This window comes from Persicobacter psychrovividus (assembly GCF_036492425.1).
GTDB classification, from domain to species: Bacteria; Bacteroidota; Bacteroidia; order Cytophagales; family Cyclobacteriaceae; genus Persicobacter; species Persicobacter psychrovividus.
Window position 1 is genome coordinate 115,343 of sequence record NZ_AP025297.1, and the last position, 57,671, is coordinate 173,013.

31 protein-coding genes and 2 pseudogenes (1 of these 33 cut by a window edge) are annotated in these 57,671 nt (G+C 42.9%); 25 read left to right on the forward strand and 8 right to left on the reverse strand.

What is annotated here, in order from left to right:
- The first annotated feature begins 169 nt into the window (after positions 1-169).
- From AABK40_RS21370 to AABK40_RS21380, 3 genes and pseudogenes are all read left to right on the forward strand, one after another.
- A complete protein-coding gene (locus tag AABK40_RS21370) occupies positions 170-2,437 on the forward strand; it encodes a hypothetical protein (RefSeq protein ID WP_338399192.1) in 2,268 nt (755 codons plus the stop codon).
- A 7-nt stretch (positions 2,438-2,444) separates the two neighbouring features.
- On the forward strand, positions 2,445-2,909 hold the full coding sequence (locus AABK40_RS21375; RefSeq protein ID WP_338399193.1) for a sulfatase-like hydrolase/transferase: 465 nt from the start codon (positions 2,445-2,447) through the stop codon (positions 2,907-2,909).
- A 148-nt stretch (positions 2,910-3,057) separates the two neighbouring features.
- Positions 3,058-3,201: pseudogene (locus tag AABK40_RS21380) on the forward strand (PD-(D/E)XK nuclease domain-containing protein); the annotation flags it as partial.
- 156 nt (positions 3,202-3,357) lie between these two features.
- Here AABK40_RS21380 and AABK40_RS21385 read toward each other — a convergent pair.
- Positions 3,358-5,622 carry a GH92 family glycosyl hydrolase gene (locus AABK40_RS21385; protein ID WP_338399194.1) on the reverse strand — a complete coding sequence of 755 codons (2,265 nt, stop codon included), beginning with the start codon at positions 5,620-5,622 and terminating at the stop codon, positions 3,358-3,360.
- 327 nt (positions 5,623-5,949) lie between these two features.
- Between AABK40_RS21385 and AABK40_RS21390 the strand changes: the two genes are divergently transcribed.
- The 22 genes and pseudogenes from AABK40_RS21390 to AABK40_RS21495 all read left to right on the forward strand — a co-directional run.
- Positions 5,950-7,038: a T9SS type A sorting domain-containing protein gene (locus AABK40_RS21390; protein WP_338399195.1), complete on the forward strand. Its 1,089-nt coding sequence runs from the start codon at positions 5,950-5,952 to the stop codon at positions 7,036-7,038.
- Positions 7,039-7,250: 212 nt separating this feature from the next.
- Positions 7,251-9,740: a T9SS type A sorting domain-containing protein gene (locus AABK40_RS21395; protein WP_338399196.1), complete on the forward strand. Its 2,490-nt coding sequence runs from the start codon at positions 7,251-7,253 to the stop codon at positions 9,738-9,740.
- Positions 9,741-9,986: 246 nt separating this feature from the next.
- A complete protein-coding gene (locus tag AABK40_RS21400) occupies positions 9,987-12,524 on the forward strand; it encodes a hypothetical protein (protein WP_338399197.1) in 2,538 nt (845 codons plus the stop codon).
- Positions 12,525-12,934: 410 nt separating this feature from the next.
- Complete coding sequence (locus AABK40_RS21405; RefSeq protein ID WP_421953325.1) at positions 12,935-15,244, forward strand: GH92 family glycosyl hydrolase; 2,310 nt, start codon at positions 12,935-12,937, stop codon at positions 15,242-15,244.
- A gap of 196 nt (positions 15,245-15,440) precedes the next feature.
- Positions 15,441-18,524 (forward strand): SusC/RagA family TonB-linked outer membrane protein, encoded by a 3,084-nt coding sequence (locus AABK40_RS21410; RefSeq protein ID WP_338399198.1) that lies wholly within the window; start codon positions 15,441-15,443, stop codon positions 18,522-18,524.
- A 5-nt stretch (positions 18,525-18,529) separates the two neighbouring features.
- Complete coding sequence (locus AABK40_RS21415) at positions 18,530-20,323, forward strand: RagB/SusD family nutrient uptake outer membrane protein (protein WP_338399199.1); 1,794 nt, start codon at positions 18,530-18,532, stop codon at positions 20,321-20,323.
- A gap of 12 nt (positions 20,324-20,335) precedes the next feature.
- On the forward strand, positions 20,336-21,016 hold the full coding sequence (locus AABK40_RS21420; protein WP_338399200.1) for a DUF3823 domain-containing protein: 681 nt from the start codon (positions 20,336-20,338) through the stop codon (positions 21,014-21,016).
- Positions 21,017-21,104: 88 nt separating this feature from the next.
- Positions 21,105-23,414 (forward strand): T9SS type A sorting domain-containing protein, encoded by a 2,310-nt coding sequence (locus AABK40_RS21425; RefSeq protein WP_338399201.1) that lies wholly within the window; start codon positions 21,105-21,107, stop codon positions 23,412-23,414.
- Positions 23,415-23,434: 20 nt separating this feature from the next.
- Positions 23,435-24,700 (forward strand): glycoside hydrolase family 99 protein, encoded by a 1,266-nt coding sequence (locus tag AABK40_RS21430; protein WP_338399202.1) that lies wholly within the window; start codon positions 23,435-23,437, stop codon positions 24,698-24,700.
- A gap of 2 nt (positions 24,701-24,702) precedes the next feature.
- On the forward strand, positions 24,703-26,079 hold the full coding sequence (locus AABK40_RS21435; RefSeq protein ID WP_338399203.1) for a sulfatase-like hydrolase/transferase: 1,377 nt from the start codon (positions 24,703-24,705) through the stop codon (positions 26,077-26,079).
- 30 nt (positions 26,080-26,109) lie between these two features.
- The gene (locus tag AABK40_RS21440; RefSeq protein ID WP_338399204.1) at positions 26,110-28,302 is read left to right on the forward strand and encodes a GH92 family glycosyl hydrolase; all 2,193 of its coding nucleotides are present in this window, start codon (positions 26,110-26,112) and stop codon (positions 28,300-28,302) included.
- Between the two features lie 25 nt (positions 28,303-28,327).
- On the forward strand, positions 28,328-29,719 hold the full coding sequence (locus AABK40_RS21445) for a 3-keto-disaccharide hydrolase (protein WP_338399205.1): 1,392 nt from the start codon (positions 28,328-28,330) through the stop codon (positions 29,717-29,719).
- Positions 29,720-29,745: 26 nt separating this feature from the next.
- Positions 29,746-31,074: a Gfo/Idh/MocA family oxidoreductase gene (locus AABK40_RS21450; RefSeq protein WP_338399206.1), complete on the forward strand. Its 1,329-nt coding sequence runs from the start codon at positions 29,746-29,748 to the stop codon at positions 31,072-31,074.
- Between the two features lie 9 nt (positions 31,075-31,083).
- Positions 31,084-31,869, forward strand: coding sequence for an FAD:protein FMN transferase (locus AABK40_RS21455; protein WP_338399207.1), 786 nt, complete (start codon positions 31,084-31,086; stop codon positions 31,867-31,869).
- A gap of 11 nt (positions 31,870-31,880) precedes the next feature.
- Positions 31,881-33,140 carry a Gfo/Idh/MocA family protein gene (locus AABK40_RS21460; RefSeq protein WP_338399208.1) on the forward strand — a complete coding sequence of 420 codons (1,260 nt, stop codon included), beginning with the start codon at positions 31,881-31,883 and terminating at the stop codon, positions 33,138-33,140.
- Positions 33,141-33,191: 51 nt separating this feature from the next.
- The gene (locus tag AABK40_RS21465) at positions 33,192-35,498 is read left to right on the forward strand and encodes a GH92 family glycosyl hydrolase (protein ID WP_338399209.1); all 2,307 of its coding nucleotides are present in this window, start codon (positions 33,192-33,194) and stop codon (positions 35,496-35,498) included.
- Positions 35,499-35,682: 184 nt separating this feature from the next.
- Positions 35,683-38,085 (forward strand): T9SS type A sorting domain-containing protein, encoded by a 2,403-nt coding sequence (locus AABK40_RS21470; RefSeq protein ID WP_338399210.1) that lies wholly within the window; start codon positions 35,683-35,685, stop codon positions 38,083-38,085.
- Positions 38,086-38,126: 41 nt separating this feature from the next.
- Positions 38,127-39,803, forward strand: coding sequence for an alkaline phosphatase PafA (pafA, locus tag AABK40_RS21475; RefSeq protein WP_338399211.1), 1,677 nt, complete (start codon positions 38,127-38,129; stop codon positions 39,801-39,803).
- A 10-nt stretch (positions 39,804-39,813) separates the two neighbouring features.
- A complete protein-coding gene (locus tag AABK40_RS21480; protein ID WP_338399212.1) occupies positions 39,814-40,959 on the forward strand; it encodes a metallophosphoesterase family protein in 1,146 nt (381 codons plus the stop codon).
- Between the two features lie 206 nt (positions 40,960-41,165).
- On the forward strand, positions 41,166-41,510 hold the full coding sequence (locus AABK40_RS21485; protein WP_338399213.1) for a hypothetical protein: 345 nt from the start codon (positions 41,166-41,168) through the stop codon (positions 41,508-41,510).
- 8 nt (positions 41,511-41,518) lie between these two features.
- Positions 41,519-42,433 (forward strand): IS3 family transposase, encoded by a 915-nt coding sequence (locus AABK40_RS21490; protein WP_338399214.1) that lies wholly within the window; start codon positions 41,519-41,521, stop codon positions 42,431-42,433.
- Between the two features lie 234 nt (positions 42,434-42,667).
- Positions 42,668-42,835: pseudogene (locus AABK40_RS21495) on the forward strand (integrase core domain-containing protein); the annotation flags it as partial.
- Positions 42,836-43,296: 461 nt separating this feature from the next.
- On the opposite strand, the gene AABK40_RS21500 reads toward AABK40_RS21495, so the two are convergent.
- From AABK40_RS21500 to AABK40_RS21530, 7 genes are all read right to left on the reverse strand, one after another.
- Positions 43,297-44,151, reverse strand: a complete 855-nt coding sequence (locus AABK40_RS21500; protein WP_338399216.1) for an alpha/beta hydrolase — start codon at positions 44,149-44,151, stop codon at positions 43,297-43,299.
- Positions 44,152-44,199: 48 nt separating this feature from the next.
- A complete protein-coding gene (locus tag AABK40_RS21505; protein ID WP_338399217.1) occupies positions 44,200-45,651 on the reverse strand; it encodes a sulfatase family protein in 1,452 nt (483 codons plus the stop codon).
- 35 nt (positions 45,652-45,686) lie between these two features.
- Complete coding sequence (locus AABK40_RS21510; RefSeq protein ID WP_338399218.1) at positions 45,687-49,664, reverse strand: hybrid sensor histidine kinase/response regulator transcription factor; 3,978 nt, start codon at positions 49,662-49,664, stop codon at positions 45,687-45,689.
- Between the two features lie 163 nt (positions 49,665-49,827).
- Positions 49,828-50,928: a glycoside hydrolase family protein gene (locus AABK40_RS21515; protein WP_338399219.1), complete on the reverse strand. Its 1,101-nt coding sequence runs from the start codon at positions 50,926-50,928 to the stop codon at positions 49,828-49,830.
- 236 nt (positions 50,929-51,164) lie between these two features.
- The gene (locus AABK40_RS21520) at positions 51,165-52,643 is read right to left on the reverse strand and encodes a sulfatase family protein (protein WP_338399220.1); all 1,479 of its coding nucleotides are present in this window, start codon (positions 52,641-52,643) and stop codon (positions 51,165-51,167) included.
- 188 nt (positions 52,644-52,831) lie between these two features.
- Complete coding sequence (locus AABK40_RS21525; RefSeq protein WP_338399221.1) at positions 52,832-56,350, reverse strand: COG1470 family protein; 3,519 nt, start codon at positions 56,348-56,350, stop codon at positions 52,832-52,834.
- A gap of 33 nt (positions 56,351-56,383) precedes the next feature.
- On the reverse strand, positions 56,384-57,671 hold the end of the coding sequence (locus AABK40_RS21530) for a hypothetical protein (protein ID WP_338399222.1). 1,463 nt of this gene lie beyond the right edge of the window; 1,288 of the gene's 2,751 nt are visible here — the last part of the coding sequence; the start codon falls outside the window, past its right edge; it ends in the stop codon at positions 56,384-56,386.

Sequence of the window (57,671 nt, forward strand, 5' to 3'; positions counted from 1 at the left end):
ACCACGACCACACCTTTTCGGAGGTGTGGTTTTTTTGATCGACAGGTTCAATTACTTTGTTTTTAATACGATGATAAGGAATATATTTTTTCTGATTTTTTTATGTGTTACATCAACACAAATATTTGCCCAACAAGAGGGGAGAAAGGTCAAGACCAATAGATGGGCAATGGATATTCATCCTGATGGTTATATAAAAAAATTGACTTTCCATGATTCAGGACATGAATTCACTTTCAACCATAAGGAGTTTATGGGACCGTCTTGGTATCTGAAAATAAATGGTAAGGAAGTTGAGATGCCACAACCCAAGTACGCTGATGGTGAATGGGTAACGTCTTACGATTACGTTGATTTCGGCATTTCATTTTCGGAGCATAAAGGCAGACCAATGATCACGGCACGTATCAAGTCTAATCGACCGACGGCCTTTCAGCCAACAACGGCAGGACTGAGAATGGGCGTGGACACCTATATGGATCATTTTCCTTATTGGAACAAGAAGACTTTTCCAACGCTTTTGAGAGCGGAGAAAACACACTTTTGGGGATATTTGATGTCGCCAGAAGGCAAAATATTGAGTATCAATAGCCCTGATCCTATCGCCTCATGGAGTCATGAATATACCAAAAAGTGGGGGCAGCCACCGTACTGGTTTTTCGGGCACCGCATTGCGTCAATTAACCTTGATTTGATCAATGCTTTGCCATTGCCAAGCCGTCACCCTCAGCATCTGTACCAAATCGAAGCAGGGCAAGAGCAGGTATTCCGCATTTATCTTGATGAGGTAAAATCACTAAATGATCTTCAGCATAATGTACAGGAACTGACCGAAGCGCCTGTTATTAATTTACCTATCACGGCTGGGATTGCTACATCAGCCATAAATTTCGAGGTGAAAGGAGCGTGTTCGCAGGTGAATATCATTGACCCTTCGGAAAATACAACCGAGTTGAAAGGGCAGGGACAATTCAGCTTTGCAGAGACTGATCAGGCCGGAGCATATCATATTATTGCTAAAAATGAGGTCGGAAAAACAACGGAGGCTTTGTATTATGTCCGCAAGCCATACAGTTGGTACATGCAACAGGCAATGACTGCCGTTTTGGATTATCCGCAAAAAGCATCCATGACCCATTGCGAAAGTTGGTATGGGTTTTATTCCACTTATGCCGGGGGGAAGCATTTCCCAAATCATCCTTCAGTACAAAAAGCGGATGAGCAATTTCATGCTATTTACCCGATCATTTTCGATACACTGAAGTTTGAGCCTAAAAAACACGGCTTCCGTATTCAGAATGTTAGCACGATCATCGGAGTCTTGGTCGACCGATATCAATTGTACAATGATCCGAAAGACCTCGATGCGGCGGTGAAATATGCAGAATTTCTTTTGGCAAGTCAATCCAAAGATGGTGCTTACCGAGCACGATCGACCCACTACACCAGTGTCATCTATATTGCCAAAAGTTTGATGGAACTGCTCGAAGTGTTGGATGGCAGAGCAGCTTATGCCGCAGATTACAAAAGGATTTTCAAGTCGGTAACTCGGTCGATGGATGAATTAGCGGCCAATGGTGCCAATATTCAAACCGAAGGTGAGCAAACCTTCGAGGATGGCATGATTTCCTGTTCGGCTGCGCAGCTGGGACAATTTGCCTTGATGTTTCCCGAAGGAAAAAAACGGGAAAGGTACAAAATGGCAGCCCTCGATCTGCTTGATCAGCACCGATGCCTTGAGCAGTTGATGATCCCTGATGCACGTATGCGAATGGGATCGATGCGCTTTTGGGAAGCACAATATGATGTGCTGATGGCCAATAATTTCATCAATAGCCCACACGGTTGGTCGGCATGGACAACCTATGCACAATATTATGCTTATTTGCTGACAGGCGAACACAAGTATCTGCAAAATACTTTCAATGGTCTAAATTCGGGTGTGCAGAGCATCGATCTTGAAGGTAAACTACACTGGGGCTTCATGGTGAACCCTTATGTAAAAGTTACCCAGATGAACAGAAATATCGAAGGGGCAAATCCTTTGAATGTACCAGGTCAACACTATAATGCCTTTGATTATTCACATGATACCTACACCATGGGCGAGGGCTATGTGAACATGGTCAGTGACTGGTTTTTTGGTAATTCCAATGATAACGATGTACATGAACACTTTAAATGTCTGGCTGAAATCGCTTTGGATAAAGCCTATGTTTTTGAAAATAGACAGGGCAATTTGGAGGCTTATAACTGTCAGCTAAATTACCTGAAGGAACAAGGATATTATGAAATTAAATTAGCTGATCAGACGGTATCCAACATTCATATGAACCTGCGGGAAAACCATCAATTTAAAGTAGGAAATCAGAATATCGATGGGAACAAAGGTGCAGCATGGTATATGTTGAAGTCTTCCTCTTCAGCAAAAAAATAATTAGATCATGATCAATAATCTGTTGAATAAAATATTTATAAGCCTCAGCTTACTTATTATGTGTGGGACACTTACGGCTAAAAACCGTAAGTTGCCCAACATCATTGTTTTTATTGCTGATGACGCAGGGATGGATTTGGGTGCTTATGGCAATCCCCACATCAAGACGCCAAACCTTGATCAGATGGCGGCAGATGGAATCCTAATGAAGAAGGCTTTTTTGACAACGGCACAATGTAGCCCGTCCCGTACAAGTTTGCTTTCAGGGAAGTTTGCCCACACCATCGGTACAGAAGATTTACACGCACCACTACCCGAGGCGGTCAAACTTTTGCCGTCCTACCTCAATGAAATGGGCTATTTCACCAGTCTTTTGATGAAGAGCCACCTTGGAACAAATGGCGATCAGCAATTTGATTACCGTGGGCCTGGGCATGATGTGAATGCCTTCTGGATATACCGTTCATATTGACACCCATTTTATTGCAATATTTTCATGAGGAAGATGCAAATGAAATCAGGCGGATTTTTGAGCAGAAATATGAATTGACATCTTTGGTTTGATGCAGAACAGAAGAAACTAATTCAACAGGTCGGATAGATATGGTGATGAAAGAGGCGAGGCATTGGATCAGATTCATAAGAAAAAATATTACGAACCGTATTTGAATGATGGTCGGAAGATTGTGCTGATCGGGATGCACTTTAATGAAGAAGAGCGGAATTTGGATTGGTTTAAGCCGGAGGAGTTGAAAATCGATTAAGAGCGGTAACAATTAGCAAAAATCCGCTTCTGAAAAATCCCTGCTATTGTTTTTCTTGTCAGGAACACATAGCAGGGATTTTTTTTCAAGCTAATGTAACAAGCGAAAAATGAGGATGCGCCTGATTAACGAATCCTCATTATCTTAATTGGGATGTTATAGATACTCCGCTCCCCAAGATTTATTCGGAAGACTGTCCAGCTTCAACTCGAGGATACCTCCTTTCATGATGGTTTCATGTTTGATTTGTGGCTTGTTCAGGACTTTACCGTTCAGCTTGGCTGACTGAATGTATTTGTTTCTCTTGCTTGCCTTTGGGGCTTTGATGGTAAAGGTATTACCATTGGTTAATTGAATGCTCGCTTCCTCAAAAATAGGACTGCTGATATCATAGACTGGAATACCGGGAGTAACAGGGTACAGGCCCAAGGATGAAAAGACAACAAAGGACGTCATGGCGCCACCGTCTTCATCTCCAGGAATACCGAAGATGTTGTCCTTGAACCATGTGTCAAGTAAGAACCTTGTTTTTTGCTGTGTTTTCCATGGTGCCCCAAAGTGGTTGTACAAATAGGGGATATGAAAAGATGGTTCGTTGCCCATCGAGAATTGTCCCACCATTCCGGTCGAATTGGAGCCATCGACATAAAACTGATTTTTCCGTTTTCCCAATGGTTCACGAAACAGTTGGTCAAGCCGTTTTTCTGCCGCAATTTTCCCTCCCAATAACGCCCTTAGCCCCTCAATATCATGCTGTACGTCCCAGGCATAAGTCCATCCATTGTTTTCATCATAATAGTCCCGATAGCCTAGTCCACCATCAAGCTTAGGGTCAATCGCGACCCAGTTTCCATTGATATCCTTGGGCATAAATAGCCGGTGTTCAGGATGCCAAAGCTTTTGATAATTTTTGCTGAATTCAAGGTATCTTTGATGATCTTCCTTTGAGAGTGCTTCACCAAGTTTACCCAAAGCCCAGAAATCATAACTCACGCCAAGGGTAACCGGTACGGGCTGTCTTTTCTCAAAATCATCCACCACCTGATCGGGCATATTTTCCTTTTCGCCCAAAGCCAAGGAAGGGAAATATCCCTGTTGGTGAAAGAAGTCATCCAAAAATGTTCTTGGATTACCCTGACGCCATGGAATGAAAGTTCTTGTGTTCAATGTGTGTGAGATTCCCTGATAGGCTTTATCGGCATCAAAATTTCGGATACCTTTATTAAAAGCATCCAAAACAATGGCTGAACTGTGGTAGGAATTCATGCACATCGTATTCCCAAAGGCCTGCATGAAGGTGGGCATCCATCCACTGCTCTGGTACATTCGGATAAATGAACTGACCATGTCTCCTTCCTGTTCTGGATTTAGGATTGTGCGTAAAGGATGATGGCTTCGGTAGGAATCCCACACCCAGTCGTCGGCATACATCGGTTGGTCAGTTTGTCGAACGGTCTGTTGGTATATGTCATAATATTGCCCTTCTTCGGTAATATCCACCATTCGTTCATAAGTTCGGTAGAGGGAAGTGAAGAAAGTCCTTTTTTGAGCTTCAGTCCCTCCTTTCACCTGAATTTGATTCATTTTTTCATCCCAAGCTGTTTTAGCCTGTTGGCATACCGATTGAAAATCCTTGTTTTTTATTTCTTTAAAATTACGTTTGGCCTGTTTCGGACTGATGTAGGAAACGGCGTATTTTAGGTAAAGCTCTTCTTCTTTAGGGGATGATATCGCCAACCAATCTTTGTGCTCTTCAACCTTTAAATGGATCGGTTGCTGATTAGCATCAACAAACTCCAGGTGGGCATAAACCCTCAATTTCAATACGCGGGGATCTGGTCCGCGATCCCGATTAATTATTGTCTCGGAGAGGGCGTAACTATTTGGGGATAATTGTCTGAAACTTAAAGATCTCTTGCCTTGAATGATCAGATTTCTGTTGGTATTTTCCTGAAAGTCTATTTTATAGATACCACATTTTTTGCCGGGGGTAAAGGAAATTTTGATGTCGTCTTCAATTAAGTATCCTTCATACAGCCACGGCTGGTACGTCTCAAGATCATGGTCAACGATCATGGACTGTTGCTTCAATTGATCAAAGCCGGAAGCCCCTGCTTTAATCCGCATCATGCCCGGACGACGGTGGGCATACACCAACATCGGAAAGGCCTCTATTTCGTCTGACAGATAATCTTTCCGAACAGGGAACATGCGTACCAATTGATTGGGTTGGTGCATGGTCGGGAAGGTAGGCACTAAAAATGGCGCTACATTTCCTATCTGCGGATCGATATAGGCACTGTTTTGAACGGGTGCCGGTTTGCGATCGAAACTGCTGAACAGGATTAATGCACAGAAAATACCAAGACATGACCATTTTAAAAAAAGAGGCTGATAAATCAGTTTAAAAAAATTCTTCATCACGAACGTTTAGGTTTTACATAACACTAAAATAGCGGGTAGTCTTAAGTGAAAAATAATCGATGGTTAATTGTAATAATCACAGGATAGTATGTTTCCTGTCGGGATTGGTGTAGGGTATTGTCGAGGGCAACCGTTATGTGTTTGTAAAATGTATTAAAAAAACATCTATTAATAATTTTAATGAGATTGGGCTAAAGGAGCTGATATTAGGCAGTTTTAAGCCTTAATTATTCTTCAAGTAGCGATTTAAGCACGGGTTAAGTGGTGATTAAGAAGGGGCGTTATCTTCGAGGCAGTAATTATTTTTAACCAAAACTGATTTTTATGAAGACGAAATCATTTTTACTATTTAGCATTATTTTTATTTTTTGTTTTGGAATTACCAATGCTCAAGATAGACCAACTACGGTTTGGAATCCTGCCGCTAATCCGGATAATGCCGACGCTACTGAAGCCGCTTGGACGGTAGAGGCCAATTGGACGGAAGGTCTGCCAACAACTGATGGTATCGTCCAGTTTAATGTCAAGGACGCAATCACTTGTTATGTGGATTCCAACATCAATATTTTCAAATTTGTCCTGGGTGACGGAGGAGATGAGGCGGATACAGCTCGTTTGGTGATCAAAAGCGGAGGGTCTTTAAGTACAGGAGGAGAGTGGTCCGGTGCTGCATGGACGAATGACTGGTACACGGAATTGATTGTCGAAGAAGGAGGCACTGTAAACTTTGGACAGCACTTCTGGAATGGTTGGAACGGTACTTCAGTTGTATATTTAAAGGGAGGTGATATCAACGTTAATAACATGTATGGTTCTGCTTTTGAGCCTGGAACGGTGGGTAGCGGGACTATTTTTATTGAGAAAGGATACCTGAACCTTAGTGAATTTCATCCGACACAATCGATTCCTGAGGGATCTCTGTGGAACCTGACTGGTGGCACCATTTATATTAAAGGTGACCATCGAGATAACATCAATAATATGGCGAACCTTGGACGCATCATCACGACGGGAGAAAGTGGCGATGAGGTAAGAACATTGAATATTGAAGTAACGGGAGAGGAAGGAAGCTACCTGACCACCATTACTGCCGTGGGCGATGGAACGGATCCTGAGGAGCCGGAAAACCCAGAGGAACCAGAGAATCCAGAAGATCCGCTTTCTTCAGAAAATGCCTCTGCTAAGTTTACAGTCGCTCCTAACCCAACTCAGGGTGTGATTGAACTTAGTCTGAAGGATAAAGGAGCATCGGCAGATTATACCGTGTACACCATTTCTGGCAGAAAACTGATGCAGGGTGCCATTGTTGGCGGAAGTCAAAAAGTAAACCTGGGCAGTCAGCCTGCGGGCATTTACCTGGTGGCTGTCAGTGTTAATGGGCAAATCGTAACGCATAAAATTATTAAAGAATAACTAACCAAATATTCGCATTTCCACTGAAGATCTATAAGTTAGTTGATTAATGAAAAGCTGAGGGGTAGTTGATAGTATGGCTATTCTTTGGCTTTTTTTTAACTCAAATGATTGATTATTAATAACATCTGACACCCTGTTAATAGGCTGTTAAGTGACGGTTAAGCTATCGGTGTATTTTTCCGTGGATTTTTTAAATGACCAACTACCTTATGAAAAAGAAGCTATTTTTATGGTTTACAGCCGTACTGCTATTATTGACGGTACGGCCTGTAACAGCGCAAAATACGGTTTGGAATCCTGCTGCAAACCCGAATAATGACGGACTATCAGAATCCTCCTGGCATGATGCCGCCAACTGGACGGCTGGAGTTCCGACCGCAGATGGAGGTGCTATTTTTAATGTAAAAGATGCCATCCCTTGTTTTATTGATCAGACGGTCAATGTAAAAAAGTTTGTCCTCGGAGATGGCGGAACTGGGGAAACTGCCCGCTTGGTGGTTAAAAATGGAGGGCATTTGATTACAGGTAACGAATGGTCAGGTACGGCATGGACTGCTGCTTACGAAACGGAACTGGTCGTTGAGCAAGGCGGTATTATTGATTTTGGAAACCATTTCTGGAATGGCTGGCAAGGACATTCGTCGGTTTATCTCAACGGTGGAGTGATCAATGTGAACAATATGCTCGGAACAGCTTTTGAGGACGGTACCCATGGCAGTAGCACAATACTGGTTGCCGCAGGGGAGTTGAACCTGAATGAATTTCATCCAGAGAAAACGATTCCAGAGGGATCTGTATGGAACATCACTTCGGGTACGGTTAGTATCAAAGGAGATCAACAGGACAATATTTTAAATTTGGCAAGTCTTGGCAGAATCGTTACCACGGGGGAAAGTGGTTCAGAAGATCGTCTGCTTCAGGTAGAACTTGAAGGTGAGGGCGAAACGCTAAAGACGGTGGTTAGTTCGACTGAAAACGAGGTACAGCCTCCGGTCGTACCTGCGGAGACCGTTTGGGCCCCACAGGCTAACCCTGCCAATACGGATGCAACCGAGGCTGCGTGGTCAGTTGCCGCCAACTGGACCAACGGATTGCCTGGCGAGATTACGGTGGTAAAATTCACTCAGGCAGATGCCATTGATTGTTTCATCGACAGTTCGGTAAGCATTAAGCAGTTGATATTGGGAGATGGCAATGAAGGAGATCAAACCGCCAAGTTGATCATCAAGGATAATGGATTTTTGTCCACTGCCAATGATGCCTGGTCGGGTGCGGCCTGGGCAGATAATTGGGATACCGAATTAGTGGTTGAAACGGGCGGAACGATCAGCTTCGGTCAGCATTTCTGGAATGGCTGGCAAGGGCATTCGACGGTTTATTTGAACGGAGGAGTGATCAATGTGAACAATATGCTCGGAACAGCTTTTGAGGAAGGCACCAATGGAACAAGCACTATCTACCTTGAAAGCGGTGAAATGAATTTGAATGAGTTCCATCCGGAAAATTCACTGCCTGATGGCTCAGTATGGAATATTACGGGAGCAAAAATTTATATTAAGGGAGATCATAAAGCCTCCATAGAATACCTTGAATTTCAGGGTAGAATCATCACTACGGGGGAGGATGGTACTGCTGAACTAAGCCTGAAGGTGGAGATTATCGGCACGGAGGGTGATCCTATTACCCGAATTTCGGCAGTAGAGGAACAAACACCGCCAACACCAACGGTTACGGTATGGAACCCTGCCGCCAATGAAGATAATTCCGAAGCTACGGAGGCCTCTTGGAGTGTTGCCGAAAACTGGACTGCGGGCGTACCAACACCAAAAATGATCGCCAAGTTTGATCAGAAAGATGCAATTGCATGTTTTATCGATCAGCGAGTGGGTGTTCAACAGTTTGTCTTGGGCGATGGCGGTGAAGGAGCCCAAAGTGCGCAACTGATTATAAAGGATGGTGGTAGCCTGACAACAGGTGATACTTGGTCGGGTTGTGCATGGTCGAATAATTACACTTCGAGTTTGATTATTGAGGAAGGTGGAGAACTGAATTTTGGCAGCCATTTTTGGAACGGCTGGCAAGGTCATTCTATGGTTCATATCAATGGAGGGATCGTCAATGTAAACCACATGTATGCGACGGCTTTTGAGGAGGGTACCGCAGGGACAAGTACCACCTACATCACCGATGGAGAATTGAACTTAAATGTTTTTGATGCAGAAAAATCCTTACCCGAAGGCTCCGTATGGAACATTACCGAAGGGGTAGTCTATATCAAAGGAGACTATAAGGAGGCCATCAATCAGTTGGTCACTTTAGGAAGAATCCTTACAACGGGAGAAAGTGGAGATGAAGATCGATCGTTGATAGTGGATGTTTCCGGTGAAGGGGATCAGGCTTTGACAAGGATAGCGACTGAGGAGAATGGCACATCGCCTGAAGATCCATTATTTGCCGATAAAGGCAAGCAGCTGGTGGTTGCTCCAAACCCAACGGATGGCATTTTCAGTATTAATATTCCGCAGGAAAAAGTGGGTCAGACCTTCCGCATTTATTCCATTATTGGCAGAATGGTGATGGAAGGCAGCTTACAAAATACCGCTGAGAAAGTTAATATAGGTCATTTGCCTTCAGGGGTTTATTTGATTCATCTGCACGAGGGCTCAAAGCCACAAATCAGTAAAATTGTACTGAAGTAGATAATCTTTCCCTGCATAATGACTGCTAAAAATTTAAGGCATTTTTTGAAAACGATTTCTGTTTATCAAAAAATGCCTTTTGTCTTTTAAATAATTTATCCTGAAACCCTCTACGGGCCAAAGGATCTGCTTGAAAAATAAAATGGACAGTATAAAATTTTACATAAAATGATAATATGTTTATATTGTTTTATTATATTTTTGAACAGGAACAGCCCTCTAAATGGGGAAACATAATTTTTTTATATGATAAAATACTACTTTACGATCTTGTTATGTTTTGCCCTGAACAGTTCATTTGCTAAATATGGATTGCGTATTTATGGGCAGGAGTACCCGATTACTGAGCGGACCATGTGTCAGTTTTTTGTGAACCAAGCCCCTGAATTGGGAGATGGTTTTCAGATTAATTTTAACATGTCCACCATCGATGATCAGTACAATGAGTTTGGGTACATTTTCCGAGCGGTAACTGCTCAAGGAAAAAAAATGGATTTGATTTATCAGGTAGCGGATGACACCTATGTGAAAATCAGTTTGTTGCTTGGCAGTAATAAAAAAGGAGAGCTTGCTATTCGGGTAAATCGACGTGCGCTCTCCAACTGGCAACAGGTTCAGATCAAAGCCAACCTTGAAAAAAATCAATATCAACTTTCGGTCGAGGGTGTATCCAATCAGTTACAATACAATTATTTTTCCCCTGCCGACCACTTAAAATTTTATTTTGGGGTAAACGATCAGAAGGGGATAGCAACCCGTGATGCAATCAATATGAAAATCCGGCATGTAGAATTTCAGCTGGATAATGAGCCTGTGGCCGATTGGAAGCTGGATCAGGTTGAGGGGCAACGGGTTAATGATACTAATGGAGAATACACAGCATCACTAAAAAATCCAAAATGGATTAGAAAAGACTTCACTTTTTGGAAACCGTTGAGTACGCACAAGCTCAATGGTTATGCGGAGGTGGTGTATAATCATGAGCAGCAAAAGATTTATTTTGTGGGTTCAGATCAGTTATTGATAATTGATCCTGAAAAGCCCGAAGAGGCAAAGCAGGTATTCTACGACAAGCCCGTAGCATTGGAGCGTGGACACCAAAACTTTATTTATGATGAGTACCGACATGAAATAGTGGCCTATTCTGTTGATCATTTGCGTCAATATGCCTTCTCGATGAAAGAGAAAAAATGGGAGAATGAGTTTGATTTTAAAATGCCTGATCAAACGGATTACCTGCATCATAGCCGATACATCAGTCCAAATGATTCAAGTATTTATACCCTGTTTGGCTATGGGCACCATATGTTCCGAAAATCTATATCAAATTTCAAGGAAAGGACAAGGGATAAAAATACAGAGGCTTTTCCAAGATATTTGGCGGGGTTTGGTCTGAACCAAGAAAAAACCAAGGGGTATATTCTTGGCGGTTATGGTAATGAATATGGGGAGCAAAAATACAGCCCGCACTATTTCAATCAATTAATGGAGTATGATTTACCTCACAGAACCTTCAAGGTGTTGCATACTTATGATACTGCAAGATCACATGGGTATTTTGCGAGTTCAAATCAGTTAGTTGTTGGTAAGGATCATTTTTATGCTTTGCTCTTCAAAAAGAATCAGTTTCAGGGCAAATTGCAGTTATTCAAAGGAAGCATTTCCACCGATAGCCTATATGCCTTGGCGGATGGTATTCCCTATAAGTTTCATGATATCAGGTCATTTGCCGATTTATACTATAATGATAAACTCGACAAGCTGTATGCGGTAACAACTTTTTGCTCTGACAAAGAAACAAGCCTGAATATATACAGTATCAGCCTACCTATTTTTGTCCCTGAAAATGAACCGGATATTGCAGAAAATAATCAATGGTGGATACTCGCAGTAGGCTTTTTGTCATTGATATTGGCAGCCGGTGGCTATGGTTTTTATCGAAAGCACCAAGCGCCTAAATCAGTGGCGCACACACCGGAAGAAATTAAGCCGACAGAAAGCAAAACAATTGCTGAACCGGCAGCAGTCATAAAAAATCAAGGGCCCGACCGGTCGTATATCAAAATTTTGAGTGGTTTTTCCGCTTACGATAAAGACGGAAACAGCATTTCAAAAAAGTTCTCCGGTTTGAGGCAGGAGTTGTTCATTATTCTGGTGATGAATTCGGTTAATGAAAAAAATGGGATTTCCTCTGAATACCTGATTGAGTATTTCTGGAGTGACAAATCCAGTAAAGATGCGAAAAACAATAAGAACGTAAATATTTCCAAGTTAAAGGAGCTGTTGAAACTCGTTGGAGGGATGGAGATTGTCAATAATTCAGGATATCTGAAATTGAAGGTTGATGAATCGGTAGCGTATGTGGATTATGTGAAGTTTTGCCATTTGATCAAGGAGCCACAGCTTACGGATCAGAATTTAATCAAGTTGCGGGCTATCGCTGAGGGCTTAACCAATATTCGCTCATTGAATTCCAATGACTGGTACGATAAGCTCAAGTCACAGGTAAGTGCAAAATCCCTTGATTATTTTTCTGCACAGCTAAACAAAAATAGTTCGACGCTCGCCAAGCATACGATTGTAGATATCTGTTCAGCCATCCTAAAACTTGATACCGTCAATGAGCAGGCCATGTCGTTGAAGTGCCAGCATCTGGTAGAAATGGGACATCACAGTTCTGCTCGCTCGACTTATGATAAATTCATTGAAGAATACAAGACACTGTTCGATGAGGATTTCGACCTGACTTTTAAGGAAGTCTTGAAAGAAAGTTTTATTGCATAGCAAGATAACTAACAAGATTATAATAGCTGCTTCAATGATCGGAGGCAGCTATTTTTTTAAGATTTAAATCGATAACAGGGATAATATATTTTTGTAGCCAAAATTCACAGATAAGAAGTCGATAGAGGGTGTTAATGATTAATTATGTTTTGTTTAATCGCTTAAATAATTCTTTATCAGGTGTTTGCGATTGCTTGTTCTTTGCCGATTAAATTATTTATCGATCGCCTGTTGATAATTCAGATGAAAAATAAATGACCCTAAAAAGGTCATTTTGGGCTTGAAAATGGCCAATTAATGATCGGGTAACCACTCGTTAAGTTGTTTATAGGGCGGTTAATATTGGGCTAAGGAGTGGGGGCTATATTTGAATCAAATAATTTTTTATTTCACTCACTTTTGAAAATAGTATGAGGGGTATTTATTCATATTTTTTGTCTTTAGCTTTCCTTTTTATAGGAGGTTGCCAAATTCAGAACCAAGGAGGGAAAGTAGCCTCGGTTTCGGATCGGCAGCCGGTTGACTGGGTCAATCCGTACATCGGAAATATCAGCCACCTGCTGGTGCCTACTTTTCCAACCATTCATTTACCAAACAGCTTTTTGCGGGTAATTCCTGAGCGAGCAGATTTTACTTCGGATCGACTTTCAGGTCTACCGGTGATCACCACTTCTCACCGTGGCGCTTCGGCATTTACTTTGAGTCCATCCAATTATTCAGCGCAACAGCAGATTGCAGAGGTGGGGCGACTAAGTTACGACCAAGAGAAAATTACGCCTTATGGTTATCAGGTATATTTGGATGAAATGAAGGTGGCGGTAAATTATTCCTTATCACATCAGTCAGGAATTTATCAATTGTCATTTGAAGAAGGCCAAACACCTGCATTAACAGTGCATAATAAAAAAGGCCAATTAAAAATCGCTGATGGAGCCATTTCGGGCTATCAGGTGGTGGACAATGAGGTAACCGAAAACACGACCAAAGTGTATTTGTATCTCAAATCAGAACAAAATGCCTTGCGTGATGGCGTAATTCAAAAAGGTAAGCTAATAGCTTCCCAAAAAGAAATCCAAACCGATAAGGGAAGTATTGCGATGGTTTTTGGAGCTGATCAACAACAAATCACCGTTCGATATGGGGTATCATTGATCAGTGTGGAGCAGGCGAAACGAAATTTGGAAAGAGAACAAAACGGAAAATCTTTTGATGAAATCGCCACGCAAGGAAGAAAAATATGGAATGACGCACTGGGGAAAATTGAGGTCAGCGGTGCATCGGAAGACGATCGAACTATCTTTTATACTTCGGTTTACAGAACCTATGAGCGACCTGTTTGTATTTCAGAAGATGGACAATACTTCAGTGCTTTTGACGGGGAAATTCATCAAGACAACGGTCAGCCATTTTATACTGACGATTGGATTTGGGACACCTATCGGGCAACACATCCACTTCGTGTGCTGACAGAGAAACAACTCGAAACAAACATCCTGAATTCTTTTATCCGTATGGCAGAACAAATGCCTAATGCCTGGATGCCTACCTTCCCTGAGGTAATGGGAGATAGCCGCCGAATGAATTCAAATCACGGTGTGGCAACGGTTTTAGATGCAGCAGTGAAAGGGTTGGATGGTTTCGATCTGCAAAAGGCCTACTCCATGTGTAAGAAAGGGATCACCGAAAAAACGCTGGCGCCATGGTCAGGAAAGCCTGCGGGCGACTTGGATGCTTTCTTTTGGAAAAATGGGTATTTCCCCGCACTCCGCCACGGTCAAAAAGAATACAGTGATTTGGTGCATCCTTTTGAAAGCCGACAGCCTGTAGCCGTTACGCTCGGAACAACTTATGATGAGTGGTGCCTTTCGGAAATCGCCCGCCTGTTGAATATTGAGGAAGATCACCAGTATTTCCTGAACAGGTCTTATGACTATCGAAAAATTTACAATGCATCCACAGGATTCTTCCATCCCAAAGATGATCAACATCAATTCATTGAACCTTTCGATTACCGTTTCTCAGGCGGACAAGGATTGAGAAATTATTATGGAGAAAACAATGGCTGGGTTTATCGTTGGGATGTGCCACATAATGTAGCAGATCTGATGGAGTTGATGGGTGGAAGAGCAGCTTTCATCAACAACCTTGAGGCGACCTTTAATGAGCCTTTGGGTAAAAGCAAGTTCGCCTTTTACGCTCAGATTCCCGATCATACGGGTAATGTGGGGCAGTTCTCCATGGCCAACGAGCCTTCATTGCATATCCCTTATTTGTACAATTATGCAGGACAGCCATGGAAGACACAGAAAAGGGTTAAAACCTTGATGCGTCAATGGTTTAGGAATGATTTGATGGGTATTCCCGGTGATGAAGACGGTGGTGGAATGTCCGCTTTTATCATCTTCTCTCAACTGGGTTTTTATCCGGTAACGCCTGGAATGCCTGCTTACAATATTGGAACACCATTTTTTAAGGAATCCAAAGTACATCTTGGCAATGGGAAAACTTTCACCATCAAGGCCAATAACCTGTCGGAAGATAATAAATATATTCAGTCGGCTACACTCAATGGTGAGGCGTGGAACAAGCCTTGGTTTCCGCATTCGGCCATTGAGCATGGAGGAACTTTGGAACTGACCATGGGCAATAGAGCCAATCTGAATTGGGGGGCGCAACCACAGGATGCACCACCATCAGCAATGAAAATGATCAAGGGGTAAAATTAAAATGCCCTGAATGATATCCAAAGGGGATTTTGTTGTACTCAAATAAATGGCAATGTATTTTGACATTGCCCAAAACCATCATCAACCTACTCTAAATCCATGTAGCTTAACCTACCATGTATTTTTTTAAGAGCCTGAGGATGGTTCCCAATTTTTAAGGAACAATTTTTTAATTCAAAACGATCTATTTATGAAAAAAGTACTATTTTTTTTCATGCTATTCATTAGTTTTTCCGCCCTTGCACAGCAACGGATTACCGGAAATGTGGTGGATACCACAGGGGAGCCACTCCCTGGCGTGAATGTATCTGTTGTTGGAGCCGCTGGCGGTACCGTAACAGATATTTCCGGAGACTTCGCACTTGAAGTTTCAGGATCAGATATTAAAATTCAGTGTTCATTCATTGGAATGAAAACAGTCATAATCCCCGTGGGGAAATCACAAACCTCGGTTTCAGTAACCATGGAGGAAGACTACATGACACTTGAGGACGTTGTGGTGGTCGGTTATGGTACGCAGAAAAAAGGGTCGGTAACAGGGTCCATTTCGGCGATCAATAATGATGACCTGATCAAGGTTTCTGTACCGGATGTCAATAACTCTATTGCGGGTCGTTTGCCTGGTGTTCGGGTACAGCAGCTCTCCAGTGAGCCTGGTGTTTTTGATTCAAGTATTGATATTCGTGGTCTTGGACAACCTCTTTACGTTATTGATGGAATTCCTCGTGATCCGGCAACTTTTGCACGATTGAATCCCAATGAGATTGATAACATCTCTATCCTAAAGGATGCGGCTGCCGCAATTTATGGGGTTCAGGCCGCCAATGGGGTTGTTTTGGTAACCACCAAAAAAGGAACGAATAAAGACTTTGAAGTAGATTACTCTTTCCGAATGGGTATCAACAGGGTAACGCAATTCCCGCGTTTGACTGATGCGTATCAGTACTCTACCATGTTCAATGAGTTGCACTACAATGACTTATATAGTTCTGGTGAATACAAAGGGGAACCTCGTTTTACCTCAGAAGAGATTGAAAAGTACAGAACGGGTGAGTTACAGAGCACGGATTTCATGCGGTTGATCATGAAAGACCAATCGACGCAAACACAGCATAACATTGGCTTTTCTGGTGGTAACGACAAGGTTACTTATTATACCTCCTTCGGATTTTTTGGCGAAAACGGCTTATGGAAAACCAATTCGTTAAGCTCTAACAAATATAACTTCCGTACGAATGTAAATGCCAAACTAACCAAAGACCTTACTTTTGGCGTAAACCTGGGCTACATTAAAACGACACAGGACGGGCAGTCAGAAAGCACTTGGAAGGTGTTCCGTAACACCTGGCGTATTGCACCAACGAATCAGGCTTACGCCAATGGCAACCCAAAATATTTGCAACATCCATACGAGGGAGGAAACAACCCACTGGCTTATGTGGATCCAGAATTGAGTGGCTTCCGCGACAGAAGTGAAAGTTTTTATCAGTCCACCTTTAATCTTGACTATGCCGTTCCATTTGTGGAAGGCTTAAACCTTAAAGCGGTTGCTGGTTATGATACCAAAGATGGTTTGGACCGCCGTTTCCGTAAAGCCTATTCACAGTATAGTTATGATGCGGACAATGACGCATACAATGAGGTTGCCAAATTGAATGACCCTTCAGACCTGTCAGAAGGACGTTGGAAGGAAGTCAACACGACTTTGCAGTTGATGGCCAACTACAATAAGGAAATCAACGGTCACACCATCGGCGTATTGGGGGTAGCAGAGCAACGCCACAAGCAACTTAGAACCAACAACGGTTATGTTCAATTTGGTGTGGATGCTATTCCAGAGTTAGGTGCCGGTATTCAGGAAACAAGTACGGTAGGCAGTTATGTCGAAGAAGTGGCAAGGCAGTCGCTGATTGGTCGGGTAACCTATGACTATAAAATGAAATACCTCTTGGAGGCAAGCTTCCGTTATGACGGTTCTTCCTTGTATCCTGAGGATGGTCGATGGGGACTTTTCCCGTCTGTTTCGGCAGGTTATAATATTGCTGAGGAGAATTTCATGAAAGACAATGTGCGTTTTATCTCCAAACTGAAGCTGAGAGGTTCATGGGGTAGAATGGGAGACGATGGAGGATCCAATTTGGTCGATCACGAAATCGGGTATATTTATCCTGATGGCGGGTACTACTTCGGTAATGGTTTCAAACCTGCTTTGGGTATCCGGAATTCTGTCAATCCAAACTTTACATGGTACACCTCCGACACTTACAATGCAGGTATTGAAGCGAGTTTCTTCCAGGGCAAGATCGATGTTGAGTTTGATGTGTTTAAGCGTCAGCGAGATGGTTTGCCTGCCCTAAGAAATTCAACCTTACCCGGATATGTAGGAGTGAACTTGCCTCAGGAAAACCTGAATGGGGATATTACAAGTGGTTATGAGATTGTTTTGGGGCACCGAAACAGCATTGGCCGTGACTTCAGTTATTTCATTCGTGGTAACATGAGTTATACACGAACCAAGCATGCTTATATCGAAGAAAATCCACCAAGCAATCAAAATGGCGAATGGAGAAACACCAAATCCTATCGATACAATGATATCATTTGGGGATACAAAACCGATGGTCAGTTCCAAAACCACGATGAAATCCACAGCCATGCGATTATGGATGGTGCCGGAAACAGAACAATCCTTCCTGGTGATTTCAGATATGTGGACATGAATGGCGACGGGGTAATCAACGGAAGTGACGTAGTGCCAATTGCCAATGCTGGCGGTAAACCATTGATCTATTTCGGATTGAACCTCGGTATGAGTTATAAAAACTTTGATGTTTCTGTCCTGCTACAAGGTGCGGCCAAGTATCGCGTGAAGTATGATGATCAGTTGAGTCGTCCATTCTATTGGGGCTTTGCTACTCCGATCACCGAATTCTGGGATAGATGGCACCTGAATGATATGACCGATCCGGAAAGTGGATGGAATCCTGGGAAATATCCTGCCATGGGTGAACGCCAAAACTATCGCAGCTCAGATTTCTGGTGGAGAGATGCTTCTTACTTGAGAATCAAGAATGTTGAGTTGGGTTACACCGTTCCACAGCATTTGTTGAAGAAGATTAAAACCAAAGGGCTTCGTGTTTATTTCACGGCTTTCAACCTGCATACCTTCACCCGAGGGCTTGATTTTGTTGATCCTGAATATACTTCAAGAAAGTATAGCTATAACTATCCGATTACCATGAACATGAACTTTGGCGTAGATATTAAACTGTAATTGAGATGAGAAATTTTTTAATATTTTTATTATCGTTATCGGTCATGATGACCTCCTGCTCCGACTTTTTGGATCGTGAGCAAGCTAATAGCATGAGTCCTGAGGATGTTTTCAGCAGCCCGGATGCCATCGAAGCCTACTTTATTTCTTTATATAAAGATTTACCGATTGAGTCGTTCAATTTTTGCCAAGGCAACATGACCAATTTCCCTGGTCACGGAAACCGATATATGGCCAACTGGACGCAAGAGGCGGTATGGAGTACCACCTATGGCGGTGGGGAGTTTAATAACAACTGGAATTTGTGTTATACAAATATTCGCCGCATTACGGAGATGATCAAAATCCTGGAATCGGGCGCATTGCCTGATAAGCTACAGAGTAGCTATGATGCGCTGATGGGGGAGGCTTTGTTCCTTCGAGCATATAACTATTTCACGCTTGTGAAGATGTTTGGTGGCGTGCCACTGATCACGGAATTGTTGGATCCTACCTCACCTATTGAGGAACTTTTAGTACCTCGCGACAAAGAGCTGGCGGTTTGGAACCTCATAGCAGAGGATTTGGAGTTTGCCGCAGAGCACATGCCTGAGGAAAGTATTTACGGTCGTGCCAATAAATATGTAGCAGCCGCTCTGATGTCCCGTTCTATGATTTTTGCTGCCTCGGTGGCTCAGCACGGACAAGTGCAGCTTGACGGAGTGGTTGGGCTGCCGATCAACGAAGCGGAACGTTTTTATAATTTGAGCATCAAGGGTTCAGAAATGGTGATTAATAGTGGGAAATACGACTTGATGACCGGACCCGATCCTGCACAGGCTTTTTATGACTTGTTTGTAAACCCTGACAATCAGGAATCAATTTTCGTCAAAGGGTATGACTTCCCCGCCACCCGACGCACACACTCTCATGATTTGATGATTCTGCCTGCTCCGATCAATGCGCCATTGAATTATGGAGGACGCCTGGCGCCGACTTTGCAAATGGTTGAGGCTTTTGGCTATACCGATGGAAGCTCTGGCGAATTGAAAATCTATGATGATAATGGTGATCCGATTGTCTATGAACAACCAGAGGATATTTACAATGGAAAGGACCCTCGGATGTTTGCCTCCTTCATCACCACCAACTCAATGGCCAAAGGAACAAAAATTGTCATTCAGGACGGAGTAGCTTATCGTGAGAACGGTGCTTTGAGAATGCTTGTAGGAAGTGATCCTAATCTATATTTTGATATGGATAAAAAAGAGTTTGTTGATTCGAAAACAGATATTCTGGGAACAGGAAATGCCCTTGATCGCCGTAACCTTTCCGGTGTATTTGCCAGAAAATATATGGATCCTGAGCGTCCAGCAGCACTTTGTACCGACTGGAGGTCTCAGACCCACTGGATTGACATCCGATTTGCTGAGGTGTTGATGAACCATGCTGAGGCTAACTTTCAGCTGGGAAATAATGACAAGGCCTTGACGTCCATCAATCGTGTAAGAGCTCGTGCGAATATGCCAGCACACACTTCCCTGAATTTTGACAAGATCAAAAATGAATGGCTGGTGGAGTTTGTTTATGAAAACAAATATTTCTGGAACCTGAGACGCTGGAGAAGTTTGGTGCCAGACCTTAACACTTTCCAAGCACAGCGCCTAAGATATTTTTATGATATCGATAATGACGGCTATGTATATAATGTCGAAAATAGAGACGGTATGAAAAACTATCAAGACCGACACTATTACAATACGATTCCTGGTGATCAGATTCAGGTTAATCCACTTTTGGTTCAAAATCCTGGCTATTAATTCAATATGGATATGAGAAATTTAGTAATATTTTTATTGGCGGCTTTGGTCCTTTCTTCCTGTATTAAAGAGGATAACTTCCCACAGCCCAATGCAACATTTTATGGTAAAATCATCGATGTCGATACCGGTGAACCGATCATCACAAGCCGTCAGGGAGCTGGAGTAGTTCGCTTGATTGAGATAAGTGAAAAGTACCCTGATAACACTTCCCCACAAGATTTGAATATTGGAGGAGTGGGTTCAGGTGCCTTCCGAAATTCTATGATTTTTAATGGGACCTATAAGGCTACTTTACATAATGGACCTTTCAAATACTTGGGAGATACCATCGAAGTTACCCTTAACGGTGATACAGAGCATAATTTTGAGGTATTGCCCAATATGAGAATCAGTGTCGAATTGGATGGGGCAACGGGCATCAAGTATGTTGTCAATCGTCCTGAGGGGATTGATGGAGATCTTCAGAGTATTGCGGTATTGTTCAATACCTGGGAAACGGTGGACCTTGGTACTTCCAATCAAGTATTGGGAAATGCAGAGTTTATCAATGCCCACAGTGGCATGTTGGACAGGGAGTTTTCCTATGACTTCGGAAATAAATTCGAGGATGGAAAGGACTATTACATCCGTGTAGCGGCAAGTATGTACGGGCAGTGGAATTACAGCCAAATATTCCATATCGCAAGATAAAAAACCTATGGGGTCCTTCTGAAATGGAGGGCCCCTTTACAACCTATAATAGTATAGGGTGAACTTTACGCCACAACCTTTTTTTTGTATGAGATACCTATTGATTTTTATAATTACTCTGCTCCCCTTGTTTGCCGTTAATGCGCAGGACTTGAAGCATAAAGTTGTTGATAATAAAGGCTATGAGGGCAAAACCATGTTTGGATATCAGGGCTGGTTTGCTGCGCCAGAAGACGAGAGTGTACGTGCTACCTGGTGGCATTGGGGACGCAATTTCCATTCGACTGAGATCGAAAACCGAACGGTTGATATGTTGCCCGATATGCGGGAGTTCCCGAAAAATGAGCGAATGAGCACCGGATATGTTTCCAAGGATGGCAAGCCTATCGAAGTGTTTTCTTCAGGAAAAAGGGAAACCGTCAAAAGGCACATGAAATGGCTTCGGGATTATGATATCGATGGGGTGTTTCTGCAACGATTCATTAGTGAGAATGGCGATGCGGGTGTGATGCGTTTTCGTGATGAGGTAACAAAATCTGTCAAAGAAGGATCCGCCGACTATGGTCGTGTTTTCAGTATCATGTATGATGGTGTGGCGGGTAAATCCACAGATATTATTGCCGACTGGAAACACCTCGTAGATGATTTGGGTGTTACCGAAGGGGACAATTATTTGCATCAGGATGGATTGCCTTTGGTGGCCCTTTGGGGATATACGGTAAGAGACGATGCGCCGGCATCTGAGCTGGAAGAGGTGATGGATTTCTTTGCCAATGCACCTGAAGAAAAATACCGCGCATCGGTCATGTTGGGCGTAAATGACAATTGGTTCAAAAAAACAGAGTTTATGCCAAGCCTCAAAAAGGCATCGGTGATCAGTGCCTGGACACCTGGCCGTTACCGTGATCAGGATGGTTTTGATTCTTATTTGTGGAATCAACTGCGCCCTTCACTTAACTTCTGTCAGGAGCATGATATTTTGTATGTTCCCGTTGCTTTTCCTGGTTTTTCATGGGTGAACCTCAAGAACAACGACCCTAACCACCCTTTGAATGCTATTCCGAGACTCGGTGGCGATTTCTTCTGGATGCAGCTCAAAGGTTATGCAGAAAAAAATGTACAATCGTTGTATTTGGCGATGTTTGATGAGGTGGATGAAAGCACCTGTTACTTCAAAACACTCGAAAAGCAGTCTGAATTGCCTGATGTGGGAGAGTGGCTTGCGATGGATCAAGATGGCTATGATCTACCGAGTGATTATTACCTGAAGCTTGCAGGTCGTGCGCGTAAAATCATTGCCGGAGAGGCAGAAATTACCGATGAGATCAGTGGCCTGGAAGAAGCGATCATGACCCTGCGAATCATTGATGATGCAAAGGTGGAATTGATCTTTCCTGATTATGCGAATTCCAAAGAATTTGAGGTGAGTGTGGATGGAGGCCAGACTTTTGCCTATAAAATAAATTCCGCAGAAAAGAGGTATATGATCGACGACCTTGGTTGTGGAACCTTTAATGTAGTGGTTAAGAATTCGGCGGGTGAATTGGTTCCGATGGGGAATGTTTCTCTTGAATCCGAAAAACCTGCAAGCCCAATGCCGGCAAGCAATTCTGTAAATGTAGCCACGGATCAGGTATTTTCCTGGGTGCAGTGCCCTGAGAAAAATGTCAAACTTACCAAAGTGTATTTGTCTAAAACCAAAGACTTTGCCGATGCCGAATTACAGTCATTCGATGGTGACCAAAGTACGGTGAGGTTCGATGACCTGATTGATTTGCAGGCCTATTTTTGGAAGGTGGAAATCATTTTGGAAACGGGCCAAAAGCTCAATAGCGATGTATGGAGCTTCAGCACAAAAGGGGATATGGAGGTAGCCCCTGCTACCGATCCGCTTCCGGCTATCGGCGAAACAGAGATCAGCCTTAAGCCTGAATTGCAATGGACGGCTGGTGTGGGCAATGCCGAAGAATATCGTGTGCTGATCAGCGAATCGGAGTTATTGGATAAAAGTGATATCATCGCTGAAAGTCTGACTGATGAGCGCCTGTTGATCGATGAGCATTTGACGCACAATACAAATTACTTCTGGCGAGTAGATCAGAAAGTAGGCGGCAAATGGTATTTCGGTGAGCTTTGGCGATTCAATACCACCGCTACACCATTGGGCATTGAAAATAAAAAATTGGTCGCTTTTCCAAATCCTACCAATGGGGTGTTTTGGATCAATATTTCGGGGGTAGATTCCATCATTGTCATGAATGCTTCAGGTGCTGTTCAGCCTCAGGTGCTGGTCAGCGGACAACAGGTGGATTTAAGCGCTTTAGCTGATGGGATTTATTTCATTAAGGTAGTAACGGGCAATCATATCCAACTTTTGAAAGTCCTCAAAACACAATAAGCAACCTATTTTTTATCAAGATGAAGAAGTTAGTTTTTTTTAGTTTAATCCTATTGTCCTTTTCTGCTTTGGCACAGAAATCTCCTATGTACCCAAGTTACAAAGGGTTGGTGATGTGTGGTTATCAAGGCTGGTTTAAAGCCGATGGAGATACCCACGGCAAGGCATGGGGGCATTACGGGCACAATGGCAAGTTTGATCCCGAACACCTGACCATCGATATTTATCCCGATATGAGGGAATACAAAAAGCAGTATCCAACGGATTTTATCAATGCCGATGGTTCAACGGCAAACATCTTCAGTTCCTCGGATCAAAGCACCACCGATCTGCATTTCAAATGGATGAAGGATTATCAGATTGATGGCGCCTTTATGCAACGTTTTTTCTCCTACATCAAAAATGATCAGGCTAAAATACGTCCTGACTTGGTGATCAAACATGCCTTTAATTCTTCTCAGCAGCATGATCGGGCGATTGCCATCATGTATGATTTATCCGGCTTGAAGGCGGGCAAAGATGACTGTTCAACCGTGATCGAGGACTGGAAGCATTTGGTGGATGACCTGAATGTATTGAACAAGGGCAAAAAGCAAACCTACTTGCACCACAACGGGAAACCACTGGTGGCGATATGGGGAGTTGGATTTCCTGACCGAGCGTATGACATTGACCAAATCAAGTTGCAGGAGTTGATTGACTTTCTTAAAAATGACCCTGTTTACGGCGGTTGTTCGGTAATGCTCGGCATCCCAACGTATTTCCGTGAACTAAAAACAGATTGTTCCAATGATCCTTATCTGCACAAAATCATTGAGCAAGTGGATGTGGTTTTGCCGTGGATGGTCGGGCGTTTTAATAATGATACTTTCAAAAATCCGACACAGTATCATAACCACGTAGCAGCAGACATCGAGTGGTGTGCTTCGAAAGGGGTCGATTATGTGCCTTGTGTTTACCCTGGTTTCAGCTGGGCGAATCTGCGCAGAACGGTCAAAAAGATGGAGGTACCATATGCTGAAATCCCACGACAAAAAGGGGCGTTTTTCTGGAATCAGATTTATCACACTTTGGATGCGGGGGCAGAGATGCTTTATGTGGCCATGTTCGATGAGGTGGACGAATCTACGGCGATTTTTAAATGTACAGACAACCCACCGGTCAATGCCAAATTTATCGATATGGAGGGCATGCCTTCGGATCATTACCTCAAACTAACGCAACAGGCAGGGAAAGTCTTGCGAGGTGAGGCGCAGTTATCAGAGTCCACTTATAAAATGAAATAAGTATGAGGGGGAAGATCATTTTAGCGGCTGTCTTAGTAAGTATCGTTGGTTTTGTTGGGGTAAAAGAGGTGTATAATACCGCTCCTAAAACCAATGTTATTCTCATTGTTGCTGATGATATGGGCTACGGTGATTTATCGTGCTATGGTGCGGAAAAAGGACTGACACCCAATATCGATGCCTTTGCGGAAAAGGGGGTGAAGTACACCAATTTCTATGCACCAACGCCCTATTGCGCACCCGCCCGGGCTTCTATACTAACAGGAAAACACCCGCTGCATCATGGTTTGCTGGAAAATCCTGCCCCTGATGCAGGTATTGATGAGCCTGGGCTTGACCCTTCTGAGGTTACGCTGGCTGAACGTTTGGGTGCCATTGGCTATCAGTCGGCGATCATCGGTAAATGGCATTTGGGTCACCAGCCGAAATTCTTTCCTCGCCAACAGGGATTTGATCATTATTATGGGATTTTATATTCCAATGATATGCGACCTGTTCAGATCTGGGAGAATGAGCAGGTGGTCAAGCCTACGGTCGATCAGCGGTATATCACCGAGGATTACACCAATCAGGCCATTGACTTTATTGACAAAAATAAAGACAATCCTTTCTTTTTATACCTGACCCACGCCATGCCTCATAAGCCTTTGGCTGCGTCGGAAAAATTTTATACACCGGATACGCCCGATGATCTCTATCAGGACGTTATTCGTGAGTTGGATTATAACGTAGGGCGCCTGCTCGATCATCTTAAAGCGACGGGCCTTGATAAAAATACCGTGGTGGTTTTCATGTCCGATAATGGTCCGTGGTTTGGGGGAAGCACGGGTAGCCTTAAAGGCATGAAGGCCACCAATTGGGAAGGGGGCATCCGCATCCCTTTCATTATTCAGTATCCTGGAGCACCCGAGGGTGTCACCATTGATCAGCCCGCATGGATTCCGGACATTGTTCCGACAATGGCGGAGTTTACGGGCTTTGATCTGAAGAAAGAAAATCTTGACGGACGGTCAATCTTGGGGCAGATCAATGGAAAGGATACCGACGAAAGGCTGATTGTGAGTATCCACAGAGATCAGCCGATCACCATCCGAAAAGGAAAGTGGAAACTGTTCGTCAATGAACCGACTAATTTCCATCTGCCGGACGACTGGGTGGACCCACGGGCACCCGATGGTACCACCATTATCGCCCAAACTGAACAGGCGACGGTCAGGGAATACCCTGGAATTCGTCCGGATAATCAATTCAAAAAAGGGGCATTGTTCAACCTTTCCCTCGATGCTGGAGAGCAAAAGGATGTAGCTGCACAGCACCCCGAGATCGTAAGCGCCCTGACTAAGGAATTGAACCAATTTTTGAACGGGCAGCAGCCTTAAGGGAGCACATTTTATATTAAACTGATTCAAATGAAAAATATATCAACCTGTTTATTGTTGTTCATCGGTAGCCTGATGCTGTCGTGTTCACAACCTTCAGCAACGGACTACACCCAATTTGTTGATCCTTTTATTGGAACGGAAGGCTTCGGCCATACTTTTCCCGGTGCCACGACCCCTATGGGAATGGTACAGGTAAGTCCTCAAACGGGCAATTATGCCTGGAAATACTGCTCGGGATATCAGTACACGGACACCCTGGTAAGGGGATATGCTCACACGCAGCTTAACGGTACGGGTGTTGGTGATTTGGGAGATGTGATCCTGTTGCCCTTTAAAGAGGGGAAGGTGGATAATGTCTTCAAAGTGCCTTTCTCAAAAGAAAAAGAAGTGGCCTCTCCCAATTATTATTCCACTGAGCTGACCAAGGATCATATTAAAGTTGAGCTGACCTCTGCTGAACATGTGGGCATGCATCGGTACTCTTTCGAGCAGGCAGGAGATTACAAGCTGTTGCTGAACATCAACAATACCATGACGGGTGCGGGCAATAAAAACACCACGCAGGTGGTCGATGCCAAGATTAATATTGAGAACAACAGAACGCTTACGGGCTTTATGCATGTCAATCGGTGGATTGACCGAAAACTGTTTTTTGTGATTGAGTTAAGCAAGCCCTTCACCAATACTTCTTTTGTAGAAGGATACAAAGACCGTATCATGCTGATGGATTTTCCGATGGCCGATGCCGAGGAGCTTGAAGTGAAAGTCGGTATCTCTACCGTCAATATCAAAGGAGCCAAAAAAAATCTGTTGGCTGAAGCGAAAAACAAGACCTTTGATCAACTGCATCAACAGGGCAAAGACAAGTGGAACGAGTATCTGAGCCGTGTGGAAATCGAAGGGACAAAAGAGCAGAAAGTAACTTTCTATACCAGCCTGTATCACCTTTTTATCCAGCCAAATAATATCGCTGATGTTGATGGACAATATCGTGGTGCCAAGGGAAAAGTAGCGACTGCTCCTTCCAAAAAATATTACTCGACCTTTTCGCTTTGGGATACTTATCGTGCGGCACATCCGCTCTACACCATTCTTTCGCCGGAAAAGGACACTGAATTTGTGGAATCCATGCTTACCCACGGTGAAGAGAATGGCTATTTGCCTATCTGGACCTTGATGGGCAAAGAAAACCACTGCATGATCGGTAATCATTCCGTAGCAGCCATTGTCGATGCCTACCATAAAGGCTTGCTCGAAGGTAACGAACGCCGGGCTTACCAATTGATTAAGCAATCATTGACCACCAATCACTGGCACAAATATGATTGGCAGATTTATGATAAATATGGCTTTCTTCCGTCAGATATTTTTAAGAAAGAAGCGGTGTCAAGAACATTGGAAGCCACCTTTGATGATTGGTGTGCAGCCACTATGGCCAAAGATCTTGGGGAAATGGACGACTATGTCTTTTTCAGCAAGCGCAGTGAATACTATAAAAATATTTTTGATGAATCTACTGGATTTTTCAGGGGAAAAAACAGCGACAGCAGTTGGGTAACGCCCTTCGATCCGCTGAGAAACTCGCACGGACCGACCACCGGTGGTGATTATACCGAAGGAAATGCCTGGCACTATTCATGGCATATTCTTCAGGATCCTGAATCGTTGGTAGAGCTGATGGGAGGGAAGTTGGAGATGGCTGAAAAATTGGACGCCCTCTTTACCATGGATGCTCCGGTGGATGAACACGCAGCCGATGTAACGGGACTGATTGGTCAGTATGCGCATGGTAATGAACCAAGCCACCATGTTATTTACCTTTATAACTATGTGGATCAACCTCAAAAGGCACAGCAGCTTATCCGACAGGTAATGGCTACTCAATATTTGAACAGCCCTGATGGTCTTAGTGGAAATGACGACTGCGGACAGATGAGTGCATGGTATGTATTCAGTGCTTTGGGTTTTTATCCGGTTAACCCAGCCTCGGGAGAGTTTAATATCGGCCTGCCTTTGTACGAAAAAACCAGTCTGAAACTGGGTGAAAATACCTTGACGATCAAGGCTAATAATCTTTCAGAAAAGAATTGTTATGTCAAGTCTGTAACCTATAACGGGGAACCGATTACCGACTGGAAAATCGCCTATTCACAAATCATGAATGGTGGTGTGTTGGAGTTTGAAATGGAAGGGGAGAACAGCCTGATGGCATTATTTTAAACCTCATTTTTTAATTTTTTTACCGATGGAAAACATACGAATATGGCTCATTGCATTGCTGATGATCGTTGGCAGTGGTGCTGTTCAGGCACAAAAGAGCAAGCCGATTTTTAATGGCAAAAACCTTAAGGGGTGGAAAAAGCTAAATGGTACGGCTACATTTACGGTCAAGGATCAGACGATCGTTGGTACAGTCAATGACAGTAAGGTGAATACTTTTCTGGCCACCAAAAAGCAATACACTGATTTTGAACTGACCTATGAAATACGCTTGGGTGAAGGGCTCAACAGTGGGGTGCAGGTGCGTAGTCATAGCCAAGCGGATTACAAAAATGGCCGTGTACATGGATTACAGATCGAGGCAGAAGATAGCAACCGCAGGTGGTTTGGGGGGATTTATGACGAGGCGAGAAAAGGATGGCGTTACCCGATGGAGTATAATCCTGAAGCAAAATCGGCCTATAAGTCAGGAGAGTGGAACAAGGTACGTGTTGTGGCTCAGGGTAATCGGATTGCCACTTGGGTGAATGGGATCAATTGTGCGAACCTTTACGAGGAAACAGTGGAAACAGGTTTTATCGCTTTGCAGATTCATGAGGCGCCAGCAGCGCAGTATGGCAAAACCGTTCAGTGGAGAAATATTCAGTTGCGGGAGATGACTGCTGAGGAGACATTTCCTGAGGCCACCGCGCCGGCAGTGAATTATATGAAAAATCAGCTGACGCAGGAGGAAAAAAATCAAGGATGGCAACTGCTTTGGGACGGGCAAACCACCAAAGGTTGGCGCGGAGCCAAGCAGGATAATTTCCCTTCCAACGGATGGACGATCGATGATGGCGTCTTGTCTGTTCAGGCTTCCGGAGGACATGAATCTACCAACGGAGGCGATATTGTTACTACCTCCCCTTATGAGAACTTTATCCTTGAGCTCGACTTTTGGTTTGCTGAAGGAGCCAACAGCGGCATTAAATATTTTGTGGATACGGAATTGAACAAAGGCAAAGGTTCAGCAATCGGCTGTGAGTTTCAGATTTTGGATGATCAGCTTCATCCTGATGCCAAGCTGGGCGTTGCAGGAAACAGAACTGTGGGGTCTTTATATGATTTGATCACCGCAGATGGGCAATTTTATGAGCCTTCACTTCCGAGGGTAAAATATGTCAATAATGGACAGTGGAACCGTGCAAAGATCATTGTTGAAGGGAATCATGTGGAGCATTGGCTCAACGGCTGTAAGGTGGTTGAATATGAACGAGGAACACAGCAATGGCGGGCTCTGGTCGCTTATAGTAAATATAAAAATTGGCCGTTGTTTGGAGAGGCAAAGAAAGGTTTGATCCTGTTGCAGGACCATGGGGATGAGGTCAAGTTCAAAAACATCAAAATCAAGGTATTGGAAGACACACAGGCACTTTAAATTATTTTTAAGCTAATTTTTTAATCATGGAAAGTCGTAGAAATTTTTTAAAGAAAACCTCCTTGGCCACAGCAGCTACCCTATTGGCTGGGCATCGTGCTTTTGCCGAAGGAGAGAAGAAAATCCGTTTCGCCATGTTGGGCTGCGGAGGTCGCTCTCATGCCTTGATCAAAGCGGCGTATCAGTCGGGAGTAGCAGAAATATCCCACCTTTGCGATGTCGATAAGCGACGTCTCAAAAAGCTGAGTGAATACACCAAACAGTTTACCGATCAACTGCCGAAAACGGAAGAAGACTTCAGAAACCTTCTGACTGACCCTTCGGTCGATGCAGTATTCATTGCCACGCCGGAACATTGGCACGCACCTATGGCCATTATGGCGATGCGCGCAGGAAAGCATGTGTATATCGAAAAGCCATGTAGTCACAACCCGCATGAAACAGAAGTATTGATCGCTACCCAAAAAGAAACCGGCATGATGTGTCAAATGGGTAATCAGCAACGATCCTCGGTTACTTCTGCCTTGGCCATCAAAGAAATTAAAGCGGGAATTATTGGCGACCCCTATGCTGCAAAAGCATGGTATGCCAACACCCGTAAGCCAATCGGGATAGGGAAAGAAGTAGCCGTTCCGGAATATCTGAATTGGGAATTATGGCAGGGACCGGCACCCCGTCAGGCCTATCGGGACAATGTGCATCCTTATAACTGGCATTGGTTCAGGGACTGGGGTACCGGCGAAATTCATAACAACGGAACACATGAGATTGATGTTTGTCGCTGGGCACTCGGGGTGGATTACCCCACGCAAGTAACCTCCAACGGTGGGCGATTGAGTCACTCAGGCGATGACTGGCAGTGGTTTGATACCCAAACGGCAAGCTATCAATTTGAAGGAGGAAAAATGATTACCTGGGAAGGTCATAGTTGTAATGGCTTTTCGGTAAATGGCGGACGTGGAGCAATGATTTTCGGCACTAAGGGGTCGATACTTTTGGATCGTGAAAAGTATGTGCTGTTTGATTTGAAAGGAAAAGAAATCAAACGGGAATTGGAGTCCAACAAAGGAACCTCTAACAATACGGCAGATACCACCGGATTTGACGGCCTAACCGTATCGCATATTGCCAATTTATGCGAGGCCATTCGAAATGGTCAACAACTCACGGCTCCGATCGATGATGCCGGAATATCCACTCAGTTGTGTCATTTGGGGAATATTGCTTTGGACCTTCAGCAAAACCTGAAAATCGATCCAAAAAATGGAAGGATCCTCAATAATAAAAGAGCCAAAAAGCTATGGAAACGAAAATATGAAAAACAGTGGGATGTAGTGAATAATAAAAGCATTTAACATCAGATCATGATAACTGAATCATTGAGTTTCCCCGCCATGAATACCTATTTCGAGATGTTCTTATGGCATCATCAAACATATGCGTTTTTGCATGAGGTATGTGGGGAAGCTCAACGTCAGGTGCTAAAACTGGAGCAAATACTCAGTAGGTATAATGTTGATGCTGAAGTTTATCAGCTGAACCGGACTGCCACTGAGCAACCTCAGCGGGTCAGTCCGGTTCTTTTTCAATATTTGGAACAGAGTCTTCGTCTTTGCCAACAAACACAAGGGTTATTTAATATTGGATACTGCGCTGATACCGCCCTGACGGATTGCTTGCACCTTGATCATAGCCGGTCGGAGGCGTTTTTCAGTGATCCTTCTTTGCAACTGGATTTTGGCGGTATAGGCAAAGGGATTGCTTTGAAAAAAATTGCTGAGATATTGGATATCTATGAGATAGCACATGCCTTTGTCAGTTTTGGCGGTAGCTCCATACTCACTAAAGGCCGACATCCTTATGCAGATCATTGGTTGTTTGACTTGAGGAATTCGGAATGGGATCATCCGCTTCCGATGACGGATTCCTCTTTATCCATTAGTGGATATCAAGGACAAAATCATCATCAACAGCAACACATCATTAACCCCGAAAAAAAACAGAAGCAACACCGACACCAATTGGTGGTGGTACAACATCACTGTCCAATGGAAGCGGAAGCGATCAGCACGGCTTTGATGGTTGCTGATCAGGGGCAACGGCAGCATATTCTTGAGGCATTTGAGGTCGAGGATTTGTTCCTATTATAATTTTTTAATTTATGGAAGACAGAAGATCATTTTTGAAAAAAGCGGGTATTGTTGGATCAGCATTCGTTTTGGGGCTAAACCCTCTCATGAGTACTGGGAAGAATTCAATGGTGAAAATTGCCATCGTAGGTACGGGTAGCAGGGGTAAATTCTTGCTTAATTTCCTGCTGTCCATACAAAAAGAAAATCCATTCGAAATCACAGCCCTCTGCGACAATTATACTCCTAATTTGACATCAGGACTCAAGCAATGTACCGAGCAGGGTGTTGATCCGGCCACTTATTCGGATTTCCGCAAAATGATTGCCGAGCATGAGCTTGATGGGGTGGTGATCACCACTCCTTTGCACACTCATGCCGAAATAGCTGTTTACGCCATGAAAGCCGGGATTCATGTAATGTGTGAAAAAGCGATGGCCCGAACGCTTGAGGATACCAAACAGATGTTGGACGTACAGCAGGCGACCGGAAAAATTCTGCTCATCGGACATCAGCGTACCTTCAATCCTAAATATATACAGGCGATGGCGCAGATCCATGCGGGGAAATTAGGAACCATCGGACAGATAAAAGCCTATTGGCATAGGAATAATGATTGGCGACGGAAGGTGCCTGAAGGAAAGCCAGAGCTTGAAAAGCAGATTAACTGGCGACTGTACAGGGAGTTTTCTGCGGGACTTTTTACTGAGCTGATGACACATCAATTGCAGGTGGCAAATTGGGCTTTGCAGGCTTCACCGGTATCGGTTCGGGCTTCGGGAAGCATCCGTTTTTGGAAGGATGGCCGAGAGGTAGAAGACAATATTGCGGTTATCTTTTCCTATGCCGACGGCACACAATTTATTTATGATTCCATGACAAGCAATAGCCTGATCGGAGTGGAAGAACAGATTATGGGCAGTAAAGGAATGATGGAGTTGGAGTCCAATCGGGTTTTCTGGGAAGCTTCCGAAAAAAAGGAACACCCAAGTGCCATTGCTCAGCTTTCAGCTCAAATCAAAAAAGGGAAAGCCGAACCGGTGATGGCGGGCGGAAGTTCTTGGAAGCTTGAAGAAGCGGCAGTTAAGGCGGACTTGCCAATCCTCGAAAATGCGTCAGACGACGATGGCTCTGCTTTATTAATGGCAGGTTTCATCAAGTTCCTGCAAGGTGAAAAATTCCCGCTATGGCTTACCTATTCCGCTTATGAGGCGAGTGCGTGGACCCTGCTTGCAGAAGAAGCAATGCTGAGTGGGAAGACGCTGAGCATGCCGGAAAAATATCAACTGTAATTCACTTTCATCCTCATCCCAAAAGGCTAATTCCATCTTTTAAGTTCACCTATGTATTTATTCAAAAATTATCCATACCGGTTCTTTCCTCTTTGCTTCTTGCTTATTTTATCAACATCGATAAAGGCGGAGGGAAGGCAAAATCCGCTTGATCTTGTAAATCCACTGATGGGCACACAATCCGATTTTCAACTGTCAAATGGAAATACCTATCCGGCTGTCGCCACTCCTTGGGGCATGAATTTTTGGACACCTCAGACCGGTAAAAATGGGGATGGTTGGGCCTATAATTATACTTCAAAAACGATTCGAGGCATCAAACAAACGCATCAGCCGAGCCCTTGGATCAACGATTACGGCGCTTTTTCCTTGATGCCGGTCAGTGGAAAAATGATCTTCAATGAAGAGGAGCGAGCATCTTGGTTTTCGCATAAAGCGGAGATTGTCCGTCCGGATTATTACAGTGTTTATTTAGCGGATCATGATGTGCGGGTAGAACTTACCCCTACGGAAAGAGGCGCTCAGTTTCGGATGAAATACCCGGAGGGGGCCGATAATTATTTAGTTATCGATGCATATCAGGGAGGATCTTATATCAAGTATTTACCCCAAAAAAAGCAGTTGATAGGCTATGCTAAAAATAACCATGGCGGAGTACCTGATAATTTTAAGAACTACTTTGTTATTCAGCTGAATGAAGAGGTAGAATATGTAAAAACTTGGAAAAATGATAAAATAACTCCTCATGATGAGCTTGAAGGAGATCACGTTGGGGCAGTCATAAAATTCAAAAACAAAGGTGGGCATAAGCGAGTGCAAGTGGCTTCGTCCTTCATTAGCTACGAGCAGGCTTACCTGAATTTGGAACGGGAAATTGGAGAAGATACTTTCGAACAGACCCGTCAGAAGGCGCAAAATAAATGGGAAAAGGAACTTGGAAGAATTCAGGTTGAAGGAGGAACTTTGGAGGAGCAAAAAACATTTTACTCTACTTTATACCGTTTACTTTTATTCCCAAGAAAATTTTATGAGCTCAACGAACAGCAAGAGGTAGTACATTACAGCCCGTACAACGGGAAGGTGTTGCCGGGATACATGTTTACTGACAATGGCTTTTGGGATACTTTCAGGGCTGTTTTTCCATTTTTCACGATCATGTATCCCGAAATGGATGCACAAATCATGGAAGGCCTCGCCAATGCATATAAAGAAAGTGGGTGGTTGCCTGAGTGGGCAAGTCCGGGTCATCGTAATTGCATGATTGGGTCTAATTCCGCTTCCTTAATCACCGATGCCTATGTCAAAGGGATTCGTGTTGATGCTATTGAAACCTTATTTGAGGCAGTTGTGAAAAACACCACAGGGCATGGACCTGTCAAATCGGTTGGGCGTTATGGTGCCGATTATTATAATGAGTTAGGTTATGTTCCTTATGATGTAGGGGTAAAAGAAAATACGGCGCGTACCCTTGAATATGCCTATGCAGATTATTGTATTTCGGTATTGGCCGATTCCTTGGGTAAGTCCAAAAAGGTAAAGCAACTGTTTCAGAGCAGAGCACAGCATTATCGCTATGTTTTTGACCCCGAAACCAAGTGGATGCGGGGAAGAAATAAAGACGGAAACTTCCAATCTCCTTTCAACCCACTGAAATGGGGCGATGCCTTCACCGAAGGGAACAGCCTGCATTATACATGGTCGGTTTTTCATGATATCAATGGGCTGATCGATTTGATGGGAGGAGAAAAAGCCTTTATCAAAAAACTTGATGAGGTATTTGATATGCCTCCGCATTACGATGCGTCTTACTATGGATTCCCTATCCATGAGATCAGGGAAATGCAGATCGCCGATATGGGAAATTATGCCCACGGCAATCAACCTATTCAGCACATGCTTTACCTGTATAATTATGCCTCTAAGCCGTGGGAAACACAACAGAAGGTGCGTCAGGTGATGAAAAAGTTGTATCAACCAACGCCTGATGGGTATTGCGGAGACGAGGACAATGGACAAACCTCCGCCTGGTATGTCTTTTCAGCCATGGGCTTCTATCCTGTTTGTCCGGGTACCACCCAATATGTGGTCGGGAGTCCGCTTTTTGATAAAGTAACGCTCTACCTCGAAAATGGCAACACCTTCGAAATTGAAGCAAAAAATAATGCTGAAAATCATCCCTTTATTCAGCAGGCAAGACTTAATGGCAAAACCTATGAGCATCACTTCATTGAGCATGCTGATATTCAAAATGGTGGAAAGCTGGAGTTTTTGATGTCGGATCAACCTAATTATCAGCGCGGATTGAAGCCGGAGGATAAGCCTTTTTCTGTTAGTGGTCCTAAAAATGAACACCTGTAATTGAGGATATTTTTTAAACGAAATAACAGGGGGACAATCCCTAAATCAACAACATTTTTCAATATAGCCTTTACATTATTTTTACCTAAATGATCAAAAAATGAACTCAAAAGTAATGATCAAGTTAATGCTATTTGTTTTTTTAAGCAATACAGCATTGGGTCAGAATGACCTTACAAAAAACATGATGATGGGCTATCAGGGCTGGTTTCTCTGCGAAGGAGATGGCTCTTCTCCGAATGAGTGGCGGCATTGGTCGCACCGACTGGAGAAGCCTAATGGAGGGAATCTGTATGTTGATATGTGGCCCGATATGAGTGAATATACCACCACATACAGCACAAATCTGACATTGGGTGGAGAAAATGCGAAAGTGTTTTCTTCTCATGATTACAGCACAACCAAACTTCACTTTGAGTGGATGCGCGATTATAATGTGAATGGCGTATATCTTCAACGTTTTCTATCAGAGGTAAAAGATGGAAGATTCTTTAATGTTCGTAATGATATTTTATCAAATGTGATCCAAGCTTCCAAAGAAACTAACAGGAAGTTTGCGCTGATGTACGATATTACGGATTGTGATAATGCGGACATTTATGAGCGTATGGTCGCTGACTGGAACCATGTCAAAAATAATTATAACCCGTTCGGACAATCATCTTATGCAAAACAGGAGAACAAGCCTGTAATCGCTATTTGGGGTTTTGGCTTTGATGATGGTCACCATGAATTTACCAATCAAAAGATTGCTGATCTTATTGATTTTTTCAAAGCAGAAGGATGTTATGTGGTAGGTGGGGTACATGGTGATTGGCTTACAGGTCAGGGGATCGCAAGTAATCATGATGATTGGGGCTGGGTTTATGAAAAGCTGAATATGATTACCCCGTGGTCTGTTGGTTCTTATGGATCAAATAGGGATGTGGATGTTTGGCAGGCGAAAATTATTGCTGATCAGAATTGGTGCCATGCAAATAATAGAAACATTGAATACATGCCTGTTATATGGCCCGGATTTTCGTGGAGTAACCGCTATCCCGGCAAAAAACTTAATCAGATACCAAGGCACGGAGGAGATTTTTATTGGCATCAAGCATACAAAGCAATTGAGGCCAATGTCGATTTTTTGTACACCGCAATGTTCGATGAACTCGATGAAGCCACCGCAATGTTCAAAATGGTATCCACCAAGGAACAATTGCCTGATGAGGCTGAAAACATACTCATCACTTTAAATCAAGATAATGAAGAGATCTTTTACCCTTCCGACTGGTATTTACAATTAGCTGACCAAGTACAGTTGATGTTGGACGGATCAACAGGCTTAAAATCAACCATTCCTATTTCACCGAATGTTTCTTCTCCCTTTTTATCAGATTGCGATCAATTAGGCAATTGGACATCTTCAGGCCAATTAAAAATCAATACCAATGATAAAAAGCAAGGTAGTGCTTCTTTGGAGTTTTCTGGAAGCGCAACAGATGAATTTCGACAAGCTTTCAATACAGGTTATTCGTCGGGCATACAGGCGAACAATGCTCAACTGCGTTTTTGGTATTATGTAAATGATGTCGATCAATTGCTATCGGACGGCCAAATTGAAATTGGTAGCGCTCGGAAAGCAGATCAAAACGAATATTCGTGGTCCTTTTCAAACTTGAGTTTGAAAAATGGATGGAATGATATCCGATTGGATATATCTGATGCATCCACTACGAACGGCTCAGCAGATTTAAATAATATCAATTGGTTTAGGATTTACGCTAATAAAAAGGGAAATATTATAAGCCGAATCGATGCTATTCAAATAGTGAATAAAAACAGTCAGGCATCCGTTTTAGATCCATGTGATGTGATATCAGGTTGGGAGACTTCACCCAATAGCATCATGCATATTAACGCAGTGGACCAGAGAGAGGGGCAAGGGTGTCTTCAGTTTGATGGAGTAGGGACTAATGAATTCTCTAAAGCATGGAGTAATCCTGTGAACGCAGCAGTAACTGTTCAAACCGGCTATTTGAAGTTTTGGTACTACATCAATGACGTCAGTAAAATTACCGGAGACAATCAGATCGAAATTGGCAGTGCCGGAAAAGCAGATACTAAGGAATTTCATTGGCATTTGACGGATTTAAACTTGATAAATGGCTGGAATAAGGTAATTCTGCCATTGGCTACTGCGAAAGTAACTAATGGGGAGCCTGACCTTACAAATATCAACTGGTTTCGAATTTATACTCAGAAAAGCGGGGTTGTAAAAACTATTATAGACCATATCAGATTTGACTCAAATCCCTCTGCGGATAATTTTAGACGATTAGCACCAACTAATGAGTCGGATATTAAGGTTTACCCTAACCCTGTAACTGATAATCATATTGCTATTGAAATCCCTTTCAATAATAAGGAGGAACATGCTTATGTCAGAATATTTGATATCAATGGAAACGAGGTTTTTCATCAGGTCTTAAGTGATGATTTCATTGGGGTGGTGGATATTGGTCATCTATCCCGACCAAGTATTTATTTTTTAATCGTCGAATACGGGGGCAAGACTTTTAACCGTCGCATCTTAATGCGATAAGATTGAAGCCACCCAAAATTCCTACAAATAACATTTTCATTATGAAACAGTGGATGATCATCTTCCTCATTGCTTTGCTCCATCCAATAAGTGGGCATTGCCAAACAAAGTTAAAACGCCCAAAATTGGTCATCGGAATTGTGGTCGATCAAATGCGTTATGATTATCTGACAAGGTTTTACGACCATTATCAGGATGAGGGTGGCTTTAAATATTTGATCAATAACGGGATCAATTTTACAGATATGCATTATAATTATGCGCCAACGACCACCGGCCCTGGGCATGCTACAATTTGGTCTGGCGCGAGTCCTGCTTTTTCGGGCATTGCCAACAATCATTTTTACCTAAGAGAGGAGGGGCGCAAGGTATATTGTGTGAATGACGAGCAGGTAAATACTATTGGCCAAAATAATGGTTCGGGTAAAAAATCACCCCATCGGATGCTGGTTTCCAATTTGGGAGATGAACTCAAACTGAGCAATAACCATCAATCGAAGGTCATCTCGGTCAGTCTGAAAGACCGCTCGGCTATTTTGCCGGCTGGATATATGGCTGATGGTGCGTATTGGTATGACGGTGGAACGGGAAATTTTGTCAGTTCTTCCTTCTATATGGATGAGCTCCCAAAGTGGGTAAAAGATTACAATCGCCTGAAGCGATCCGATGAATTGTTAAAACAACCCTGGGAACTCTTATTGCCTTCCTCGGCTTATTCGGTCTCCCTTTCAGATGATAATCCATACGAGGGGACGTTTTATGAGGAGCAAAAACCTACCTTCCCACATGATTTGCCAACGATCTCAAAAAAAATGCGGAAGGATGGGCGTTCAGCTTACTATATGCTGATGCACACCCCTCATGGTAATACCTTGGTTTCTGAAATGGCGAAGCAGGCCATCATTTCCGAGCAAATGGGCAAGCATGATTTCACCGATCTGCTGGCAATTTCTTATTCCTCAACGGATAAAATCGGACATCAATTTGCTCCGGCTTCCATGGAAATTCAGGATACTTACCTCCGGCTGGATCGTGAACTTGGCGGCCTGCTGAAATTCGTTGACCAGGAGGTTGGCATGCAGGATGTTTTGATCTTCCTGACCGCCGATCATGCGGGCGCTCAGAATGCCATGTATATGGTGGATAAAAAATTCCATAACGCCAAATATGTGCAGACTGGAGAGATGGTGAGTCATCTGCAACAAAAATTAACCGCCAAATATGGGGAAGGCAAATGGGTGCTCGATATGGAAGGGGAGCAAATTTACCTCAACAGAAAGCTGATCAATGAGAAAGGGCTTGAGCTGAATGCGGTTCAAAATTATGCCTCACAGCTCATCCTTACACAGCCGTCGGTACAGGATGCGGTGTCTCTGAATAGCTTGCAGTCTTCCTCTTATGAAAACCATTATAAGGAGCTGTTGGCCAATGGAGCACATCCGACCCGTTCGGGTGATGTTTTTATCATTTTTCACACGGGAGTAATTTTGGGCAAAGGAAAAACGGGAACATCTCATTCCATGACCTATAATTATGACACCCACGTGCCCCTGCTAATGATGGGTTTTGGCTTACCCAAAGGGGTGGAAATCAGTGATAAAACAAGGATCACTCAGATTGCCCCTACCATATCCAACAAAATGAAAATCAGCGCTCCTTCCTGTGCGTTTTCGCCTGTATTGCCTATTCATCAACTAAAAGAAACATTAACGCCATAAAATATCAATTATGAAACATCATTTTTTATGTTACCCAATATTGTTGCTGACCTTGCTGGCATGTAGCAAGTCAGAAATAAGTCGTGCTGTCAGTACGGATCGGACGGCACTACAAACCACCATCATGGAGGCCCATGAATTATTGGATAATGCTACCGAAGGTACGAAAGAAGGCTATTATGAAATCGGTGCTAAAGCCGACTTGGAGGAGGTTGTCCAAAGCTCCGAGGCAGTAATGTCGGATGTGATAGCGGAACAGCAGGCCATTGACGCTTCTACGGAAACGCTGAAAAAAGCGGTTGAGGTGTTTAAAAGCCGAAAGATCCCTGAAGGCACGACGCCATCCAACGGGAAAGTGCGCTTTGTTTTGCAGGGAGATACGCAGAAAATTGTTAATCAGGCGCCTGACAATTACCTGAAAACCATGGATGCTGTGCTCAAGGACAGCAAACTCGGAGATGTGGTTTGCTATCTGCAGATGGGAGACCTTACGGAAGATGGGCAGGAAAGCAACTGGAAGATTGTACAACAAGGGTGGAACAAGTTTGATGATTTTGCCCCCTATGTGCTGAACGTTGGCAATAATGATTTGATGAATGGTGGCGAAAGCAAATTCAATCAATATTTTCCGTTGAGTAAATTTGAAAAATGGGACTCTTTCGTCAGTAATTATGATCAACACACCAATGTTGCGCATCAGTTTTCAGCAGGAGGAGTAAAGTGGTTGATTATCTCAGTGCGTTTCGAGCGAAGCAATGCCGTTAAGCAATGGACTGAGAACTTAATTAAAGAAAATCCCGATAAAAACGTCATCCTTATTCGCCACGATGCCAATGCAGACGGCAGTGATGCCGTAATGAGCCGAAAGTACGACAATGTGGTTTTGGTTTGTTGTGGACACACCGAATCGAGTCATCAACTGCAACAACATAATTCAGGTTCGTCCTTAGGCTGGGTTAAAGTCTGTCATCACAATAAAGACCGAGACGATTATTTTTGTATCCTCGATATTGACGTAGATGCAGGAGAAATGTCCATGAGATATTACTCTCCACTAAAGGAAAGCTACGGAGATCACCTGACGCATGAGGTTACGGGTCATTATGGAAAGCCCGTCAAGTGGAAAGGATTTGAGTTTGTAGGAAAGGCGAATTAATACACATGATAGTATAAGTATCTAAGCTTATTTTATATCAATACAAATGCTTATCTGTTATGAGGTAAGCATTTGTTTTTTGTATAATGTACTGGGTTGTTGGTTAAATCAATGCTTGTATTTAACATAAGTGATATTATATACTCGATTGAAATGAGCTAAAATATGTCTACACAGTTGTATAACTTGTTAAATTTTAGTTCATTATGAAATCAACGAGACGAATCACCAAAAAAGAGCGATTGTTTTTTATCGAAAAACTGGTCTGTGGCTTCAGTACTTATGCAGAGGTTGCGGATGAGTTAAAGGTTCCTACCAAAGAAGTCCGTAAATGGCATCGTGAGTATGAGAAACAGCGTCTAACGAAAGCTTATAAAATGACTCAAGCATCACCTAAAACTGACGATCTGATTCTGCTGAAACAGCGGATCAAAGATTTGGAAAACCATATTGCTGACCAAAATATCAGCGTTGATTTTTGGAAAACCATGATCAATGTGGCCTCGAATGAAATCGGCCTTGACTTAAAAAAAAACTCAAGTTCAAGGTGATAGAAAAAATGCGTGTAGCAAAGCCTACGGTACCTTTAAAAGCTATTACTGCTCAGGTCGGACTTAGCCGAGACGCCTACTACAAGCATCAAAAGAGAACAGATAAAAAAGTGGTTATCAATCAAAAGGTGATGGATATGGTTAATGAGTTCAGAAAGAAATATGCACGACAAGGAACGGAAAAGATGTACCTTACTCTAAAGCCCAAACTTGTGGAGCAACAGATAAAAATGGGCAGATGTAAATTACATGAATTATTAAAAGCAAATGATGCATTGGTTCGGTGGCGACGCAGTGGAGCAAGAACCACTAATTCCAACCACAGATATGATTTGTTCCCTAATTTATTGTCAGACAAAGCCAACACCCCTACTGGCCCGAATCAGGTAATTCAGTCAGATATAACCTATGTACCATGCCATGGAGGCGATTTTGCCTACTTATCCCTGGTCACAGATGCTTGGTCAAAAAAAATATTGGGATGGAATTTATCTAAATCTCTCAATGCGAGTGGAGCTATTTCGGCGCTAAAAATGGCAATTCGGGCATCAGATGGAAAACTCGAAGGAGCCATTCATCATTCCGACCGTGGCGTCCAGTACTGTTGTAACAAATACCGATCAATTCTGAAAGATAATGGCCTGAAGGTATCATTAACAGAGAAATACGATCCCTACGAAAATGCCTTAGCCGAAAGAGTGAATAACACGATCAAAAATGAATATTTAAAGGCATATTACTTTCAGTTTAGCGTTGCTGCAAGAGATGTTAAAAATGCAATTGATGATTACAATAATCACCGAATGCACCGAGGATTAGGCTTTTTAAGTCCCTGCCATGCCCATGAATATGGGATAAAATTGGAACGTCCAAGCTATGAGAAAATACTAATAATCAGGGCTTCCATTTCCCCTTCATCCTAAGGCAAAAATACAATTTTTGGAAGCTGACCTCAAGGGTAAAGTGAACGGTCTCGCAAGCTCGACGCGCCCTTGACCTCAGCCACCAAAAATCGGGATGCTCCGCCAAGAGATGAGTGGAAAAAAACAGGGTCAAATCAAGCGATTGGCTCCAAAAAATGTAGACTTATTTTAGTAGATTTCAGATTGCATCGTCCTAAATACAGTTGGCAACTATTTCATAAATGATTGATATAAAATAAAATACAAGTGAGTATGACTGAAAGTTATGACCCCTATCAAAATGCCGTTGCAGAACGAGTAAATGGTATTTTGAAACAGGAGTTCTATCTTGGAGCAAGCTTTATGACCGTTGCTGATGCGAAAAAGAAAGCTACTTGGACCATTGGTGTTTACAATAATTAAAGAAGGCACTGGAGCCTTGATCTGATGACACCAGAAGAGGCTCACAACCACCAAGGACTGATCAAGCGAAAATGGAAGAACTATCGAAAAGACAAACAGTTAAAATCTGCCCCTTATAAACGTTGCGGATGTTGCACTTTTGAATTTGGGTGAGTTCCCCGCGGGAGCGCGGCGCCCGCGGCGACATATCGAAATGTAACATAAAATACATACCTATTATAGTACAATTTACAAAGCATCCAATCAGACGAAAAAGCTGATAATAAGTGCGAAGTTATTTCAGGACAAGACATGACAAGGTGGTTAATATGTATATTGAGCGGTATTATTTCAAACAGGGTAAATACTCCACATCAGCTTAGAATAAAAAGGGTGGATCAATCGAATTGATCCACTACCAAATTATAAAAGCAATAGTGGAGATATTTGGATAATAGTATCTCCTTATTTCAGTTAAAAATTCACCTGATATAACCCAAGGATTTCAAGAAATTGTCCGTTGCTGTTATGGTTTCTTTATAGAATCGCCCTTCGTATTTATTTTTATTGAAGAATCCATGACCAGCTCCATCATACAAGAATAAATCACAACGACGATTCACTGCTTGCATACAGTTTTTGTAATTTTGGGCAACTGAGACCGGTATTAAATGGTCTTCTTTTCCCAGAAAGACAATTGTTGGCGGGGCTTGATCGGTAATATTATGTGCTGGTGAAATCTCTTTCCACCGCTGCCCCATTCGTTCATGACAAAAGCCCGATGGTCCATTGTCAAACACTGGGTTGAATAACACCAAAGCATCTGCCCTGGATGAAATAGCTGTCGATTCATTAGGGTTATCCAAAGTTGGGCACACCCCAGTTGCTGCTGCAATATGCCCACCGGCAGACCCTCCTGAAGCGACAATTTTACTGGGGTCAATATTCAAAATTTCCGCATACTTCCTTAAATATCTCACGGCAGATTTAGCATCCTCTACCGATTCATAAGGTGTAGTTTTGTGCCTGGATTTTACTCTATAATCAGCCAATACGGTAATCATTCCTCTCGCAGCAAAATATTCTGCCTGGGGTCTAAATTGTTCAATAGTACCACCATTCCATCCTCCTCCAAAGAAAAATACCATACAAGGATATCGTTTCCTCTTTTTGAATTTGTCCGGGTAAATTAAGGTCATATCCAGCTTCACATCATCCATGTTTTTATAGGTTAATGAAAATGGCTTTTCATGATTGATATCTTGCTGTTTTGGTTGTGCTTCTGCCACTGACATGGTGATGAGCAGCAGGAAAATAAGTTTGAAAAAATGAGTCATTATTAGTGCATTTATAAATTTCTGTATGTCCTACAACGCGCCGATCAGTTACTTACCCATTGTAGCTTCTCGATTCCACACATGACTATTTTCCAGCAAAGCTTGATATTCCTCCTTCATTTGTGCTTTCAAGGCTTTGAATTGCTCGGGAAATTTGGTTGCAACATTAACTGACTCGCTCATATCATTTCGGATATCATATAATTCAAAATCCATCAGTTCGGCATTTTTTACATGTTCTATATTGCCATCGTAAAGGTTGTGTAACCTCTCCAAAGGTTGACCATCCACTTTAAGTGTGGCCAAGAGCTTCCATTTTTCTGTGCGCATGGCCACTCGCTGCTGATTGATGGCATCATAAAAAGCCCAAATTAGTGGTTTCTGTCGTTCTTTTTTGCCGGTGGCCAATAGCTGAGCGAAGGACTCTCCATCCAAACCATTATCTGGCAAAGGGGCACCGGTCAATGCTGCAAAGGTTGGCATCAAGTCCAAAGAAGAAACCACTGCGTCTGACTGGCCAGTATACGTTTTTTTTCCCATCCAGTGAATAATGCCTGGCACTCTGAAACCTGCTTCATTGGTCCACAATTTCATACCTTTTAATTCTCCCGCTGACCCATAAGAATGTATAGCTTTGGGGTGTCTCATCAATGTTTCAGGACCATTATCGGAGCTGAAAAAAATAAGGGTATTATTCAACTCTTTAGATTCTAAATATTGATACAACTGCCCCACGGCTCGATCCATATTTTCGACATTGGCAAAGTATTCTGCTTGGTCCACATTTTCAGCCATTGGAAGGTATTTTTCCACCAGTTTTTTGGGGGAAGCAATAGGCTCATGTGGTTCGTGAAAAGTAACCTGCAAATAGAAGGGCTGGTTTTCTGGCTGATTTTCAAGCCAATCGATCGCCTCTTTGACTACAATTTGAGCACTGAATCCCTCCAATTCACCAACAGGCTCCCCATTACGGACAAAATTCTTGGGATTAGCATGGCTTGGCGCGGCATTATTATGGGTAGCGAACCAGTGATCAAAGCCAAAATGATTTGGTTTAGGCTGCTCATTGCTATTGAACCTCGAACTGCAGTGCCATTTACCTGACAGGCATGTTGCGTACCCCACTTGCTTCAACATTGCAGGAATGGTTTGTTCATGTTGTTGCAAGTGAACCAAATCGCGACAATCTTCACTCCTTTTGGGTGAAGGGATAAAATCATAGAGCCCCGCACGATTAGGGCTACGTCCTGTCAGGAGCCCTGCTCGGGATGGGGAGCAAACAGGGGCAGCAGAATAACAGTCGGATAAAATGATTCCCTGTTTTGCTATTTTGTCCAAATTCGGACTATCAATGATCGGGTGCCCAAAGACCCCCAAATCGCCATACCCAAGGTCATCACATAGTAAGACCACAATATTGGGCTTATCGGCCTGTTTGCTCCCTTTTTCAGCTTCCGGTAGCGTAACCAAGAAATTTAAAACGATCAATAATATTTTCATCTGTGAGTTGGTTTATGGTGTTGAATGCTCTTCATTTATATTATTTCGGTGGCTTGTATTCTATTCTCGGCCGCATACTGGGAGGGTAACTGATTAAATTCCGTCTTGAAGCATTTGGAAAAATACTTTGGGTTGGAGAAGCCGACCATATAGGCAATCTCGGAAATGGTCAGTTGCGTTGTTTCCAAAAGTTGAGCCGCTCTTTTCAGGCGCACCCTCCTGATAAAATCCGAAGGAGAACGATTGGTCAAGGCCCTGATTTTGCGGTATAAATGCCCCCTGCTTATATCAAGATCCGCACTTAATGTTTCCACTGTCAATTCAGGTTGATCCATATGATCTTCAATGTATTTGAGGACTTTATGTATTAACTTTTCATCGTTGGTGGTAATCTCAATATCAGAGAGCTCCACCCCAATTTTTTTACTGAAGGCCTGTTGCAGGCTTTGGCGACTTTCAAATAGCCCACAGATCATCGAGTGTAGAACATCAAATTTAAATGGCTTTGACAAGTATTGATCAGCACCGGAGGCAAACCCTTTCACCTGCCCTTCAGCGGTATTTTGGGCGGTCAGCAAAATAATAGGAATGGGTGCCGTTATGGGGTCTTTTTTTAGTTGTTCACACATCTGGTGCCCGTCCATTAGTGGCATCATCACATCACTGATGATTAAGTCCGGCATCTTCATCTCGATTTTGTTTAAGGCAACTAAACCGTTATCAGCCTCAATAATGTTGAATTGTTGCTGTAAACTCGATTTTAAAAACAACCGAAAATCCTCATTATCTTCCACCAGCAAAATGGTTTTTGCACCCCGATGAGCGGGTCGATTATTGGGGTGGTCAATCTTGTTTTGATCATCCCCCTTTAGCATTTCCTGTTCTGAAGCTTTGATTAAAGGGATAGCAACAACAAAACTGCTGCCTTTACCTTCAATACTTTCCACTGAGATATTTCCCCGGTGTAATTGAACATATTCCTTAGTAAGCGATAGGCCGATACCACTTCCGGCCATTTGATTATTTTTAAGGTTAGCTGCCTGAAAGAAGCGATCAAATATTTTATTCTGCTCCGTAAGAGGAATACCCACCCCTGTATCTTCTACGGCCAAGCTAAATTCATCTGAATTGGCAGCACGCAAATGGATATTGATCAGACCTCCTTTTGGCGTAAATTTAAAGGCGTTAGAAAGTAAATTATAAACAATGATTTCAAATTTTTCATAGTCGAGGTAAATATTAAGCTGCTCGACGTCGGTCACAAATTGCAGCATTATCCCCTCTGTGGCAGCGAGCTGTTCAAAGGATAAGATGATTTTTTTGAGAAAACTGATCAGTTCACCGCAAGAGGGCTCAAGGCGTAACTGTTGGCTACCAATTTTTTGAAAATCAAGCAAGCGATTTACCAGATGAAGCAAACGATTGGCATTGGAATGAATGAGTTCAAATTGCAGTTTGTTCTCTTTGTCTTTTTGTTCCACCATCATTTTTTCCAAAGGGGAAATGATCAAGGACAGTGGTGTTCTAAATTCATGACTGACATTGGCAAAAAAGTCGATTTTCATTTGCTGCAACAGGTGCTCACGCTCGGCGGCAGCCCTTTTCTTCCAAAGTTTTAAAGCCGAGATGATGAGCAATAAGATCAAAATCAGGTAAATAATATAAGCGGTATTGCTCAACCATGGCGCAGGAGCAATGTGCAAAATAACCGAGCGACTCTCATCGCTCCATACGCCATCATTGTTCGCTGCCTTTACCTTAAAAGTATACTTCCCCGCTGGTACATTGGTATATATCGCTTCGCGCTTGTTACCATCAAAATTCCACTGTTGATCAAAACCTTCTAGTTTGTAGGCATATTCACATTTCTCATGAGCCGTATTTGCAATTGCAACAAACTCAAATCTAAAATCCGACTGATAATATTCGAGTTTTATCGTCTGATCCTGCGCTCTCCCTTGTTGAAAGCTTTTGCTCTGTTTATATTTCCCAAGGGATTTATCCCGAACTTTCAAGTTAGTTATGACTATCCGAGGCACCTGTTGATTATCGTGAATATTGACAGGCTTGAACATGCTAATGCCGTTATTACCACCAAAAATAAGGTAGCCTTGCGACTGGCACAGCGCTTCGGGAAAATACTCATTGGCGGTCAAACCATCAGGCGTACCGTAGTTTTTTATTTTTCCACTTTCAGGATTTAGGCACGAAATACCATTGTTGGTACTCAACCATAGCATCCCCTTATGGTCCTCAATGATACCATTGATTGAATTACTTTCCAATCCATCCTGTTCTGTGAATGAGCGGAAGGTCTTTGTCTTACGGTCAAACAAATTCAAACCATAGGCAGTACCCACCCACAAGTTATTTTTTCGATCCTCATAGATGCAGTGAATATAATTATTTGATATTGACCCTTTGATATCAATATCATTGAGGTAACGAGTGAATGTCTCCTTTTTTGGGTCAAAGACATTGAGCCCATTGATTGTGCCCACCCAAATATTCCCGAGATGATCTTTCTTGATTACTTTGACTCTGTTATCAGAGATGGAATTTTCGGAACTGTTCTTACTATAATGCCTGAAATCACCCGACACGGTGTTATATATATCCAAACCATTACCTACACTTCCAATATATAAGTCATTTTTATCCTTCAGCAGTGCGTAGATACTTGCTGAACTGAGGCTATTGGAATTACCTTCTTCAGGACGGAAAATTTTGCTGGTGCCTGTTTTTTTGTTAAAAAGGTTCAGCCCATCGAGGGTACCGACCCACAAATAATCCGGACTTTCCTCGGTGATACACAAGATAAAATCATTACTGATCGACTCTTCTTCTTCAGGATCATGCTTAAAGTGGGTAAACTCCAGTGTATTAATATTGAATCGGCTCAGGGATCCATCAACCTTGGTCCCGACCCAAACATCTCCCTGACTGTCTGTAAATAAAGAGCGCACCCGGTTATTACACAAACCCAAAGAGGTGAAATTATCCCTTACAGAAATGAAGGGTTTACGGTTTTTATCCAGCAGGTTAAGGCCTGAATCCTGAGTGCCGAACCACAGGTTCCCAAAATCATCTTCAAAGAAACTAATGATGGCATTGGAGTTGATCCCATCTCGCTCAAATTTAGATAACTGCAATCGGTTTACCTCTCCACTTTGGTTGATAAAAATCAGTCCTTTGTCTTGAATTGCAAACCAACTGTTCCCTTCCCTGTCATATTTCAAGAAGGATAGTCGCCCCTTCTGCTTTGATGGAAACGGATGCTTCCGGAGACTCTGGTCATTGAATAATTGATAATAATTCGACAGGTTCTCACTGACTCCTATCATGACTGATCCGTCAGGTTTCATCTCCAAATTGCTGATCTCATACCCTTGAAGGTATTGGGCTACAATTTCATTTTGTTTGATTACATATAAGCCATTTTTGGTACCCACCATCACCCCCCATAGCGGGTGAAGGGTAAGACAAACAATGCTGTTACTCAGCAGAGCGGCTATCGGTGACTCACTGCTGAAAACCTGTTTAACTTTACCCTCAGCATTTAACTTTATCAAGCCTCGGTGATCTGTTCCTACCCAAATACTTTTTTCTGAATCTATGGTAAGGCAAGTAATCATTGCCTTTTCACGTTTGTCCTCGAAAAGGTCTAAACGCTTGATTTGCCCATTGATCAGGTTTAAGGTATTGAGTCCGTGACTTGTGCCTATCCATAAAAATTTATGTTTATCTTCTATTAGGCATGAAATGACATTGTTGCTTAGAGAAGCAGTATCATTTGGTGCATACTGAAATGTTTTAAAAGTATATCCATCATAACGATTCAAGCCATCTCTTGTGCCGAACCACATAAACCCATTCGAGTCCTGATAAATGGATTTTACATGATTAGACACCAGCCCATTTTGAGTTGTCAAGTGCTTAAACACTTTATCTCCACAAGCTGCAAAAAGCGGCTGATGGATCACAAAAATAATACAGAAAATGACAAATCGCATAAACATAATTTACATTAAAAAAATAGTCAAAATTCACTAACATCATGACCATACCTGCCAATAGTCCGATCGAGTCCTGTAAGTTATTCAGTTCCGAAGATTCGGAAAAAATTAAATATTTACATCAATCAAAATATTTTTTTTAGTCAATAAAAATAGAATATTATTGCTTGTTTATTAATGGGATTACCATATTCCAACTTTTCTTACCGTTATGAAATCCTCCTTTACCATCCATGGTGGCAAAAAACAAGTGGGTTGGCCTGTTCTCTTCAATCAAAACAAATGGCCGCTCGAGCTGTCCCTGCAATTGCTCATGCCCATCATCCCAACGGACGGTTCGTGTGTACGCTAAAGGATCTTTGTCCAGTGTCCAATGTTTTGCATCCTGAGAATGAGCCAATAATCCGGCATGTCTTTTTTTGACGATCTTTCCCGTCATATCTTTGGCAATCATATGATATCCCTGCTGATCTTTCCACAGGTGAGGGTCTTCAACCTCTCCGAAAGTTTCGGCTGAGAAAATGGGCTCATCAGAGGTTACCGTATATGGTCCTCGATAAGATTTGGCGGTCGCCATGCCGATAGCCATACCAGAGTGCGTAATTGAATCCTGCTGATAGCTTCGCCCTTTAAACAACAAAATAACCGACCCATCTTCTTCAATTAAGGGCGAAGGATTGGAGGTCAGAAAGCTGTAAAATGAATTAGGTTTGACATCCAAAATTGGTTTATCAAGCCGCTCCCATGGTCCATAGGGACTTTTCGATATTGCCACACCGATTCGTTTGTTCCATCTTCCGGCAATGCACCACTTACTCTCAAGGGTAAGTAGATCTGCATTATGTTCATTAAGCTTTTCAAAAGGGTGAGTAGATCCCATATAAAAGAGAATATACGCTTGATTGTGCTTGACAATTTTTGGATTATGACAGGAACGACCATCCCAAAACTGCGCTCCCCGATCTCCCAAAGCCACATCACTAAATTGATAAGGCCCTTCAGGGGTATCTGCTACCGCATGAATAATTTCGGAGGCAATCATCCAGCCAGGATGAAACTTTAAATAATCCGGCCATCGGGAAGCATACATATGGTATTTATCATCCTCCCCTTTCACCACCGAACTGCCCCATACCCAGTATCCATCCATCTCAAATCCGCCCCCAACCGGTGCTTGGCCGAGCTCGCCAAGAGCGGACGCCTGTCCAAATAGCTGCATTGGAATAATGAACAGCATAAAGTATAAAATTTTATTAAACATTATCGTGATATTTTATTTACTTTATTTGATAGGTAGCATACCATAATCATCGTTTTTGTTTCCATCATGTATTTCATCCGTTCAAGATTTGACTTGACATGGGTAATAGCAGGATGAACAAAATATCGTGCAGCAGGGCTCAAAATAGAGCGTATTTGCAGTAAGATAAATAGAGAAAATTAATGTTTTTCATGTTTAAAAAATTAGCGGTAGATAAGTTAATTTTACCTCAAAACCTATTGGGTAACAGCAACAGAAGCATCCGTTTGATCCCACAAACGATAAGGGTCGTCATGGGCTTGCATTTGCTCCAATAACAACTGTTCCATTTCCTGACGCTTTAGTGCGTATTCTGGCTTATCTGCCAAATTGGTCTCCATCGGGTGGCTCCGCTTATGCTCAGGTAAATACTCGTGGGAATTTTGCTCCAAATTGAACAATTGGGTCTGTTGTATTTGCCCCTGCATCAAATCATATTTGATCAGCTTCCATCCGTCTTTTATGACCGTTCGCATCCCCGGCTTAGTGCCTCCTGCATACACCCCATACATTACCTCCCTGATGGTTTCCTGCGAACCATCCAGTAGTGGAACCATGCTTTTTCCTTCCACCGTTTCAGGAATAGGAATTTCTGCCAAATCGCAAACCGTGGGCAAAATATCAGATAAATACACATTACCCTTCACCCGCTTTCCTTGCTTTACGCCTGGCCCCTTGACAATAAAGGGCACCCGCAGACTATGCTCATACAAATTCTGCTTTCCCATCAGCCCATGTCGTCCAAGTGCAATCCCATGATCTGAGGTATAAATGATGTATGTATTCTCAAGCTCCCCCATTTGCTCAAGCCTATCCAATACTTTAGCCAACTGTATATCAATATTTTCTGAACAGGCCAATTCTCTTCCCTGCTCATTTCGTATGGTCGCTTCATCCCGGTTTTTCCAAACCCCACTCACCCGCTCTTCATCACGTAAGTCCGGATGCCCATGAAAAAACGGGTGTTCAGTTAAATAATTATCTGGCAGCGGTGGCTGATTAGGATTGAGTGCAGGCAAATGCTTGGAAGATTTATGGTTTACCGCCCCATATTTTTTCAACAAGTCGGGTTTGCCATTTCGGGTATCATGCGGATGTGAGAAACCAAAATAGATGAAAAATGGTGCTTCTTCTTTTTGCGCTACACGACCATCAAGGTAATTTAACACCTGCTCAGCATGCCAAGCACTTCCTGTTTCATCCGTGCTCCCTCTTTTGGTTTTATCTTTTACAACACTGAATTGTTTGTTGGCTCCCGGGTAAGAATTACCAGCCTTGCAGGTTCTCATCGTTTTGTATCCTGCTCGGTTGAATATCGCCCCAATACTCATGGTATCGAGCGGGTCTGCTGCTGTTTGATTTTGAAATTCGGCACTTTTGGGTAAGTGCCATACACTACGGCCTGTCATGATCATGTGCCGAGATGGGGTACAAACTGCTCCATTCATCGAGCCCATGTGCCTTGCCGCATCAATCACCACACCCTCTTCTGCAAGCTTATCAATCGCAGGGCTATTTAATGGTGAGGAGGCATTATACACCTTCAGGTCAAAAGGAGTTTGATCGTCCACAAGAACGAATAAAAAATTAGGCTTCTTCTTGGCTTGATTACAAGATCCAAAAATGGCGATGGCAGCGAGGGCCAGGGCGGTTTTTCTGAAAAAATTAGATATCATAATAGATTGATTTTTGCCCTTCTACCTGTAGCTATCACTAATTTATTTTAGTCTAAACCACTTATTTGCTCCTGACCTTCTTGGGCATTAATTAATAAAATTAAGCACCAAACAATCCTCACAAAGGAGTCGCCTTCTTACCATAGCTTGAAAGCATTATCCCTCATTATTATTTGGTGCATCTTTAATTACTTCATATTCACCTGCTGTTCAACAGCTGTAGAAACAGGCTTATCACTATGTTCTTCCCGAATTAATTGACCTTCAAGGAACTCTTTAGTAACAATCTTTACCTGACCTTGCTCCAGGCCTGAAATCTTGATTTGCTGCTGACGGCCATCTTTGAGGTCAATCAACAGCTCATCAGCACTCAGCGCAGTCACTTTACTTACCTTCGATTCATTTTCAAATGGTTCGATTACCGAGAGGTATCGTGCTTTCTTGCCTTTGGTGCGCACCGCCATATTTTTCAGCCTCGATGCCTCATCTCCCAAAGGAAAATCACCACCAACCATGGCCTCAAATTTTACCGCATTCAAGCCTTCAAGATTCACTTTTACTTTCCCTGTTTTATGAGTATTTGCGGGCATAGCAGGCGTAGAAAATTCCATTGGCGCTCCCTGAATTTTTATGGGTCCACCGTAGTAGTCCTTGCCTTTTACTTCTGGAACCACAATATTATCGTACTTCAATGGCAATTCCGATAAGTAAACATGAGAACCATCCGCAAGGATCAAGCGTGCATTTCCCCAAAACAGCGTATTGTTTTTCACCCTATCCTCAGTCCTTGAAATTAATTCCAACTCCTTCGCATTGTTTAGATCTACCGTCACTGATTTGGCCCCAAGGATCCATGCTCCCGTGCTGTCATTCAGCACTTGCTCCCCATCACAACTAATGCTGTACCATAGTTTTTTATTGACCTCCATAGATTCTGTAGAAGTCCCTATCATCACCTGAGCCTCTTTTGGCCATGCATTGTAAATATCCAGTTTCAATGGACCATCTTCTCTATTGGGCATTCTTACCCCCCGGTTATCACAACCTTCACCAAAACACATTTCAAATTGCGATTTGGCTGTTCCTTTGACCTGATACCAATCACAATCGGTAATGAACTGTGCTGCACCCAGTGGGTCGGTATTCATTTGGGCAGTATGCTGCTGATGTTTTACCTCCTCAGCGGTGATGCCCTTGAAGCCTTTGACTTGAAACATCCAGTCAAACTGATGCTCCTCTTTACCTTCGAGATAATCCGCCAACACCACATAATCGTCCATCACAATCAAGGCTCTTCTCTGTTCAACCGGCTCGGTTTTTCCAGTGATCTCCCCGTAAGCAGGTGCATCTTCGGGGATCACCAGCGAACGGCTTTCGTCCCATGCCTTTTGGGCAAAGCTACTGCCAGGTCGGACAATCCCTCCGTAGGGTGCATAGCTCCACTCCGAATTGGTTTCTACAACTGTAGCCTGCATCATGTTGCCAGGATAAAAGAGTGATTTGCTATTTTGTACGGGCAGCTGCATTTTTTCATCCACCACTACCATATTCTTATTAATGGAAGTTTGTTTCCAGAACTTATACATATAACTATGATAAGTAAACCAATAGGCCAAAGTACCATAGAAGCTTCTACCATAACGTGCCATATTGACTAAATTGGTACGATCAAAATGCCCGTGGTAGCCACCATGTGAGCCATAATGCAAAGATGCCTGTATTTGTTCCCGTTGTGCTCTGTCTTTGGTTTGGGATCTGAGTTGTACAATTCCCATATTGTCAGCATAAGCTGAACGCTTCATTTTTTCGGAATCCACTTGTGGTAAATCCACCACCCCATATAATAAATCTCTATCGTTTCCCCGTTGAATTACAGCAGCATACTCAGGGTCTCTGTATATGTAGTAAGCCAACTCGTAAGGACGGCCAGCAACCTCTGATTCTACTGCATCATTTACCGCCATAATCACACCGCGATAATCCAAAAATGCAATCGTAGCATCCCACATATCTTTTATCGTAACACTGTTTTTTTCTATTGCCCCCCATTTCTCAAACTCCATTCCATAGATGCCTCCCTGACGACGGCTTGCCAACAAAGAAAAATGCTTGCTTGTACCGATAGGGAATTTTCGGTCCTTGAGGTTAATACCCCATCGATCCAATGCCAAAGCCATTTCAGATAATTCTGTAGCTACCCATGTATTATATCCTACTGCACACTCATACCACCAGCCATCGTTCATGATGCCATGCTCAATATGTTTGTAAATTCCCGTAGGTCCCTCCAACAATTGATTGATCAAATGCCAATCCTGTAAATTCAACGCACAATAAAAAGCAGCCGTAAGTTCCGCCACGTTCCAGTTGCTGATTGCTCCTTTGCTATTTCCCTTTAGGGTCTGATTAACAAAAAGCCTAAAGGTTTCCTGAATCTGTCGATGATCCGCTTCACTGAAAACTTCACTCTCACGAACCATATCATACATTCTGCCAGCCGCTTGCCAGAATTTCCCTTCCCCCACAAAAACATTGCTTCCTCCCACAAGTGTTGCAGGGTACCCCGTCTTTGGGTCAGACAAACGCATCAACACTTGCGCACATTTCCGGGCATAATCATCATTTTTGGTCAACTGATACGCAACCCCTGCATCATAAAATCCATTCCCATTAGAATTGAAAACAGATTTACCTAAAGGACGGCCATCCACATCCGAGAAATCATTATGCTTAGGAATCTGCCAACGATCCGCTTTTCTAATATAGGCCTGTTGGTCTTTTTTTCCCCAGTCATAATTTTTTGTCTTTTCCCGAATTTCTTGCCAGCCATCCTTATCAAAAACAATATTAGGATAAGGCAAGCGAACGGCGGTAATAAACTCGATGGTCTCCTCAGAGCCTGCCAAACCATTGGAAATCGTCTTGATCACCTGCTTCTCTCGGATTCCTTTAGGCAGATGTGATGGAATATTTACATCAGCAAAAACAGTTTTCACCTCTCCGACCTTCATGTCCAATGTGGTCTGACTAAGGGCAACGTCCATAGATTCCCAGCCTTCTCTTTGAACCAATAAGCGAACGCTTTGAGGCTGTTGGGTCGTGTTGCCTACTTTGATTTCATATCTGACTGTCGTGCCTACATCGGCTGATTTCCCCTGTATTTCAGCTTCCAGTGAAGTTGTTAATCCTTTAGTCAAATAGACCTCTTTTATTCGATAATCTTTTGCCGTATTAGCAGAAATCAATAGGTGCTTTACCGCAAATAAAGTCCCTCTTCTTTGCCCAAGATCAATATCAAAGAGATCCCATGGCACGAATACGGTGTTCCATCCTTTATTTTTAATTCTAATCTGGGCAGTACTGATTGGGTTTAGTTCGGAGTAATCAAGACTATCAACCTTCAAGGTTACTGTAACATCTGTCGGTTGGTCTTCTTTCAGAAAAAGATCAAATCGAACCCCCGCGTATGGCGTAAAGTCTGCGGCATCTCCATGAAAGGGTCTGGATATCCCCGGAAAATACACCCGATTTTGATCATGGTAAGTATAAGAAAGGGTATCACCTCCGCTGATCACAGCGGATTTTTTTTGTACACTCGCGATGCCCTTCCAATCTGAAAAATCAATTGCTCCGACCCGCTTTAAGGGTTGTGCGAATACTCCTGAGGCAATAGCACTCAAAAGCAGCATTAAAAAATATCTTCTCATAATTTCCATGAATTATAGGCTATTCACATTCGTTTAATTTACTTCAATGGCACGCATTTCACCTTCCTCAAAGGCGTAGGATTGTCCATGTAGCTTTATTTCTACTTTCGTATTATTTTCCAAAAACCACTGCCCATTGCTTTTTTTCAGCATAATATTGCCTTTACCTTTTGCGTTGATTTGGCATAAATTGCTATTTAAAACCGAACCATTGCCCACAAAAAACTGGCAATCCCCTGAAGTTTCAGTAGAGAAAACAGCGTAGTCAGCATCAGAACGTTTGTCATCAACCACAGCTATTTTCCCTTCCGTTGAACTGAAAATAAAATCCTCTCTACCTGATTTATGGGTCAGGTGAACCCCAGCAAATGCCTGATTTCCATTCAGATCATCCAAGCCCTGAATACTTTGTATTTGCTTGCCTGTATCTGCTGTAAAGGGCTCATATATTGCGATAAATGGGTGGTTTCTTGCTTCTCCATGCTGACGTGCAGCAAAGGTCAGATAAGGATTTTTGCCAATATCATAAGCGACATCAGTGCTATGCTTAAAGGATTTACACGGAGGTGTTTTCATCGTGAATATTTCACGCCCCTCGGTCCCCTTCATCCATAAGTTCATAAATACTGCTGGCTTGTCATGCGTTCTTTCAACCTGCCATTGAACTTGATAATCTTTATTGTAGCCTAAGGATTTTTTGTCCCACATATAATCGAGCGCATATAAATGACCTCCGGCAAACCCCATCTCTTCAGATGGTTGTAGCACCAATGGAGTGCCTTCCCCATCCATCACTTCCATTTGTTGACCAAGATTATGATAAAAGTAATCATGGAATTTGTCTCCTTTGCGTTGCTTACTTGATCGGAAAATGTCAATATAAAATCCCGTACGGTCATTGGTAGAAACAATCCCTACGGTACGGTCCTGATCGCTTTGCGTTTCTGGTTCAAGGAAATACACCTTACTGTAAGTTAGTGAATGATCGGTTTGCTTCACCTTTTTTCCTGCTGTTGGATATTGACCAATCAAATCAAAAGCATGATTACTAAGCATTTCAGTATAGGAAGAGACCCCATCAACCATCACGGTATTATGTGCCGGGAACTGCGAATAGTATTCCAAATATATTGGTTCCAGGTAGTTTGCGCCCTTCCCAGGATCAGCCCCCTGAATCAGACCTTTTCCATACAATTCCATATTAATGCCATTTGCATGCATATGATTGCCTAAAGAAGCATTCAGTGAAACCATCATGCCATCTTCTCCATGTCCAATTCGCTGCGCGTGCCAGCTGACTGTTGGGGCATAAAAAGTAGTC

What these genes read in the sequence shown, in the direction of transcription:
- AABK40_RS21370 (WP_338399192.1), top strand. Translation starts at nt 170, where the DNA reads ATGGATATTCATCCTGATGGTTATATAAAAAAATTGACTTTCCATGAT.
- AABK40_RS21375 (WP_338399193.1), top strand. Translation starts at nt 2,445, where the DNA reads ATGATCAATAATCTGTTGAATAAAATATTTATAAGCCTCAGCTTACTT.
- AABK40_RS21385 (WP_338399194.1), bottom strand. Translation starts at nt 5,622, where the DNA reads ATGAAGAATTTTTTTAAACTGATTTATCAGCCTCTTTTTTTAAAATGG.
- AABK40_RS21390 (WP_338399195.1), top strand. Translation starts at nt 5,950, where the DNA reads ATGAAGACGAAATCATTTTTACTATTTAGCATTATTTTTATTTTTTGT.
- AABK40_RS21395 (WP_338399196.1), top strand. Translation starts at nt 7,251, where the DNA reads ATGAAAAAGAAGCTATTTTTATGGTTTACAGCCGTACTGCTATTATTG.
- AABK40_RS21400 (WP_338399197.1), top strand. Translation starts at nt 9,987, where the DNA reads ATGATAAAATACTACTTTACGATCTTGTTATGTTTTGCCCTGAACAGT.
- AABK40_RS21405 (WP_421953325.1), top strand. Translation starts at nt 12,935, where the DNA reads ATGAGGGGTATTTATTCATATTTTTTGTCTTTAGCTTTCCTTTTTATA.
- AABK40_RS21410 (WP_338399198.1), top strand. Translation starts at nt 15,441, where the DNA reads ATGAAAAAAGTACTATTTTTTTTCATGCTATTCATTAGTTTTTCCGCC.
- AABK40_RS21415 (WP_338399199.1), top strand. Translation starts at nt 18,530, where the DNA reads ATGAGAAATTTTTTAATATTTTTATTATCGTTATCGGTCATGATGACC.
- AABK40_RS21420 (WP_338399200.1), top strand. Translation starts at nt 20,336, where the DNA reads ATGAGAAATTTAGTAATATTTTTATTGGCGGCTTTGGTCCTTTCTTCC.
- AABK40_RS21425 (WP_338399201.1), top strand. Translation starts at nt 21,105, where the DNA reads ATGAGATACCTATTGATTTTTATAATTACTCTGCTCCCCTTGTTTGCC.
- AABK40_RS21430 (WP_338399202.1), top strand. Translation starts at nt 23,435, where the DNA reads ATGAAGAAGTTAGTTTTTTTTAGTTTAATCCTATTGTCCTTTTCTGCT.
- AABK40_RS21435 (WP_338399203.1), top strand. Translation starts at nt 24,703, where the DNA reads ATGAGGGGGAAGATCATTTTAGCGGCTGTCTTAGTAAGTATCGTTGGT.
- AABK40_RS21440 (WP_338399204.1), top strand. Translation starts at nt 26,110, where the DNA reads ATGAAAAATATATCAACCTGTTTATTGTTGTTCATCGGTAGCCTGATG.
- AABK40_RS21445 (WP_338399205.1), top strand. Translation starts at nt 28,328, where the DNA reads ATGGAAAACATACGAATATGGCTCATTGCATTGCTGATGATCGTTGGC.
- AABK40_RS21450 (WP_338399206.1), top strand. Translation starts at nt 29,746, where the DNA reads ATGGAAAGTCGTAGAAATTTTTTAAAGAAAACCTCCTTGGCCACAGCA.
- AABK40_RS21455 (WP_338399207.1), top strand. Translation starts at nt 31,084, where the DNA reads ATGATAACTGAATCATTGAGTTTCCCCGCCATGAATACCTATTTCGAG.
- AABK40_RS21460 (WP_338399208.1), top strand. Translation starts at nt 31,881, where the DNA reads ATGGAAGACAGAAGATCATTTTTGAAAAAAGCGGGTATTGTTGGATCA.
- AABK40_RS21465 (WP_338399209.1), top strand. Translation starts at nt 33,192, where the DNA reads ATGTATTTATTCAAAAATTATCCATACCGGTTCTTTCCTCTTTGCTTC.
- AABK40_RS21470 (WP_338399210.1), top strand. Translation starts at nt 35,683, where the DNA reads ATGATGATGGGCTATCAGGGCTGGTTTCTCTGCGAAGGAGATGGCTCT.
- pafA (WP_338399211.1), top strand. Translation starts at nt 38,127, where the DNA reads ATGAAACAGTGGATGATCATCTTCCTCATTGCTTTGCTCCATCCAATA.
- AABK40_RS21480 (WP_338399212.1), top strand. Translation starts at nt 39,814, where the DNA reads ATGAAACATCATTTTTTATGTTACCCAATATTGTTGCTGACCTTGCTG.
- AABK40_RS21485 (WP_338399213.1), top strand. Translation starts at nt 41,166, where the DNA reads ATGAAATCAACGAGACGAATCACCAAAAAAGAGCGATTGTTTTTTATC.
- AABK40_RS21490 (WP_338399214.1), top strand. Translation starts at nt 41,519, where the DNA reads ATGCGTGTAGCAAAGCCTACGGTACCTTTAAAAGCTATTACTGCTCAG.
- AABK40_RS21500 (WP_338399216.1), bottom strand. Translation starts at nt 44,151, where the DNA reads ATGACTCATTTTTTCAAACTTATTTTCCTGCTGCTCATCACCATGTCA.
- AABK40_RS21505 (WP_338399217.1), bottom strand. Translation starts at nt 45,651, where the DNA reads ATGAAAATATTATTGATCGTTTTAAATTTCTTGGTTACGCTACCGGAA.
- AABK40_RS21510 (WP_338399218.1), bottom strand. Translation starts at nt 49,664, where the DNA reads ATGCGATTTGTCATTTTCTGTATTATTTTTGTGATCCATCAGCCGCTT.
- AABK40_RS21515 (WP_338399219.1), bottom strand. Translation starts at nt 50,928, where the DNA reads ATGTTTAATAAAATTTTATACTTTATGCTGTTCATTATTCCAATGCAG.
- AABK40_RS21520 (WP_338399220.1), bottom strand. Translation starts at nt 52,643, where the DNA reads ATGATATCTAATTTTTTCAGAAAAACCGCCCTGGCCCTCGCTGCCATC.
- AABK40_RS21525 (WP_338399221.1), bottom strand. Translation starts at nt 56,350, where the DNA reads ATGAGAAGATATTTTTTAATGCTGCTTTTGAGTGCTATTGCCTCAGGA.